Origin of the sequence: Aliiroseovarius crassostreae, assembly GCF_001307765.1 — a bacterium.
GTDB classification, from domain to species: domain Bacteria; phylum Pseudomonadota; class Alphaproteobacteria; order Rhodobacterales; family Rhodobacteraceae; genus Aliiroseovarius; species Aliiroseovarius crassostreae.
On record NZ_LKBA01000024.1, the window covers coordinates 57,071 to 113,495 of the forward strand.

Annotated in this window: 55 protein-coding genes, 1 tRNA gene, 1 pseudogene and 1 riboswitch (2 of these 58 cut by a window edge); of the genes and pseudogenes, 29 read left to right on the forward strand and 28 right to left on the reverse strand. The window is 60.4% G+C overall.

Translation table 11 applies throughout. From position 1 onward, the window contains the following. Positions 1-489 carry the 3' portion of an aquaporin gene (locus tag AKJ29_RS17115; protein WP_055192874.1) on the forward strand. It extends 195 nt beyond the left edge of the window, so 489 of the gene's 684 nt are visible here — the last part of the coding sequence; its start codon lies off the left edge, out of view; its stop codon occupies positions 487-489. 52 nt (positions 490-541) lie between these two features. On the opposite strand, the gene serA is transcribed toward AKJ29_RS17115, so the two are convergent. Next, complete coding sequence (gene serA, locus AKJ29_RS17120) at positions 542-2,134, reverse strand: phosphoglycerate dehydrogenase (protein ID WP_055192755.1); 1,593 nt, start codon at positions 2,132-2,134, stop codon at positions 542-544. A gap of 134 nt (positions 2,135-2,268) precedes the next feature. After that, a complete protein-coding gene (locus AKJ29_RS17125) occupies positions 2,269-3,435 on the reverse strand; it encodes a phosphoserine transaminase (protein WP_055192756.1) in 1,167 nt (388 codons plus the stop codon). A gap of 278 nt (positions 3,436-3,713) precedes the next feature. Between AKJ29_RS17125 and serB the strand changes: the two genes are divergently transcribed. Then, positions 3,714-4,592, forward strand: coding sequence for a phosphoserine phosphatase SerB (gene serB / locus AKJ29_RS17130; protein ID WP_055192757.1), 879 nt, complete (start codon positions 3,714-3,716; stop codon positions 4,590-4,592). Positions 4,593-4,610: 18 nt separating this feature from the next. On the opposite strand, the gene AKJ29_RS17135 is transcribed toward serB, so the two are convergent. Next, positions 4,611-5,042 carry a 6,7-dimethyl-8-ribityllumazine synthase gene (locus AKJ29_RS17135; RefSeq protein ID WP_055192758.1) on the reverse strand — a complete coding sequence of 144 codons (432 nt, stop codon included), beginning with the start codon at positions 5,040-5,042 and terminating at the stop codon, positions 4,611-4,613. A 96-nt stretch (positions 5,043-5,138) separates the two neighbouring features. Further along, positions 5,139-5,266: riboswitch (FMN riboswitch) on the reverse strand. A 47-nt stretch (positions 5,267-5,313) separates the two neighbouring features. Here AKJ29_RS17135 and AKJ29_RS17140 point away from each other — a divergent pair. Next, positions 5,314-6,072: a TSUP family transporter gene (locus AKJ29_RS17140; RefSeq protein ID WP_055192759.1), complete on the forward strand. Its 759-nt coding sequence runs from the start codon at positions 5,314-5,316 to the stop codon at positions 6,070-6,072. 273 nt (positions 6,073-6,345) lie between these two features. Here the strand turns inward: AKJ29_RS17140 and AKJ29_RS17145 are convergent, their stop codons facing one another. Further along, positions 6,346-7,362 (reverse strand): asparaginase, encoded by a 1,017-nt coding sequence (locus tag AKJ29_RS17145; RefSeq protein WP_055192875.1) that lies wholly within the window; start codon positions 7,360-7,362, stop codon positions 6,346-6,348. A 235-nt stretch (positions 7,363-7,597) separates the two neighbouring features. Between AKJ29_RS17145 and AKJ29_RS17150 the strand changes: the two genes are divergently transcribed. The 3 genes from AKJ29_RS17150 (at position 7,598) to AKJ29_RS17160 (ending at position 10,178) form a co-directional block, all read left to right on the forward strand. Continuing rightward, the gene (locus AKJ29_RS17150; RefSeq protein ID WP_055192760.1) at positions 7,598-8,143 is read left to right on the forward strand and encodes an invasion associated locus B family protein; all 546 of its coding nucleotides are present in this window, start codon (positions 7,598-7,600) and stop codon (positions 8,141-8,143) included. A 271-nt stretch (positions 8,144-8,414) separates the two neighbouring features. Further along, positions 8,415-9,656, forward strand: coding sequence for a dual-specificity RNA methyltransferase RlmN (gene rlmN / locus AKJ29_RS17155; protein ID WP_055192761.1), 1,242 nt, complete (start codon positions 8,415-8,417; stop codon positions 9,654-9,656). Positions 9,657-9,968: 312 nt separating this feature from the next. After that, positions 9,969-10,178, forward strand: coding sequence for a hypothetical protein (locus AKJ29_RS17160; RefSeq protein ID WP_055192762.1), 210 nt, complete (start codon positions 9,969-9,971; stop codon positions 10,176-10,178). Positions 10,179-10,352: 174 nt separating this feature from the next. Here the strand turns inward: AKJ29_RS17160 and AKJ29_RS17165 are convergent, their stop codons facing one another. Continuing rightward, entirely contained in the window at positions 10,353-10,697 is a 345-nt protein-coding gene (locus tag AKJ29_RS17165) for a hypothetical protein (RefSeq protein ID WP_055192763.1), read from the reverse strand. Positions 10,698-11,199: 502 nt separating this feature from the next. Then, positions 11,200-12,054 carry an LOG family protein gene (locus tag AKJ29_RS17170; RefSeq protein ID WP_055192764.1) on the reverse strand — a complete coding sequence of 285 codons (855 nt, stop codon included), beginning with the start codon at positions 12,052-12,054 and terminating at the stop codon, positions 11,200-11,202. Positions 12,055-12,239: 185 nt separating this feature from the next. Between AKJ29_RS17170 and AKJ29_RS17175 the strand changes: the two genes are divergently transcribed. From AKJ29_RS17175 to AKJ29_RS17190, 4 genes are all read left to right on the forward strand, one after another. Continuing rightward, a complete protein-coding gene (locus tag AKJ29_RS17175) occupies positions 12,240-12,839 on the forward strand; it encodes a GntR family transcriptional regulator (protein ID WP_055192876.1) in 600 nt (199 codons plus the stop codon). 8 nt (positions 12,840-12,847) lie between these two features. Further along, positions 12,848-13,768: a threonine/serine dehydratase gene (locus AKJ29_RS17180; protein ID WP_055192765.1), complete on the forward strand. Its 921-nt coding sequence runs from the start codon at positions 12,848-12,850 to the stop codon at positions 13,766-13,768. Between the two features lie 141 nt (positions 13,769-13,909). Beyond that, entirely contained in the window at positions 13,910-14,737 is an 828-nt protein-coding gene (dapD, locus tag AKJ29_RS17185) for a 2,3,4,5-tetrahydropyridine-2,6-dicarboxylate N-succinyltransferase (RefSeq protein WP_055192766.1), read from the forward strand. 17 nt (positions 14,738-14,754) lie between these two features. Beyond that, a complete protein-coding gene (locus AKJ29_RS17190) occupies positions 14,755-15,006 on the forward strand; it encodes a hypothetical protein (protein ID WP_055192767.1) in 252 nt (83 codons plus the stop codon). Positions 15,007-15,209: 203 nt separating this feature from the next. Here the strand turns inward: AKJ29_RS17190 and AKJ29_RS17195 are convergent, their stop codons facing one another. Further along, a complete protein-coding gene (locus AKJ29_RS17195) occupies positions 15,210-16,292 on the reverse strand; it encodes a transporter substrate-binding domain-containing protein (RefSeq protein WP_235477706.1) in 1,083 nt (360 codons plus the stop codon). A gap of 187 nt (positions 16,293-16,479) precedes the next feature. On the opposite strand from AKJ29_RS17195, the gene AKJ29_RS17200 reads away from it, so the two are divergent. Next, complete coding sequence (locus tag AKJ29_RS17200; protein ID WP_055192878.1) at positions 16,480-16,857, forward strand: hypothetical protein; 378 nt, start codon at positions 16,480-16,482, stop codon at positions 16,855-16,857. Further along, complete coding sequence (locus AKJ29_RS17205) at positions 16,854-17,498, forward strand: HAD hydrolase-like protein (RefSeq protein ID WP_055192768.1); 645 nt, start codon at positions 16,854-16,856, stop codon at positions 17,496-17,498. The genes AKJ29_RS17200 and AKJ29_RS17205 overlap by 4 nt, the downstream gene beginning before the upstream one ends. A 472-nt stretch (positions 17,499-17,970) precedes the next feature. Here AKJ29_RS17205 and AKJ29_RS17210 read toward each other — a convergent pair whose 3' ends face one another. The 3 genes from AKJ29_RS17210 to AKJ29_RS17220 all read right to left on the reverse strand — a co-directional run bounded on the left by AKJ29_RS17210 (position 17,971) and on the right by AKJ29_RS17220 (position 21,470). After that, on the reverse strand, positions 17,971-18,567 hold the full coding sequence (locus AKJ29_RS17210) for a hypothetical protein (protein WP_055192769.1): 597 nt from the start codon (positions 18,565-18,567) through the stop codon (positions 17,971-17,973). Between the two features lie 78 nt (positions 18,568-18,645). After that, positions 18,646-19,872: a Hint domain-containing protein gene (locus AKJ29_RS17215; RefSeq protein ID WP_082392663.1), complete on the reverse strand. Its 1,227-nt coding sequence runs from the start codon at positions 19,870-19,872 to the stop codon at positions 18,646-18,648. Positions 19,873-19,883: 11 nt separating this feature from the next. Continuing rightward, the gene (locus AKJ29_RS17220) at positions 19,884-21,470 is read right to left on the reverse strand and encodes a choice-of-anchor L domain-containing protein (RefSeq protein ID WP_055192771.1); all 1,587 of its coding nucleotides are present in this window, start codon (positions 21,468-21,470) and stop codon (positions 19,884-19,886) included. 296 nt (positions 21,471-21,766) lie between these two features. Here AKJ29_RS17220 and dapE point away from each other — a divergent pair, with 296 nt between their 5' ends. From dapE to AKJ29_RS17235, 3 genes are all read left to right on the forward strand, one after another. Beyond that, positions 21,767-22,921, forward strand: a complete 1,155-nt coding sequence (gene dapE, locus AKJ29_RS17225) for a succinyl-diaminopimelate desuccinylase (RefSeq protein WP_055192772.1) — start codon at positions 21,767-21,769, stop codon at positions 22,919-22,921. Positions 22,922-23,278: 357 nt separating this feature from the next. Then, a complete protein-coding gene (rnr, locus tag AKJ29_RS17230; RefSeq protein ID WP_055192773.1) occupies positions 23,279-25,528 on the forward strand; it encodes a ribonuclease R in 2,250 nt (749 codons plus the stop codon). Between the two features lie 69 nt (positions 25,529-25,597). Then, positions 25,598-26,740 carry a lytic murein transglycosylase gene (locus AKJ29_RS17235; RefSeq protein ID WP_235477708.1) on the forward strand — a complete coding sequence of 381 codons (1,143 nt, stop codon included), beginning with the start codon at positions 25,598-25,600 and terminating at the stop codon, positions 26,738-26,740. 147 nt (positions 26,741-26,887) lie between these two features. Here AKJ29_RS17235 and AKJ29_RS17240 read toward each other — a convergent pair. From AKJ29_RS17240 to rsfS, 10 genes and pseudogenes are all read right to left on the reverse strand, one after another. Further along, positions 26,888-27,841 (reverse strand): annotated as a pseudogene (locus AKJ29_RS17240) (MBL fold metallo-hydrolase). A 235-nt stretch (positions 27,842-28,076) separates the two neighbouring features. Continuing rightward, entirely contained in the window at positions 28,077-28,769 is a 693-nt protein-coding gene (rpe, locus tag AKJ29_RS17245; protein WP_055192880.1) for a ribulose-phosphate 3-epimerase, read from the reverse strand. Between the two features lie 363 nt (positions 28,770-29,132). After that, positions 29,133-29,627, reverse strand: coding sequence for a hypothetical protein (locus AKJ29_RS17250; protein ID WP_055192774.1), 495 nt, complete (start codon positions 29,625-29,627; stop codon positions 29,133-29,135). Positions 29,628-29,643: 16 nt separating this feature from the next. Next, on the reverse strand, positions 29,644-30,138 hold the full coding sequence (locus tag AKJ29_RS17255; RefSeq protein ID WP_055192775.1) for an RNA pyrophosphohydrolase: 495 nt from the start codon (positions 30,136-30,138) through the stop codon (positions 29,644-29,646). A gap of 121 nt (positions 30,139-30,259) precedes the next feature. Next, positions 30,260-31,615 (reverse strand): S41 family peptidase, encoded by a 1,356-nt coding sequence (locus tag AKJ29_RS17260; protein ID WP_055192776.1) that lies wholly within the window; start codon positions 31,613-31,615, stop codon positions 30,260-30,262. 6 nt (positions 31,616-31,621) lie between these two features. Next, positions 31,622-32,797: a murein hydrolase activator EnvC family protein gene (locus tag AKJ29_RS17265; RefSeq protein WP_055192881.1), complete on the reverse strand. Its 1,176-nt coding sequence runs from the start codon at positions 32,795-32,797 to the stop codon at positions 31,622-31,624. A 13-nt stretch (positions 32,798-32,810) separates the two neighbouring features. Beyond that, on the reverse strand, positions 32,811-34,334 hold the full coding sequence (gene gpmI, locus AKJ29_RS17270) for a 2,3-bisphosphoglycerate-independent phosphoglycerate mutase (RefSeq protein WP_055192777.1): 1,524 nt from the start codon (positions 34,332-34,334) through the stop codon (positions 32,811-32,813). A gap of 77 nt (positions 34,335-34,411) precedes the next feature. Continuing rightward, the gene (locus AKJ29_RS17275) at positions 34,412-35,674 is read right to left on the reverse strand and encodes a HEAT repeat domain-containing protein (RefSeq protein ID WP_055192778.1); all 1,263 of its coding nucleotides are present in this window, start codon (positions 35,672-35,674) and stop codon (positions 34,412-34,414) included. Positions 35,675-35,700: 26 nt separating this feature from the next. Continuing rightward, entirely contained in the window at positions 35,701-36,171 is a 471-nt protein-coding gene (gene rlmH, locus AKJ29_RS17280) for a 23S rRNA (pseudouridine(1915)-N(3))-methyltransferase RlmH (RefSeq protein WP_055192779.1), read from the reverse strand. A 17-nt stretch (positions 36,172-36,188) separates the two neighbouring features. Next, the gene (gene rsfS, locus AKJ29_RS17285; RefSeq protein ID WP_074963626.1) at positions 36,189-36,587 is read right to left on the reverse strand and encodes a ribosome silencing factor; all 399 of its coding nucleotides are present in this window, start codon (positions 36,585-36,587) and stop codon (positions 36,189-36,191) included. 275 nt (positions 36,588-36,862) lie between these two features. Here rsfS and AKJ29_RS17290 point away from each other — a divergent pair, with 275 nt between their 5' ends. Further along, entirely contained in the window at positions 36,863-37,969 is a 1,107-nt protein-coding gene (locus tag AKJ29_RS17290) for a hypothetical protein (RefSeq protein WP_139231336.1), read from the forward strand. Here AKJ29_RS17290 and AKJ29_RS17295 read toward each other — a convergent pair. Next, the gene (locus tag AKJ29_RS17295; RefSeq protein WP_409360046.1) at positions 37,923-39,350 is read right to left on the reverse strand and encodes a mechanosensitive ion channel family protein; all 1,428 of its coding nucleotides are present in this window, start codon (positions 39,348-39,350) and stop codon (positions 37,923-37,925) included. The genes AKJ29_RS17290 and AKJ29_RS17295 overlap by 47 nt on opposite strands. A gap of 386 nt (positions 39,351-39,736) precedes the next feature. Between AKJ29_RS17295 and leuC the strand changes: the two genes are divergently transcribed. From leuC to AKJ29_RS17330, 7 genes are all read left to right on the forward strand, one after another. Next, positions 39,737-41,146 carry a 3-isopropylmalate dehydratase large subunit gene (gene leuC, locus AKJ29_RS17300; protein WP_055192781.1) on the forward strand — a complete coding sequence of 470 codons (1,410 nt, stop codon included), beginning with the start codon at positions 39,737-39,739 and terminating at the stop codon, positions 41,144-41,146. A 10-nt stretch (positions 41,147-41,156) separates the two neighbouring features. Continuing rightward, positions 41,157-41,381 (forward strand): hypothetical protein, encoded by a 225-nt coding sequence (locus AKJ29_RS17305; RefSeq protein WP_055192782.1) that lies wholly within the window; start codon positions 41,157-41,159, stop codon positions 41,379-41,381. A 12-nt stretch (positions 41,382-41,393) separates the two neighbouring features. Continuing rightward, positions 41,394-41,999, forward strand: a complete 606-nt coding sequence (gene leuD, locus AKJ29_RS17310; protein WP_055192783.1) for a 3-isopropylmalate dehydratase small subunit — start codon at positions 41,394-41,396, stop codon at positions 41,997-41,999. A gap of 267 nt (positions 42,000-42,266) precedes the next feature. Continuing rightward, positions 42,267-43,103 carry a hypothetical protein gene (locus tag AKJ29_RS17315; RefSeq protein WP_055192784.1) on the forward strand — a complete coding sequence of 279 codons (837 nt, stop codon included), beginning with the start codon at positions 42,267-42,269 and terminating at the stop codon, positions 43,101-43,103. Beyond that, positions 43,088-44,140, forward strand: a complete 1,053-nt coding sequence (locus tag AKJ29_RS17320; protein WP_235477709.1) for an endonuclease/exonuclease/phosphatase family protein — start codon at positions 43,088-43,090, stop codon at positions 44,138-44,140. The genes AKJ29_RS17315 and AKJ29_RS17320 overlap by 16 nt, the downstream gene beginning before the upstream one ends. A gap of 104 nt (positions 44,141-44,244) precedes the next feature. After that, positions 44,245-45,348, forward strand: a complete 1,104-nt coding sequence (leuB, locus tag AKJ29_RS17325; protein WP_055192785.1) for a 3-isopropylmalate dehydrogenase — start codon at positions 44,245-44,247, stop codon at positions 45,346-45,348. Between the two features lie 166 nt (positions 45,349-45,514). Continuing rightward, positions 45,515-45,591: transfer RNA gene (locus tag AKJ29_RS17330), tRNA-Pro, on the forward strand. Between the two features lie 67 nt (positions 45,592-45,658). On the opposite strand, the gene AKJ29_RS17335 is transcribed toward AKJ29_RS17330, so the two are convergent. Continuing rightward, the gene (locus AKJ29_RS17335; RefSeq protein ID WP_139231337.1) at positions 45,659-46,678 is read right to left on the reverse strand and encodes an AraC family transcriptional regulator; all 1,020 of its coding nucleotides are present in this window, start codon (positions 46,676-46,678) and stop codon (positions 45,659-45,661) included. A 152-nt stretch (positions 46,679-46,830) separates the two neighbouring features. On the opposite strand from AKJ29_RS17335, the gene AKJ29_RS17340 reads away from it, so the two are divergent. From AKJ29_RS17340 to AKJ29_RS17355, 4 genes are all read left to right on the forward strand, one after another. Next, complete coding sequence (locus AKJ29_RS17340) at positions 46,831-47,976, forward strand: acyl-CoA dehydrogenase family protein (RefSeq protein ID WP_055192786.1); 1,146 nt, start codon at positions 46,831-46,833, stop codon at positions 47,974-47,976. Positions 47,977-48,167: 191 nt separating this feature from the next. Then, positions 48,168-48,521: an antibiotic biosynthesis monooxygenase family protein gene (locus tag AKJ29_RS17345; RefSeq protein ID WP_055192787.1), complete on the forward strand. Its 354-nt coding sequence runs from the start codon at positions 48,168-48,170 to the stop codon at positions 48,519-48,521. Positions 48,522-48,564: 43 nt separating this feature from the next. Continuing rightward, positions 48,565-49,050 (forward strand): flavodoxin family protein, encoded by a 486-nt coding sequence (locus AKJ29_RS17350; RefSeq protein WP_055192788.1) that lies wholly within the window; start codon positions 48,565-48,567, stop codon positions 49,048-49,050. 177 nt (positions 49,051-49,227) lie between these two features. Continuing rightward, the gene (locus AKJ29_RS17355; protein ID WP_055192789.1) at positions 49,228-50,514 is read left to right on the forward strand and encodes a uracil-xanthine permease family protein; all 1,287 of its coding nucleotides are present in this window, start codon (positions 49,228-49,230) and stop codon (positions 50,512-50,514) included. Positions 50,515-50,603: 89 nt separating this feature from the next. Here AKJ29_RS17355 and dld read toward each other — a convergent pair whose 3' ends face one another. The 5 genes from dld to AKJ29_RS17370 all read right to left on the reverse strand — a co-directional run bounded on the left by dld (position 50,604) and on the right by AKJ29_RS17370 (position 54,094). Beyond that, positions 50,604-52,286: a D-lactate dehydrogenase gene (dld, locus tag AKJ29_RS17360; protein WP_055192790.1), complete on the reverse strand. Its 1,683-nt coding sequence runs from the start codon at positions 52,284-52,286 to the stop codon at positions 50,604-50,606. A gap of 14 nt (positions 52,287-52,300) precedes the next feature. Next, on the reverse strand, positions 52,301-52,522 hold the full coding sequence (locus AKJ29_RS20455) for a TRAP transporter large permease subunit (protein ID WP_314732216.1): 222 nt from the start codon (positions 52,520-52,522) through the stop codon (positions 52,301-52,303). Continuing rightward, entirely contained in the window at positions 52,510-52,989 is a 480-nt protein-coding gene (locus AKJ29_RS20460; protein WP_314732217.1) for a TRAP transporter large permease subunit, read from the reverse strand. Before AKJ29_RS20460 ends, AKJ29_RS20455 begins: the two co-directional genes overlap by 13 nt. 10 nt (positions 52,990-52,999) lie before the next feature. Next, complete coding sequence (locus AKJ29_RS20465) at positions 53,000-53,428, reverse strand: TRAP transporter large permease subunit (protein WP_314732218.1); 429 nt, start codon at positions 53,426-53,428, stop codon at positions 53,000-53,002. A 222-nt stretch (positions 53,429-53,650) separates the two neighbouring features. Next, the gene (locus AKJ29_RS17370; protein ID WP_235477710.1) at positions 53,651-54,094 is read right to left on the reverse strand and encodes a type 2 periplasmic-binding domain-containing protein; all 444 of its coding nucleotides are present in this window, start codon (positions 54,092-54,094) and stop codon (positions 53,651-53,653) included. Positions 54,095-54,369: 275 nt separating this feature from the next. On the opposite strand from AKJ29_RS17370, the gene AKJ29_RS17375 reads away from it, so the two are divergent. After that, positions 54,370-55,179 carry a FadR/GntR family transcriptional regulator gene (locus tag AKJ29_RS17375; protein WP_235477722.1) on the forward strand — a complete coding sequence of 270 codons (810 nt, stop codon included), beginning with the start codon at positions 54,370-54,372 and terminating at the stop codon, positions 55,177-55,179. A 102-nt stretch (positions 55,180-55,281) separates the two neighbouring features. Continuing rightward, complete coding sequence (locus tag AKJ29_RS17380) at positions 55,282-55,929, forward strand: HAD-IB family phosphatase (RefSeq protein WP_055192791.1); 648 nt, start codon at positions 55,282-55,284, stop codon at positions 55,927-55,929. 43 nt (positions 55,930-55,972) lie between these two features. Here AKJ29_RS17380 and AKJ29_RS17385 read toward each other — a convergent pair whose 3' ends face one another. Further along, on the reverse strand, positions 55,973-56,425 hold the 3' portion of the coding sequence (locus tag AKJ29_RS17385; protein ID WP_055192792.1) for a VOC family protein. It continues 93 nt past the right edge of the window; only the last 453 of its 546 coding nucleotides appear in the window; its start codon lies beyond the right edge, outside the window; the stop codon is at positions 55,973-55,975.

Below are 56,425 nucleotides of genomic sequence, written 5' to 3' on the forward strand. Positions count from 1 at the left end.
GTGATCGCTGGACGTCTTCCCAGCTCCAAGGCGCTGACCTATATCCTTGCGCAGTTGGCCGGGGCCGTGGCGGGGGCTGCGATCCTGTTTGTCATCGCCAGCGGTAAAGGGGGCGGGTTTGACGTGGGCACATCCGGGCTGGGTCAGAACGGTTGGGGTGCCGGTTATCTGGGCGAATATAACATGGTGTCCGCCTTTGTATTCGAACTGGTCGCCACCTTCCTGTTTGTCGTTGTGATCCTTGGCGCCACCGGATCAGGCGCCCCCGGCGCCGTTGCAGGTATCGCCATCGGCCTGACCCTCGTCGTGATCCATCTGGTGGGGATCAACGTGACCGGCGTGTCGGTGAACCCGGCGCGGTCATTTGGTCCGGCATTGTTTGCGGGCGGACATGCCCTCAGCCAGCTGTGGCTGTTCATCCTTGCCCCGGTTTTGGGCGCCGCTGCAGCCGGGGCCCTGTTCAAATCAGGCGTGCTGGATACGCAGTAAGCACCAAAAAAGCCCCGGAGAACATCCGGGGCTTTCTTTCTATTTCAACACCTTACACGTCAAACGATAGCGGCGTGACCGAGTTGAACAAACCGGTGTCTTTCAAGGCCGCCCGCACTTCGGCAGGCACCGGCGCGTCCACATACAAAAGCGCGATCGCATCCCCCCCCGCGTCTTTCCGACCCAGAGTAAAGTTCGCGATATTCACGTCGTTTTCGCCCATGGTTTTCCCGAGCGTCCCGATAATGCCAGGCACATCGTCATTGGTGGTGTAGAGCATGTGGTTGCCGATCTCGGCGTCGATATTGATGCCCTTGATCTGGATGAAGCGCGGCTTGCCATCCGAGAACACGGTGCCCGCAATCGAACGTTCGCGCTTTTCCGTCACCACGGTCACCTTGATGTAGCCGTCAAATGACCCACCCTTGGCCTGGGTGGTGGTCGAGGTTTTGATACCGCGATCCGCCGCCACGACAGGGGCAGAAACCATATTCACATCAGGGGTTTGCGGCTTCATCAGACCTGCGATCACCGCGCAGTCCAGCGCCTTCAGGTTCATCTCGGAGGCGACACCATCATAAAGGATGTTCACCGCCTTGATCGGCTCGTCGGTCATCTGGCCCACAAAAGCACCCAGATGTTCGGCCAGCTTGATCCACGGGCCCATGACCTTGGCTTCTTCAGCCGTCACCGACGGCATGTTCAGCGCGTTCTGCACAGCACCTGTCAGCAGGTAGTCCGACATCTGCTCGGCCACTTGCAGGGCGACGTTTTCCTGTGCTTCGGTGGTGGCCGCGCCAAGGTGCGGGGTGCAGACCACGTTGGGCAGGTTGAAGAGCGGGTTCTCCTTGGCGGGTTCTTCGGCAAACACGTCAAAGGCCGCCCCTGCAACATGACCCGATTTCAAGAGGTCAGCCAGCGCCGCTTCATCCACCAGACCACCGCGGGCACAGTTGATGATCCGCACACCTTTCTTAGTCTTTTCAAGGGCTTCACGCGACAGGATGTTGCGGGTCGCGTCCAGAAGCGGCACGTGCAGAGTGATGAAATCCGCGCGCGGCAGCAGCTCTTCCAGCTCAACTTTTTCAACACCCATCTGCGCGGCTTTCTCTTCCGAAAGGAAGGGATCATAAGCGATGACTTTCATCTTCAGACCCAGCGCGCGGTCGCAAACGATGCCACCGATATTGCCAGCACCGATCACGCCCAGCGTCTTGTTGGTCAGCTCGACCCCCATGAATTTCGACTTTTCCCATTTGCCCGCATGGGTCGAGGCAGAGGCCTCAGGGATCTGGCGCGCAACCGCAAACATCATTGCAATCGCATGTTCAGCGGTGGTGATCATATTGCCGAACGGCGTGTTCATCACGATCACGCCCTTCTTGGAAGCTGCTGTTTTATCAACATTATCCGTACCGATCCCGGCGCGGCCCACCACTTTCAGATTGGTGGCAGCCTCCAGAATGGTCGGGGTCACCTTGGTGGCCGAGCGGATCGCCAGACCATCATATTGACCGATGACTTCAGCCAGCTTTTCCTTGTCCTTGCCAAGCTCGGGCATGAAATCCACATCAATGCCACGGTCGCGGAAAATCTGAACGGCGGTTTCCGACAGCTTGTCGGATACGAGAACTTTGGGGGCCATGTGCTGGGCTCCTATTCTTTAAAGTTTGTAAGGGGCCGGGACCCAGAACTTTAAACTTTTTGCAGCCTCTGAGGCGAAAGTTTAAAGTTTTTCGAGGGTCCTGCGGGTCATCTTTGAGAAGGATCCGTGCCGGATCAGAGGGCTGCGATTTCCGCGTTGAACGCCCAGTCGAGCCACGGCATCAGCGCCGCCACGTCGGAGGTCTCAACCGTGCCACCACACCAGATCCGCAGACCGGCCGGTGCGTCACGATAGGCGCCCACATCCAGCGCCACACCTTCGGCTTCCAGACGTTTGGCAACGGCCTTGGCGAAAGTTGCCCCATCGGTGATGCGCGCGTCATTGAACTTCACGCAGACCGAGGTATTCGACCGGGTCGCCGGATCATCGGCCAGAAACTCGATCCAGTCGGTGGCTTCGACAAATTTCGTCACTTCGGCGGTGTTGGCATCCGCACGGGCGATCAGACCTTTCAGCCCCCCCACAGACCGCGCCCAGTTGAGCGCAAACAGGTAATCTTCCACGGCCAGCATCGACGGCGTGTTGATCGTAGCACCAGTAAAGATACCCTCGATCAGCTTGCCACCTTTGGTCAGGCGGAAGATTTTCGGCAGCGGCCAGGCCGGGGTATAGCTTTCCAGACGCTCAACGGCACGCGGGCTCAGGATCAGAATGCCATGGGCCGCTTCGCCGCCCAGCACTTTCTGCCAGCTAAAGGTGGTCACATCCAGCTTGTCCCAGGGCAGGTCCATCGCAAAGGCCGCCGAAGTGGCATCACAGATGGTCAGCCCTTCGCGGTCCGCCGGGATCCAGTCACCGTTCGGAACCCGCACACCCGAGGTGGTGCCGTTCCAGGTAAAGACAACATCATTGGCAAAATCGACCGAGGCCAGATCCGGCAGTTGGCCATAGTCGGCCACTTTGGTCACAGCATCCAGCTTCAGCTGCTTGGTCACATCGGTGACCCAGCCCGAGCCAAAGCTTTCCCAGGCCAGCATCTCGACCCCACGTGCGCCCAGCAAAGACCACAGAGCCATTTCCACAGCACCAGTGTCCGACGCCGGCACGATGCCGATCTTGTAATCTGCGGGAATGCCCAGCACCTCACGGGTGCCTTCAATCGCGGCTTTCAGCTTGTCCTTGCCGATGGCGGCGCGGTGCGAACGGCCCAGGGCGGCGTCCGACAGAGCATCCAAATTCCATGTGGGGGGTTTGGCGCAGGGGCCAGAGGAAAACCGCGGGTTCGCCGGAACGGCGACAGGTTTGGTGTCCGGGCGGTTTGCCGGTTGCTCAGTAGCCATAGATGCTATCCTTCCAGATAAATGCCCTTCGTTGGGGAAGGGTGTCCCACGACATGAGGTAAGGCGCTTTCCAATGCTGCACAAGCGAAAAAATGTCGGTTTTGAATTTTGATCGGTCGATTTTCAGCGTAAAATGCCACTATCGGAAACTTTCGGAGCAACGCGAAACCGGAGTTTCTGGAAAACCGCAGGCATTTTTGCCGAATTTCCTCTTGTCGTCGGACTAAGATTCGCCGCATGTCTGTGGCCATCCGACACCGCTGATCAAAGGCCGTTCCATGTATATTGCCACGCTCCTTACCGCCCCGACCAACCGCACTCTCGACGCCGCGCTGGTGGATAATCTGCGCAACGCATGGGGCGGCGGCGATGTCCGCTGGCTCGCCCCGGATGAGGCGGCCGAGTTCACGCTGGCCGAGATGCCCGGCAATCGCTGGGACGTCTGGGCGGATTTGCAGAAACTGGGTGTGGACCTGATTGTGCTGCCCGCACAGGGACGGAAAAAGAAGATGCTGCTGGCGGATATGGACAGCACCATGATCCAGCAGGAATGCATCGACGAACTGGCAGATGAGGCAGGGGTTGGTGAGCGGGTCAAGGACATCACCGCGCGGGCGATGAATGGTGAACTTGATTTCGACGGCGCGCTGACCGAACGGGTTGGTCTGCTCAAAGGGCTGCCTGAACGCGTGATCGCCGATGTGATTGAAAAGCGGATCACTTTCATGCCGGGGGGCAAAGCCCTTCTGGCAACCATGAAAGCACAGGGCGCTTATGCAGCGCTGGTGTCCGGCGGGTTCACGGCGTTTACCGGCCATGTGGCTGACGCGCTGGGATTTGACGAAAACCGCGCCAACACGCTGCATGTGGAAAACGGCGCGCTGACCGGCACCGTGGGCCTGCCCATTCTGGGCCGCGAAGCCAAGGTGCAGGCGCTGAAGGAAATCTCCACCCGTCTTGGGCTGGAGCATGCCGATGTGATGGCAGTGGGGGATGGCGCCAATGATCTGGGGATGTTGGGGCTGGCGGGCGCGGGCGTGGCGCTGCACGCGAAACCTTCGGTGGCGGCGGAATGTGACATCCGCATCAACCACGGCGACCTGACCGCGCTGCTCTATATCCAAGGCTATTCGCGGGAGGAGTTTGCGGGGGCATAACCCCCGCCCCCCCTTATTTCACGACAATTCTGCATGAAGCGCGGTGATCTGAAGCGCCGCCTCTGCGGCCTCGCGCCCCTTGGTCACAAAATGCGCCTTGTAGATCTCGATATGATGATCCGTTGGCTGGAAATGATGCGGGGTGAGCGAGACTGACAAGATCGGCACCCCGGTCTCCAACCCCGCCTGCATCAGCCCATCCACCACAGAGGCTGCAACAAAATCATGTCGGTAGATGCCCCCATCCACCACCAGCGCGGCGGCGGCAATCGCGCCATACCGGCCTGAGGCGGCGAGTTTTTTCGCCAGCAAGGGCATCTCGAACGCGCCCGGCACGGTGAAAACATCCACCTGATCCGGACGGATCTTTTCCTGAAATCCCAGCAAGGCCTGATCGACAATATCCGCATGCCATGCGGCCTTGATGAATGCGTAACGGGTGTGTGTCATGGCGTTTCCTTTCTTCATCAGACACGTCACCCAAGGCGCAAACGAAGAAAGGAGGGCACACGAGGCCCCTCTGCACGCCTGATCCGGCGCACCCTTACCCGCTCTCTTCCATCCGGACTATCACCGTCGGCCCCGGAATTTCACCGGATCTGCTGTCACCCGAACCGGGCCGCTCGCGGGCTTTAACCGCCGGTGGGGAATTGCACCCCGCCCTGAGAACGGGCAGAACCTGACATGAGTTCCCCGTTGTGGCAAGAGACAGGACACGAAAATGATCGAGATGCCAGCCGAGCTGTTTGCCCTCCTGCTTGGGGCCGCCTTCGTTGCAGGTTTCGTCGATGCAATTGCAGGGGGCGGGGGGCTGATCACCGTGCCTGCATTGCTTTTGGCGGGGGTGCCACCAGTGACGGCACTGGCGACCAACAAGGTTCAGGGACTGTTCGGGGCCGGAATGGCTGCGGTGACCTATGCGCGCGCAGGCCATGTGACCCTGCGCCGCCAGATCCGCCCGGCCCTGTTATCCTTTGCCGGCGCAGTTCTTGGCGCGCTGATGGCCTCCTCGCTGCCCACCGATGTGATCCGCATGGGGCTGCCGGTCCTGCTGATCGGCGTGGCGCTGTTCTTTGCGCTGAAGCCCGGGCTTGACGATGTGGACAAACACGAACGCCTCTCTCCCCTTCTGTTTTCGATCAGCTTCGTGCCCCTGATCGGTTTCTATGACGGGCTGCTCGGCCCCGGCACCGGGGCGTTTTTCATGCTGGGTTTCGTGGGCCTCGCCGGCTATGGCATCCTGCGCGCCACCGCCCATACGAAATTGCTGAATTTCGCGTCGAATGTCGGCGGGCTGGTTGGGTTCCTGCTGGTGCTGCAGCCGCTCTGGCTGCTCGGACTGGCGATGGGAGCGGCACAAATGGCCGGCGCCTGGCTCGGCTCACAACTGGCCAGCCGGATCGGCGCAAGGCTGATCAAACCGGTGCTGGTGATCGCAGCCTCCGCAATGGCCATCAAACTGATCAGCGAATGGATGTGACAGCGCGCACGCCGAATTTAACGCAAACCTCGCGCCGCTCGGCAGGGGCTTTGCCCCTCTTGGCTGCGCCAATTCACCCCAGGATATTTCCAACAAGAAAAAAGACGATGGGTCCGCCTTTTCCTCTTGCCCAAAATATCCCGGGGTGAGCCCACGCTCAGCGAGCGGGAGCGAGGGGCAGCGCCCCTCATCGCGACGCGAAGCGGCGCAAATCAGACATGTTTCACAAAGTGACCCTCTGAAGCCGCAGCAGCACCCAGGCCGAAGGGGGGCCTACCCCACCCAAAGCTCTGCCGCCGGCCGGATCTCACCTGTGTCCTGCCCGGCAAAGTTCAGCACCCGCGGGTTCAGGCGCTTTTTCACCAGCGGGTCCGCCGGATCAGCCACGCCAAGGCGGGCAAGGATTGCGGCGATGGCACATTCGGAGGCGCGGGTCGCGCCATCATTGATCTTGAGCGCAACCCCAAGCCCCTGCCCCGGCAGGATGGCGATGAAAAAGGCTTCTGCCCCGGTTTTCACGGCAACCTGACCTGGCATGGCGCGCATCAATTCGGTACAGGCCCGCCCTTCTCCGGCAACCAGATCCGGGTGCGCCATCATTGCTTCGCGCAGCCGCACCATGGCCGTGTCCCGCGCGGAACGCCCCTCAACCGCGCCAGCAAACGCGGCCATGGCGCGGGCCATACCGGTCAGCGTGGTCGCATGGTTGGGCGCCGAACAGCCGTCGATGCCAAAGCCGGGGCTGTCCATGCCCGTTAGCTCTTCAAACGCCAGTTTGGCAGCCTGTTGCACCGGGTGATCATGGGCCACGTAATCCTTGAGATCCGCCCCCATGTGGCGGGCAAGCGTCAGGAAGCCCGCATGTTTGCCAGAGCAGTTATTGTGGATTTTACAGGCGGCATCCCCTGAGCAGATCAGGTCCTTCTTCGCAGCCTTGTCGCGGGGGAATTGCGGACCGCAGCAGAGGTCCCCGGCTCCGAGCCCCATTTCAGCCAGCCATTTGGCCACCGGATCGGTATGGATTGCCGCCCCTTCATGACTGGCACAGGCCAGTGCCAGATGGGATGGGTTCAGCCCCGCCGCATCCGCCGCCCCGCTTTCCACCAGAGGCAGGGCCTGAAGCATCTTGGCCGAGGAGCGCGGCAAGATCACCTCATCGGCATTCCCCCAGCTCTCCACCACCTCACCTGCGGTATTGCAGATCACTGCATGTCCCAGATGTTGCGATTCCATGAACGGGCCGCGCCATATCTCGACAAGGCGGGCGGGATCTTGCGTGATTGCGGGCATGTGTCTTTCCTTTTCTGATCCTTTGCCCATCCGGTGATGGCGGGCGCGCGCAATTTTCCGCCGCATATTACCGCTCCGGGGCTTTCACAACAGTCATTTTTCACGTTAGACTGCGCGGCGTAGGGATAGATGCGCCTGAATGTGATGGCATGGAATGGAACGCCGCCAAAGACGGCCGGGACGTTGCAGGGGCGCGAGGCAGAGACAGCTTGGAGGCTGTAAGGATATGAAACGAATGATCGCAGCAGCGCGGAGCGCCTTTGTGGCTGGCGCCGTGCTCACCATTTTCACCGCAACGGGCGCCGTGGCGCAGGAAAGCACCAACCGGGTTGCCGCCAACACCGACTGGAGCGTGTTTGTCGAGGACAATCCCACCGGTTGCTGGAGCGTGTCCGCGCCCACCAAAGTGGTCAACACCCGTGACGGGCGGGCTGTGGCGGCAAAGCGCGGCGATATCCGTCTGTTTGTCAGCTATCACCCCGGCTCTCAGGTGAAGGGGCAGGTTTCCTTTGCTGGCGGTTACCCGTTTGACCGCAACAAGGCGATCACGCTGACCATCGATACGAAAAGCTATCAGCTTTATTCCGAGGGAAGCCCGCAGAACCGCGAGACAGCCTGGGCCAATCCCAGCGAGGAAGCGCAGATCGTCGCCGCGATGAAACGCGGGGCCAAGGCGGTTGTCACGGCCTATTCCAGTCGCGGCACCCGGACCGAAGACACGTTCTCGCTGTTGGGTTTCACGGCGGCGGTGGACGAAGCTGCAAAACGCTGCGGCAACTGATCCCGGTTATCCGCCCCTGTTTTCCAAAGCCCCGCCCGACCGGACGGGGCTTTTCATTTCTCTGACCCTGTGTTGTGCATGGGGTGACAAGCCTTTCATGCTAGGCTATAGACTGCTGCCTTCTAAAGCATTTCAGTTTTGGCCTGACACAGTATTAAGCTGATCGGGACAATGACCGAAACGCGGCAAGAGATATCAATGATGCGGGTGGTTCGGGGCAAACATGTGTCTCAGGATTTTACCGAACCGCCTTGTTACAGGATGACGCGCGATGGATCGCAAAGACCAGACCACGGATACCCAGGCCACGGATACCCAGGCCTCAGCCGGGGCCGCGGCCCCGATTACTCAGGACGTGAAAGTCGCGCCGCGTATTCTGGTTCCCGAGGTCAAGCCAAACCTCGTGGGCATGACCCGCGACGTGATGCGGGCGGCGCTGATCGACATGGGCACGCCGGAAAAGCAGGCCAAGATGCGGGTGAACCAGATCTGGCAATGGATCTATCAATGGGGCAAGCGCGATTTTGCCGAGATGACCAATCTGGCCAAAGCGTTCCGCGCCCAGCTGGCGGAGCATTTCGTGATCGAAATCCCGGAGGTGGTGTCGAAACTCGTCTCAGAGGATGGCACCCGCAAATATCTGGTGCGCATTGCCGGCGGTCATGAGGTCGAGGTGGTTTATATCCCCGAGGAAGGGCGCGGCACGCTGTGCATTTCCAGCCAGGTCGGCTGCACGCTGACCTGTTCCTTCTGCCATACCGGCACCCAGAAACTGGTGCGCAACCTGACCGCGGCTGAGATTATCGGCCAGGTGATGATGGCGCGCGATGATCTGGATGAATGGCCGGTGCCCGGCGCCCCCAAGGACGAAACCCGCCTTCTGTCCAATATCGTGCTGATGGGCATGGGTGAGCCTTTGTATAACTTTGAAAACGTGCGCGACGCGATGAAGATCGCCATGGACCCGGAGGGGATCCAGCTGTCGCGCCGCCGCATCACGCTGTCGACCTCGGGGATCGTGCCGGAAATCGCCCGCACCGCGCAAGAGATCGGCTGTCTTTTGGCGATTTCCTTCCACGCAACCACCGATGAAACCCGCGATGTTCTGGTGCCGATCAACAAGCGCTGGAATATTGAAGAGCTTCTGGGGGCGCTGGCGGCCTATCCCAAGGCCTCGAACTCGGAACGGATCACCTTTGAATATGTGATGCTGGCAGGGGTGAATGACAGTGACGAGGACGCGCATCGCCTGATCGACCATATCAAGCGCCACAATATCCCCGCCAAGATCAACCTGATTCCGTTCAACGAATGGCCGGGCAGCCCCTATAAACGGTCCTCGAACAACCGGATCCGGGCCTTTGCCAACATCATCTATCAGGCTGGCTATGCAAGCCCCATTCGCAAGACACGCGGCGATGATATCATGGCCGCCTGCGGGCAGCTGAAATCAGCCACGGAGCGCGCGCGCAAGTCGCGCAAGCAGATCGAAAAAGAAGCGGGGATATCCTGAAGCATTTCGACCGGTTCTGTGGCGAATGCGGGTCAGATGCGAGGGCGCTGCCCTCGCGCTCCCGAGGTATTTCTGGCAAGAAAAAGAGCGCGCGCCGGGGCAGAGGCCTTGGGCCAGCTATTTGAGAACAGAGCATTTGGGGGCGGGGCGTTTGAGGTCAGGCGTTAGCCACCTGTATCCTGATTGGCGCCAATTACACCATATCACCCCGTTTGGCTCTGAATTCCTAACAATTGCCACAATTGCGAACGAATTGCGCCATCTCCCGCGCGTTACCTGTTGTTAAGGTTAATATGGTCACGGGAGGCGGCTGTGGATCTGACCCATCGACAATTCAAGGACATGCAGACAATGATCCGCTTTCTGAAACAGGAGCGGGCACAGGTGGCAAGCTTTGCCGATTTCCGCGCAAGGCTGCGCAATTACGGCTATTGCATTCGCGGCGACGAAGGCGAGCATTTCGTGCATGCCCTTCCCACCCTTGAGAAAATCTGCCCGGTGCCGATGGAGGTCTTTGGCTGAGGTCAGGCCCTACAGGTGACATTGAAAACCCCCGGCAGCGCTGCACCGGGGCATTTGTTTTTCAACCGGTTGCTTATCCTCAAGCACTCCTGCCTCGACTTCCAAGTTCTCAACATTGCCGGCAGAGATATCATCTGCAGCTTGGGTATATTCCTGCTCAAGCCTTTGTAACATTTATATTATTACGGCTCGTGCCTTTGGGTTTGGCGCCACCTGAATAACTGTCAGGTAATTGCGCCCGGCTCCCAAAGCCCCCTCAACCAGCGGGCCAAAGTGGCGACGCGCAATCGGTGCTTTTTCAGGGGTCACCCGCACCGCCTCGATCAGCTTTTGCACCGCACCTTTATAGGCATTGAAGCTGGAATACAGGTCGCGATCCCCAATATGTGCCACCTCGTGATCCGCATCCTCAAGATGTTGCAGTACAGTATCCAGCCGTTGGTTCAGGATATCCTGCCTGCTGGTCCTATTGCGTTTTGCAAACTGAAAATCCAGCCCGAAAGACAGAAGGCAAAGCACAAGACACCCTAAAGCGTTTCGCCTTATTATTGAGACACAATAATGAGGCGAAACGCTCGAAACCTACTGATGTTGCGGGCGTTGCGATATCAACTTGTGTCTCAAGTCAATCTCGAAACGCTTTAACGCATATTGTGTCACTTCCAGCCCAGGACCGAATTTCATCCAGGCCAGAGTTCCGGTTGCCACGCTGGCAACGACACTGCCCGAAAAGCCAAGAGAAGAATTGGAAAAAGGATTACGGGCAGCATTGGCACAAGGACGACCACGCCCACAGCCGTGGTACCTGCCGCGAGCTTTTGCCGCCCATGCAGCCACGCAACATATGCCGCAATGAGAAAAGGCGCAATAAATACAAACGTCAAAACCATGGCCACAATAGCCCCTATGGCTATGTCAAAAATGAGGCTTCATCCGAGCAAAATACGGGAAAGTGAAAATTACGCATCTGAGTGCGTGACTGCCCGCGGCATTCACACCCGGGCAGTCAAGTGTCATATGCTTACCGACCCGGGATCACATCGCGCGGGGTATCGGCACAATCCCAGCAATCAATTGCGGCAATCGCCTCTTCTGCGCTGTCGACAAAACGGAACAGGTCAAGGTCTTCGGGGCTGATCGTGCCCGCATCGGACAGGGCATCCCAGTTGACGATTTTCTTCCAGAACGCGCTGCCGAACAGAAGGATCGGCACCCGGTTCATCCGGCCGGTCTGCACCAGGGTAAGCGTTTCAAACAGCTCATCCAGCGTGCCGAACCCGCCCGGGAAAACGGCGATCACCTCAGCCCGCATCAGGAAATGCATCTTGCGGATGGCGAAATAGTGAAAGTTGAAGCAGAGGTCAGGGGTCACATATTCATTGGGGGCCTGTTCATGCGGCAGCACGATATTCAGCCCGATCGACACGCCACCTGCATCTTCGGCGCCGCGGTTGCCCGCTTCCATCACGCCGGGACCACCCCCCGTGACCACCACATGTTCGCGCCCACCAGAGGCAATCGAACGCTCGGTCATCAGCCGGGCAAAGCTGCGCGCTTCGTCATAAAAGGCAGACAGATCCGCCAGGGTCTGGGTGCGGGCGCTGTCTTTGCGGGCGGGTTCGGGGATACGCGCGCCACCAAACAGAACCACGGTGCTGTCCACACCATATTCCGTCATCATCATTTCGGGCTTCAGCAGTTCCAGCTGCAACCGCACCGGGCGCAGCTCTTCGCGGCACATGAAATCCTGATCGTCATAGGCCAGGCGATAGGCTGGCGCACGCGTCTGCGGCGTATCCGGTGTATGCTGGGATGCCTCGCGGTCCTGACGCGAACGACGCAACGGGTGCCGGGGGGCAGGGCATTGATCTTCCATGAAATATCCTGTTCGACTGAGGGGACTTGTCTTATGATCTGATTTTAACGCGCACCTTGGCAGGTGACCAGTCACAGCGCGTCACCTTTCGGTGCAAACAGACGCGCATTGGCGGGGAATTTTCCTTGCCGGGCCGCACCGGTGATTTTATCTATTATCTAGTCATTCAAAGGAACGGGCCCGATATGACCGCCACCATTGCCGACACGATTTACCTGGCGCTGAGCCAGCAGATCATCTCGGGCCAGCTTGAGGCCGGAGAGAAGCTGCGTCAGGACCATATCGCCAAGGCGTTTGACACCAGTCATGTGCCCGTGCGTGAGGCCCTTTTGCGGCTGGAGGCGCATGGGCTGGCGATCAGTCAGCCGCGCCGGGGGATGCGGGTGACAGCTCTGGATCCCGGTGAGGTGCGCGAGGTGATCGAGATGCGGGTCGCGCTGGAAACCCTTGCCCTGTCCCACGCCATCCCGCGCCTGCTGGCGGCAGATCTGAAAGCGATTGATGCGGCGCGGATCGCCTGTGATGCGGCAGAAGACATGGCCAGTTGGGAAGAGAAGAACCGCGCCTTTCACCGGGCGATCCTGACCCCCTGCGCCATGCCGCGGCTGTTATCGGCCATCAATGATCTGCACATCGCCAGCGCCCGCCACCTGTTTGCCCATTGGCGTCACCGCTGGTCCCAGCGCGCGGATATGGACCACGCGGCGATCCTGCAAGCGATGAAGAAACGGGATAGCGTGGCGGCCTGCGATATCCTCACCCGCCATCTGCGCCGCGTTAGATAGGATAACCCATGAACTGGAAAGACGAGATCACCGCCGCCCATACGCGGATCGCTCCTTATGTGCGGCGCACCCCGGTGGCAACGCTGACCCTGTCCGGCTGGGATGACCCGATCGAGATGAAGTTCGAACAGATGCAGCATACCGGCACGTTCAAGGCGCGCGGGGCGTTCAATTCTCTTCTGTCCGGCGCAGTGCCAAAAGCCGGGATCGTGGCGGCCTCCGGGGGCAATCACGGGGCGGCGGTGGCCTATGCCGCCAGCCAGCTTGGCCATAAGGCAGCGGTATTTGTGCCCCAGATGGCGGGACCGGCCAAGATCGAGCTGATCCGCCGCGCGGGGGCGGATCTTCGGGTGGTGCAGGGCGCCTATGCGGACGCGCTGGAGGCAGCCCTGGCCTATGAGGCCGAAACCGGCGCGATGCAGATCCACGCCTATGACGGCAACGGCACGGTGACCGGTCAGGGCACGGTGCTTCGGGAATGGGAAGAGCAGGGGCTGGCGGCTGATACTGTGCTGATAGCGGTGGGCGGCGGTGGGCTGATCGGCGGGTCCCTGGCGTGGACACAAGGGGGCCGCAAGATTGTCGCGGTCGAGCCGGAAACATCCTGCGCCCTGAACGCGGCCCTCGTGGCGGGCAAGCCGGTGGATGTGGATGTCTCCGGCATTGCCGCCAATGCGCTTGGGGCCAGGCGGATCGGCAGCCTGTGTTTTGACCTTGCCACCCGCCACCTGCACCAAAGCGTTCTGGTCACGGACAATGCCATTTCCGATGCGCAAAAACTTCTGTGGCAAGGGGTGCGGCAACATGTGGAACCGGCAGGGGCCACAGCGCTTGCCGCGCTTCTGTCCGGCGCCTACACACCCGCCCCGCAAGAGCGCATCGCCGTGTTGATTTGCGGGGCCAACCCGGCACCTGACCCGTTTTCCTGACATTTCCGCTGCAATTCGCCGCAATCCGTAGGCAAAACAGTCGTTTTGGCAATTGAGCGCCCGCACCCACGCCTTTATACGCAAGGGAAACTGGCGGCACCCTGCCCCGGCCAGCCCACAGGAACGTGAACGGAGAGACCCATGTCGAACGCCCAACTGGAACAAGCCATCGAAGCCGCGTGGGACGCCCGCGACACCATCACCTCATCCACCGGCGGTGAAACCCGCGAAGCGATCGAGGCCACGCTGGCCGCGCTGGACAGCGGCACATTGCGCGTGGCTGAACGTCAGGATGATGGCAACTGGCATGTGAACCAATGGGCCAAAAAGGCCGTGCTGCTGGGGTTCCGCATCAAGGACATGGAATTCCAGGATGGCGGCCCGCAGGGCGGCGGCTGGTGGGACAAGGTCGACAGCAAATTCAAGGGCTGGGGCGACCATGAATGGAAAGAAGCAGGCTTCCGCGCCGTGCCGAACTGCGTTGTGCGCAAGTCGGCCTATGTGGCACCGGGCGCGGTGCTGATGCCCAGCTTTGTGAACCTCGGCGCCTATGTGGACGAAGGCACCATGGTTGACACCTGGGTGACCGTTGGCTCCTGCGCCCAGATCGGTAAAAACGTGCACCTCTCGGGGGGCGTGGGCATTGGCGGCGTGCTGGAACCGATGCAGGCAGGCCCGACAATCATCGAAGACAACTGCTTCATCGGCGCGCGCTCCGAAGTGGTCGAAGGCTGCATCGTGCGCGAAGGATCCGTTCTGGGCATGGGCGTGTTCATCGGCCAGTCGACCAAGATCGTCGATCGTGAAACCGGCGAAGTGATGTATGGCGAAGTGCCCGCCGGCTCCGTTGTGGTCGCAGGCTCGATGCCCTCGAAAAACGGTGTGAACCTCTACTGCGCCGTGATCGTGAAACGCGTCGACGCAAAAACCCGTTCGAAAACCTCGATCAACGACCTGTTGCGCGACTAAAGGATCCGGACGGACCGATGATCTTTGCGACCATCGCGGAAAACATAGGGCGTGCCGGGCCACATGCGCGGCGCGCCCTTGCCATTCTGGACCTGGGCTGCGTGGCCGGTTTTGGGCTGATCTGTTTTGAACCGCTTATCTTACTGATTTACCTGTTTGGCCTCAGCACCCCCTGGGCGGCGGCGCTGGTAGGGCTTTTTGTGGCCCTGCTGACCCTTCTGGCCTGGCTCGCCCTCCGAGCCTTTCTCAAACCAGGCAAAGCGCCCTAAAGTGTTTCGGCTTTAACCTGAGGCAGGGAAAAGTCGAAGCGCCGCAAGAGATATCAATGTCATGGGCGTTTCGGAAGAAACATGTGTGTCAGGTTTATCCCGAAACGCTTTAACCCGCCCCCTTTTTCTTGCTTCAAATACCTCGGGGTGAGCCTCGCAGAGGCGAGGGGCAGCGCCCCTCCTGCCCAGCGCCCTCACTCCTGTCAGCTTGACGGACCAAAATATTTGCGCCGGAGCTGATCATATCGCCCACTTTCACGCAAAGACAGCAGCGCCCGATTGATCGGTTCGGTCAGGGCGCTGCCCGATGGCAAGGCGATGCCATAGTTTTCACGTTTGAACACCCGCGGCAGAAGACGACCCGACTGGCTGCCATTTTCAGTAAGATACCACGCCAGAAGCGGCCCATCGAAGACAACCGCGTCAAGTTCCTGCTCTTCAAACGCTTTCAGCAACACGTTCAGGTCATCGAAATCACCATGGGCAATCTCGCGCTGGTCCAGAAACAGCGCAGCCGTTGAGCCTGCCGTGGTGCCAATACGCTTGCCGTCAAGGTCCGCGAGGCTGTCGATATTGCCGGAAATCGCCGCCACGGTCATGGCCGCGGTGATCCGGGCGACAAAAATCGACACGATGAACAGGGATGAAATCACCAGAAGGACACCAAAGACGCGCCCACCGCGCGACTGCGGCACCCGTTCTTCGAACCCCCCATTCACAACAAGGTTCAGGGCCCACCAGAAAGAGGTGAACATTGCATCTTTCAGCGGCCGGTCAAAATAGGGCTGACGGCGGCGTTCGAACAGCCACATCATCATGCCCCCGCCATACAGAAGCGCCGCGGCCCCCAGGATGGCCAATGCAATATCGCGGTTGAACAATGCGGCAAACAAGCTGCCGCTATCGCCATCTTCGGGTGGCAACATGATCTGGAGCCCCGCTTCGAAGGTGGGTTGGGAAAAGTCCATAACTTCCTCACGGGCCGCCGTGATCGAGATATTGGCAACCGCGCCATCCACCTGCCCAAGCTCAACCAACCCAAGCATATCGGCAAAACGCGGGGCCAGTTTGAACTCCACGGGCCGCCCGATCTCTCTTCCGATATCTCGCATCAGCTCAACCGAAAACCCGGCAAACTGATCCCCATCCCGATAGGCAAAAGGCGCGCGTTCCACGGTGGCGAAGATCAGTGCCGATCCAGTATTCGACTGGGCCGCCAGCGCCTGTGGAACAAGCAGCAGCACAAGGCCGATCAACATCGGCAGATTGCGGATATATGGAATCATGACGAAGGTCCCCACCTACAGTGTTGCCCGCTCTATACCCTTTGCAGGCACGGGGCTAGGGCAGGAAAGCGATACCCCCGCGCCTCTTGCCTTCCTGCAACAGCGCAGGCGACATCAGAGGGCTGGACCTTTCGCAGATTTTTCGGCATGTGAAAGACAGATCCCAATCCTGCTGCAGGAGAGCATGATGACCCAGAACCCGAAAGCTGCGGCCAAGCCGAAGAAGAAACAGCAGGTCTATACGCTGCTGGTCGAAGTGGGCCGCAAGGAGGGGGACGGGTTGCCGGATGAGGCCACCGGGGGCGCGCTTGTCTGCTATGCGTCAGGTGTGGACGAAGCGGAAGCGGTGCGCGAAACGGTTGCGATCCTGAAGCAGGCCGATCTGGCCCCGCTGGATGTGTCGGGCTACGGCGCGCTGGATGACCGGCTGGCGGAAGGACACGATATTCCTGCGGAAGAGCGCAAGCTGATGGGGCGTGCCCTGGCTGAAAACTCGGTGGTCATCGCGCAGATGACCCCGTTTTTTGATGGCGAACGTCTGGATGATGCCGCGGGTGAAGCATGACCCGGACCGGGGGCGCGGTTTACTGGGATCTGGACGGCACCCTGACCAACCCCAAGAAGGGCATCACTGAAAGCATCCAATATGCGCTGCGTGAGCTGGGCCTGCCTGTGCCACCTGCCGCTGATCTGACATGGTGCATCGGTCCCGCCCTGTTATGGAGCTTCGAACGGCTGGGAGCACCCGACCCCGAAGCGGCGCTGGCACATTACCGCACGGCCTATACCGGCAAAGGCATGTTCGACTGCACGGTTTACGACGGCATTCTGGAGGCCCTGACCGAAATCGGCGCCCGTCACCAGATGCATCTCGCCACCGCCAAACCCCATGCCTATGCAACGAAAATCACCGCCCATTACGGCATTGCACCGCATATGACGCAGGAGTTTGGCCCGGAACTGGATGGCACCCGCAATGACAAGGGCGCGCTCTTGGCCCATGCGCTGAAGATCACCGGCAACGATCCGGCAAAGTCCGTGATGATCGGGGACAGGCATTACGACCTGAAAGCGGCCCGCGACGTGGGCATGAAATTCATCGCCGTGAGCTGGGGCTATGGCGGCGCGGATGACCTGTCAGCGGCGGATGCGTTTGTGAAGACGCCGGGGGAATTGGCGACGGCGGTGCGGGATCTGATTGGCTAAAACATTTCCCGGTAGTGTTGGCTCACACCAATACCTGAAACCCCTTCAAGAGGAGGGGCGCCCTGGCGCTCCTCATGCTTAAAGCGTTTCGGGATAAACTTGAGACACATGTTTATTCCGAAACGCCCACGACAATGATATCTCTTGCCGCGTTTCGGTTTTGCCCTGTGTCAGGTTAAAACCGAAACGCTTTAGAGCGCCCGACCTTAAGCCTGAGGCACGAATACCCTGCCCTGCTTCGCATTCTCGGGACATTCGCGCCACATGATGGTTCAGGCAATAGGCCGGACGTTTTAACAAAACTAGTTTTCTAGTTTTCTAGTTTTCTAGTTTTCTAGTTTTCTAGTTTTCTAGTTTTCTAGTTTTCTAGTTTTCTAGAGAAAACCTGCTGATCCCCGCCGACAGACAAGCCCGTCTCAAACAAAAAGGGCAGGTCCAAAAACCTGCCCTTCGCAAAACTTTTGACCACAGATCAGTTCGGGTTGATCACCACGTCAAAACTGTCCGGCAGGTCATTCTCCGGCGCAAACAGCTTGGTCAGCGGGATCACCATCGACGCCGATTTCCCGTCTTCAGCCAGCACACCATTGGTTTCAACCACCTCCGGTCCCACCACGGTGATCGAGATCTGACGCCCGGTAAATGCCTGCATCATGCCCTCCATCATCTGCGGATCCATCCCCTGTTCTGCCATGTCATCATTCATGCTGCCCAGATCGAAGGCCACCTTGATATTCCCGTTCTCCAGCCGCTCCAGCGCAAAGCCTTCGCCCATATCCATCGGGTTTTCGCTGTCCTCGGACACCCCTTCATTCAGCTCGGCAATAATATTGTCGATCGTATCGCTTTCTTCGATGGTGCAGGTATAGCCACCATCCGCCAGCACCTCACCCACGCCTTCTTCACAGGGATCTTCCCCCGAAGCGGCAATCATGCCGTAAAGCTCCGGCCCCATGCGCATCACCACATGCATCTTGGCGTTGTCACTGTCTTCAACCGTAAAGGTCATGTCCGCATCAAAACAGGCGGCAAGCGGCATCAGGGCAAGCGCCAGCAGAAGTTTTCTCATCCGTATCTCCTTTCCCCGAACGGGGCATAAATGACTTGACGGGATACTACGCGCGCAACCAGAACGGGTCCAGAGGGATCACGCGTAAATGGCGCTGACCAGATTGCGCGCCTCGAACTGGGACAGGGTGGGCGTGGGCATCAGCCTGTGAATTGGCACGGAGAGGGGTGGCAGCCCGGACAGAACCGTGGTGCGCAGGATATCCGGCACCATCGGCCCCACAAACAGGCTTTCGGCACACAGCCCCTGCACCGACAGGCATTCATGACTGTCCAGCAGGACCGCATGATATCGGATCAGCGGGCCGGTTTCATGCTGGCTTGCAGCGCGGAAATGATGCAGGTGCCGCGCCTGGATCATCACCGAATCCCTGCCATAAAGATATTCCGCGTCACTCCCTGTCAGAACAAGACGTTGATCGGGCAACAGCACCAGATCCCGCGACAGCCCCATGAAAGGCGCACGCAATGTCATTGGGCGCATCAACCCCACTGCCGGAACCTGCCGACTGGCCAGATAACGGACCCGGTGCGCCTCTCCTGAGGTGCTGAGCACAAGATCTCCGGCCGTCAGGGTTTCCACCGCACGTGGCCCCATCGGTGTGTCGATCAGACTGCCACTGGCAAGACCCGGTGCCAGCGCCACGGGCGCGATCCCGCGCGCGATCCCAAGCATCAGGATCTTGCCCCGCTCCCCGGCCACGGCCTGCCCCCGCAGCATCCGCTCCGCGTCAGAATAGGGCAGCGGCAGTGGATCGCGAAAACGGGTCTGGTGCAGGGTCTCGGCTTCAAGATGTTCAACACTCAAAACCCCCGACCGGCACGGGGCATCCCAGCTATAGGTGATGCGCAGGTCACATTCGCCGATGATCGGCGCCACATGAACCGAGGCACGGCGCAGCTCATCCCCCTGCACCATATCCACCACAACCCGGTGGTCATCCGGGTGATAGGTGATCATCATCCCGCGCAGCCATCCCTCGCGCGCGCCATAACGCAGCACCGGGGCGGGCTGGCCGGGCCGGGGCTCCAGCCGGGCTTCGATCACGATGGTTCCGGTGGCAATCAGCCCCTGTGGGCCCGGATCAGATGAGGCCGGACAGGCAGCCGACGGGGCAACATCCCTACTGCCGCCGATGAGGCCACAGCGGTTGAACCACAGCTTTCCCGCCCCCCGGACACCGATCCAGGAGACCGACCCCGCCAGAAGCCTGCGCGATTTGGCAACAAGCCGCGCTGCGGATGGATCAGAGCACAAAGCTGTCTTTGTCCCCCGCCTGTCCTCAGCTTGCCGATGCCCTGTCATTCCATCTTTCCTTACGCCGCGTGGCCCTGCGCCGCCAGAAGCCGCGCCTCAAACGGGCGCAGGGTGCGGCGGGCGGCCGGGGAGTATCCCGCGCCGGTCAGGGGATCAAGCTCAGGGAACAGCGCGCAGATTTCTTCCACCGCGTCATGTTCAAGACTGTTTGTCGCCTGCGGGCCGGGCAGGAAACTCTCGGTGGCAAGCCCCTGTGAATAGACCACCTGATGCTGATCAAACAGGATGTGAACATACACCACCTCCTCCCCTTCGATCCGCCGCACCGTCAGGTCATTGACCAGATCACGCGCCGCAACCAGCACCTCGCGCTCGCCGAACAGAAGCTCGGCCAGGACATCGCGGATCAGGATCCGGTGCAGCGGTGACACAAGCAGGTGGTCGTGATCGCCAAACGTATCTGCCGCAATATGGATCGGGGCAAATTTGCCCTGGGCGGGGACGCGGCGACAGCCGATCCAGCGCAGCGGCTGGGGCCCATTGTCATGGGTCAGCACCATGTCCCCCGGCGTCAGGGTTTCCACCGGCACCGCCCGTCCGTCTGCCAGTTCGATCAATGTGCCTGCCACGAAACAGGGCACAGCATCGACCGTGACCATCCCCACATCGCTGACCCCTGACGGGCCTCCGGTAAGGGTATATGTGAAGGAGAAGCTTTCATCGGTGCCATCGCCCACAAGCGTCAGCGTGCCATCCGCGTTCAGCCCCACGGTCTGCCCGGTGGCCAGGGTCACCGTATCGCCGGGGGACACGGCAATTCCGTTGATATGGGTGATCGTGGCACTCAGCCCGGGCGCCACATCATCATTTGCCATGACGTCGATCACCTTGGTCTGGTCCCCCAGCAGGCTGACCGTATCATCAAAGGCCAGAAGCGCCGACTGTCCGCTTTTGGCGGCAATCAGAAGATTGGAATCATAGCTGCTGTCCGACACATCCGCGATGCCGATCTTCAGCGAGTTCACCTCGCCCGAGGTAACCGGGATCTTGACCGACATGGTAACCGTAAACCCGTCCATCTCGGTATTGAACTGGTCCCCGGTATTGTCGTTATAGAGGTTCTGGTTATCGACCTCGTTCACATTGGTCACGCTTGAGGTGCCAAAAGACAGGTCAACCGGCTGGCCATCTACCCAGACCCCCACCACATCATTGTAGATCGAGTTGATGTATTCCGGGTATTCATCCGATGAGAATACGAACTGCAACGAGATGAAATTCGTCTCCGGGTCGGGGATGAAATCAATCTCGATAAAGGAGGCGTCATAGGTCCGCGCACCCGCCAACGCATCGAAATCAGCGTCCCGGTCAATGCCAAGCCACATATTCGACGATTGGTTGTTATCCTGGTTTGCCTGCCCCGATGAATTGGTGAAATCCGCCACCCGCCCCGTCGAGAGGATGACGCCGCTGTCAGAGGGAGTCACACCGGGCGAGGTCTCATCCCCGCCGGAGAAAACACCCGAGCTGCGATTGTCGCCCGAATAGGACGCGCCGGTCACGGTGACACCATCGCCCATGATGGTTTCCGCCATGGCCAAGGCACTTGCATTTGTGTCGATCGAAAGCTCTGACGCCGCGACCATGATCTGCCTCCTGCCCCTTTCAAGAGGCAAAAGCACAGGAATCACAGGCCTTATCTCGGCCTCTTCATGGATCACTGCATAACGAGCCGCTGCACTTTTGTGCTTGTTTTTCAGCTCCTTACCCTGCCTCGGGTCATATTATTGCCCCAAATATGGCGCAGAATTGACGTTTTGTTAACCCTCACGTTGCGCTTTTCCCAAAGCTTCGCGCCAAGTGACGCATTTTCCCCACAGCGATGATCCCCTGGTTTTCCTTTGCCCCACAACGCGCTAAGGGATGGAGAAAGGAGTTCCCCATGACCGCATCCCCCACCGATCCCGTCCTCTTGACCCAACGCCTGATCCAATGCCCATCGGTCACCCCCGAAGAAGGCGGCGCATTGGCATTGCTCGAAGACATGCTGTCAGCAGCAGGATTTGCCTGCACCCGGGTGGATCGGGCCGGCACACCGAACCTGTTTGCGCGCTGGGGGGCGAAAAACGCTCGCACACTGGGTTTCAACGGACATACGGATGTGGTGCCAGTGGGGGATGAAACCGCCTGGACGGTGGACCCGTTCGGGGGGGAAATCCGCGATGGCCTGCTATGGGGGCGCGGGGCGACCGATATGAAATCCGGCGTCGCCGCCTGGGTTGCCGCCGCCATCGACTTTGTCGCAGACGCCCCCGACGATGCTGCGCTGGTGATTACCATCACCGGGGATGAAGAAGGGGATGCCACCGACGGAACCGTCGCTCTGCTGGACTGGATGCAGGCCGAAGGCGAGGTCATGACCGACTGCATCGTCGGCGAACCCACCTGCCCGAATGAAATGGGCGAGATGATGAAGATCGGCCGAAGAGGGTCGATGACCGCGTATTTCACCGCGAAAGGTGTGCAGGGTCACGCCGCCTACCCTCACCGCGCCAAAAATCCGGTGCCTGCTCTGGCCCGGCTGATCGCAGACCTGGACGCCCATGTGCTCGATCACGGCACCGGTCACTTTGATGCCTCCACCCTGGCGGTCACCACCATGGATGTGGGCAACCCGGCCACCAATGTGATCCCGGCCGAGGCCCGCGCCACGGTCAATATCCGGTTCAACGACGCCCACAGCTCTGACATGCTGAGCCAATGGCTGCATCAGGAAGCCAGCCGGATCGCTGCAGATACCGGGATCGAGATCGAACTGCAGATAAAAGTGTCGGGCGAAAGTTTTGTGACACCCCCCGGCGCCCTGTCTGACCTGGTGGCAGATGCCGTCGAAACCGAAACCGGCCGCCGCCCCGAGTTCTCCACCTCGGGCGGCACCTCGGACGCGCGATTTGTCAAAAACCATTGCCCGGTGGTAGAATTCGGCCTCGTCGGCAAAACGATGCACCAGGTGGATGAGCGGGTAGAGGTGGCCCAGATCCAGCAGCTGAAAGCAATCTATAAGACGCTGATGCACAAGTACTTCGCCACGTCATGATCTGATGCTGGCGGGCGTCCTCCGCGTCGCTCCGCCGCGCGACCGGTGGCTCACCTTGTGAGCCTGCCAGGGGCGCTGCCCCTCGCGAGACAAGCTCGCTCACCCCGGGATATTTTCGGCAAGAGGAAAAGAGCAGCTGCCATCTTCCTCTTGCCACAAATATCCTGGGGGAGAGCCGCAGGCTCGGGGGCAAAGCCCCAGCACGGCGCGCAGCGGCGCAGGTGAGAATGAACCGAGCGCAGCGAGGCCACGCCCAAGCCTGTCGCCCGCAAGGGCGTAAGGGCGCGGGAGCAACTCTGCCCTTGTGACGCCACGCGGGCGCTTTCTCATTACAACTCTCTGTGATAGGGGCAGGTCATGAAACAGATGCCAACCAAAGCCGAGATCCTGCAATGGATCACCGACAACCCGACCCTCACCTCGAAGCGCGACATATCCAAAGCTTTCGGGATCAAGGGAGCTGCGCGGATTGACCTCAAGCGGATCCTGAAAGAGCTGGAAGCCGAGGGGCATCTACAGAAGCGAAAGAAAACCTATCGCGAAAAGGACAAGCTGCCGCCGGTTGCCGTTTTGTTGGTGGGAGATGTGGATCGGGATGGCGATCTCTTTGCCACGCCTCTGGAATGGCAGGGTGAAGGGGCCATGCCGCGGGTGCTGATGATCACCAAGACCTCCGAACCCGCACTTGGAAAAGGCGATCGCATTCTGGCGCGCCTGACCGAGATCGACGGAGAAGAGCACGCCTATGAAGGACGGCTTATCCGGAAGATCGGCACCAACCCCCGCACCATTCTGGGTCTTTTCCGCGCAGGTGCCGAGGGCGGGCGGATCGTGCCTGTCGACAAGGGGGCAGACCGGGAATGGATGGTGCCCCTGGGGTCGGACGAAGGGGCGCGCGATGGCGAGCTTGTCGAAGCGCAGCAGGTTGGACCAAAGGCACGGATGGGACTGCCCAAGGCGCGGATTATTGCCCGGCTGGGCGACCCTTCTGCCCCCAAGGCCGTCAGCCTGATTGCCATCCACCAGCACGGCATTCCCGACCGGTTCCCCGATACGGTGATTGAGGATGCGGACCGGCAGAAGCCTGCGGGCCTTTCGGGGCGCGAGGATCTGCGGCACCTGCCCTTGATCACCATCGACCCGCATGATGCACGCGACCATGATGACGCGGTCTATGCCCATGCGGATGACAACCCGAAAAACCCGGGCGGACATGTGGTCTGGGTCGCCATTGCCGATGTGGCGCATTACGTGACGCCGGGATCGGCGCTGGATCACGAGGCCCGCAAGCGCGGCAACTCCACCTATTTCCCGGACCGGGTTGTGCCGATGCTTCCTGACCGTCTGTCGGGGGATCTGTGTTCGCTGCATGAAGGCGTGCCGCGCGCCTGTATTGCCGTGCGCATGGTTCTGGATGCGCAGGGTCACAAGATCCGCCACAGCTTTATCCGCGGTTTGATGAAATCCGCCGCCTCGCTGAACTATGCCGAGGTGCAGGCCGCGCAGGATGGCAATCCGAACGAAAAATGTGCGCCTTTGATGGAGGAGGTGATTGCGCCGCTTTACGCCGCCTATGCCGCGACCAAACTTGCCCGTGCCGACCGCCAGCCGCTGGATCTGGACCTGCCGGAGCGCAAGATCGTCCTGAGCGACGTGGGCAAGGTGGAAAGCATACGCTTTGCCGAACGTTTCGACGCACACCGGCTGATTGAAGAGTTCATGATCCTTGCCAATGTGGCGGCGGCAGAGGAGCTGACCCGGCTCAAACGCCCGCTTCTGTTCCGGGTGCATGAAGAGCCCAGCCCGCAGAAGCTCGACGCCCTGCGTGAGGTGGCACAGGCCTCCGGGTTCACCTTGGCCAAGGGGCAGGTTCTGAAGACGCGTCACCTGAACAACCTGCTGGCGCAGGCCGAAGGCACCGAATTTGACGAGCTGGTGAACATGTCAACCCTGCGGTCGATGACACAAGCCTATTACCACCCTGAAAACTTTGGCCATTTTGGTCTGGCCCTGAGGAGTTACGCCCATTTCACCAGCCCAATCCGGCGCTATTCCGACCTGATTGTGCACCGCGCCCTTGTCACCGGTCATGGCTGGGGCAAAGACGGGCTGTCGCCAGTCGATATTGAACAGCTTGAAGCCACCGCAGAACATATTTCCGAAACCGAACGCCGGTCGATGCTGGCCGAGCGCGACACCAATGACCGCTACCTCGCCGCGTATCTTTCGGAACGGCTGGGCAATGAGTTTACCGGGCGGATCTCGGGTGTGCAGCGGTTTGGCGTTTTTGTGCGACTGGATGATACCGGCGCCGACGGGCTGGTTCCGGTGGCGAGCATTGGAACCGAATATTTCCGCTATGATGGCGAGGAACAGACCCTGACCGGAGAGCATTCCGGTCTCACGCTGGGGGTTGGCGGGCGCGTGACCGTGCGGCTGGCCGAAGCGGTGCCCACCACGGGCGGCGTGATGCTCGATCTCCTGACCCTGAATGGCGCCCCGCTGCCAAAGGGCGGGCGCGGGCGCCGGGGGCGTGTGGTCAAGCGCCAAGCCAATCGCGGCAAGCACAAACAGGCAAAATTAAAGCGGAAACTCACAAGAAAGTGAGGTATCACGTTTTGACAGACAAATGGTGCTGGTCGCATGTTTAGGGGATCGATCTGAGAGGGGTTTGCCGTGATCGACGAAAGGGACAGAAGCTTTACCTCATGGAAAGAGGAGTTCGCCCTGCGTCTGCAGGATGAGCGGCTGCGCGCCCGGACCCGCAACCGATTCCTTGAAATCGCACAATACCTGCCCGAAGTTCTGGACCGCCAGGCCAACCAGAAAGAGCTTCTGCTGTCGGTGCATGACTACCTTGAAATCACTGTTTCCGACGAACGTGTGCGCAAAGGGCGCAAGGCGTTGCGCAAATACCGCCTGCTGATGGGGGAACTTGAAGAAACCTATCGCGTCTCGGCGGATGCGGTTCTGGCGATCTGGGGGCTGGAGACAGGTTTCGGCGCCAATCGCGGGGATTATCCGGTGATCTCGGCGCTGGCCACTCTGGCCTTTGCCGGCGAGCGCAGAGCGTTCTTCGCCGATGAGCTGGTTGCGGCTTTGCACATCATTCAGGCAGGCGACATTGCGCCTGAAAAGATGCTGGGGTCCTGGGCCGGGGCCATGGGGCACGGGCAGTTCATGCCCTCAAGCTATCTGAAATATGCGGTGGATCATGACGGCGATGGGCGGCGTGACATCTGGGCGGAGGATCCGACGGATGCGCTGGCCTCGATCGCCAATTACCTGCGGGAACATGGGTGGCGCAGCGGGCAACCCTGCGGCGAAGAAATGTATCTGCCGGACGGGTTTGACCTGTCTCTGACCGGGCGCGATCAGGTGCGCCCCGTGGCCGAATGGGCAGCGCACGGTGTGCGGTCCCCGCGCGGGCTGCAACCGGTGGATTACGGTGATGCAATGGTGCTGCTGGCGGCGGGGGCACAGGGTCCGGCCTATCTGGCCTATCACAATTTCAACGTGTTTCTGGCCTATAACAACTCGGTTCACTACGCCCTGTCCGTCGGCTGCCTGGCCCATCGGATTGACGGCAACAAGAAATTCACCCGCCCCTGGCCGGCGGGGCAGCGGGTTCTGTCTCGTGCAGATATGCGCGAGTTACAGGAGCGGCTGACCGCGCTTGGGCATGACACCCGGGGGGCCGATGGGTTGGCGGGGCCGAACACGCATCGTGCGCTGCGCAACTGGCAGGTTGCCGCGGGATATCCCGCTGATGGCTTTCCCTGCGGCGAGGTGCTGGATCAGTTGCGCGCACAGCCCTGATACGTTTGGCCTCAGGCTTGGTGCAGGACATGCCGACACCACGTGAGCGGTCAGGCTGGGAGGCCGGACACGCCCGCGCCCAGGGTCTGGCCTTAGCCCACTATGTCCCCTTCAACCCGAAGCGGGCGGACGCTCGGGGCGGGGACCTTACTCAAACTCCATTTCAGAAAAGACCTGGCCCGCATTCTTCGTCGCCAGTTCGCCAAACGTATCGTGATGCGCATAGGCTGACTGATCCACGTAATAGGCATCTTCCAGCGTGCCGCCATTTTCCAGATGCGCGCCGATCCTGCTGCGCAGGTGTTTGAGATACCCGATTGTGTGATCTTCGACCTGCGCCATATTGGTCGGGTAGCCGTGCCCCGGAATGACATAGGTGGCGTTCAGCGGGGCAAAGCTCGTTTCCCAGGTTTCGATCCAGCAGCTTGTGCAGGTGTCTTCAAAGATCGGTGGAATCCGGTTGTGAAACGCCATGTCCCCGGCAATCATCAGCCCTTCGTCCGGGATCCAGACCTGGGTATCTCCGAGGCTGTGGGCGGGGCCAAGATGCAGCACCTCGATGGTGAACCGCCCCATGGTGATCACCTCACGATCATCAAAGGTGCGGGTTGGACCGGTGGGATCGGTGCCTTCCGAGCTTTCCCTTGCGTAGCCCTGCATCTATTGCAGCAACATGCCATTGTCATGTTCGCACACCTCAGCCGCGTCCACATGGGCCAGCACCTCACCCCCCTGCTCGGTCCAGTAATTATTGCCCAGCATGGCGTGGCCCTGCCCATTTTCATTGATCACCAGCTTCACGGGCTGGTCAGTGATTTTCCGGATCTCGTCATGCAGAGCCGCGGCCAGTTTCACATTGGCACCGGCATTGATCACGATCACCCCATCCCCGGTCACGATAAAGCTGAGGTTGTTGTTATGGCCTGCATTTTCGTAAGTCCGCGGCGCCGTGGCGCCGATGGCGGTTCAGACATCCGGGATCACTTCAACCGGTTTTTCATACAACACGGAGCCGGGATATTGGTCCGCAATCTCCTCATCCGCCCATATCGGAGTGGCAAGCAGTGCCAGGGTGATGGCAGCGGGGATCGTTCGGGGCATGCAAGTTATTCCTTCTCCTGTTAAGATTTAACATAGATACATTCGCATGTGTCATTACAGAGAAAGCAACCACCGATCCACGCATATGTTCGGCCGCCGTGGCAGGGAAAAGCCGAGACGCTTTAAGGGGCGCTGCCCCTCGCGGCTTTGCCGCTCACCCCGAGGTATTTTAGGCAAGAAAAAAGAGGGCCTGCTGGAAGCCCTCTTTACGGATAGGAAATTACCGCTGTGGCGCTCAGCCCAGCGCGGCCTCGGCTGCGGCCCGCAGGTCGCGAATATTTTCGCCATAGATCTCGGGTTTTGCGACCGAACCACCTTTGAAGACAGCGGACCCGGCCACCAGCACGTCCGCGCCGGCTTCAGCCACCAACGGCGCAGTTTCCGTGGTCACACCGCCATCAATCTGGATGTGAATGTCACGATCCCCGATCATCTGGCGCAGACGGCGGGTTTTCTCGACCCCGGAATGGATGAATTTCTGCCCGCCAAACCCCGGATTCACGGTCATGATCAGCACCATATCCACGAGGTCGAGCACATGCTCGATACTCTCCAGCGGCGTTCCGGGATTGAGCGAGACCCCCGCCTTCACCCCCTGCGCCTTGATGGCCTGAAGCGTGCGATGGATATGCGGTCCGGCCTCAACATGGGCGGTGATCATGTCCGCACCTGCCTCGGCATAGGCTTCGATGTAAGGATCGACCGGCGCGATCATCAGATGGACATCCATGAAGGTTTTCACATGCGGCCGAAACGCCTTCACAGCGGGCGGTCCGAAAGTCAGGTTCGGCACGAAATGCCCGTCCATCACATCCACATGCACCCAATCGGCGCCCTGCGCTTCAATCGCCTGAATTTCCTGCCCGAAATTGGCAAAATCCGCAGAAAGGATCGATGGGGCAATCTTGATGGAACGATCAAAAGGCATGGTGGACATGGCGGGCAGCTCCTGAATCTCTGTTGCGCGCCTTATAGCCGGTTTCCCGCCGAGCGACAGAAAAAACCACACCTACCGCCACAGTGCCCCCCGCCGGACCTTATTTTCTGGTTAAAAATATCCTAAAGCGTTTCGAGATTAACTTGAGACACAAGTTGATTTCGAAACGCCCGCAACATCAGTAGGTTTCGAGCGTTTCGCCTCATTATTGTATCTCAAAAATAAGGCGAAACACTTTAGGTGAGCCTCGAAGAGGCGAGGGGCAACGCCCCTGACCGAGCATCGCGAGGCCACCGAACGCGCGCCCAGAGTGTCAACGCGGGCGCCCTACCGATCAGCTCAGGTCAGTTAAGGTCAGCGTACAGGCAGTTCCGGATCACATCCCGAACCACGCATGCAGGCCTTGACCCGTGACAGCATATCCGGGTCCGGATCGCCAAAGGCAAACCCACCGCAGGGGTTGGTTTCCAAAAGATACCCCGCATCCGTTCGCTTCAGAAAGGCCAGATAGACCTCTCCATCCGTCAATCCGCCACACCACGGACCGTAGCATTGCACATTGGCGGTGATGTCCTCACGAAACGGGAGCACAAACCCGCGCCGTGCAAGGCTATGCCCTTCCAGCCGGGCTGGAAAAACATTGTCGGGCTGGGTTTCCGTCTGACCTGCCAGCCCCCCCTGCGGCAAATCTGCCTTGTCGAAACGAAGTGTGCCCAGCACCACCAGATAGTCGTCCGGGCTTTCCTGGGCATCCAGAAAGGCCTGCACCGCGTTATAGGGCATACAGGACAATGCCAGCGCGGGGGCAGCGGCAAAGACGGTGAAAACAGCTGCAATCAGAAAGCGCATCAACGTGCTCCGTTGATCAAAGATAGGCCGCGAAACCATCCACCACTTTGGCATAGATCTCGCGTTTGAACGGCACGATATTGTCCACCACCTGATTGGCGGGCATCCATTGCCATTGGGAAAATTCCGGGTGTTCGGTGGCGATGTTCACATCCTTGTCCGAGCCCTTGAAGCGCAGCAGGAACCAGCGCTGTTTCTGGCCGCGATAGCGACCTTTCCAGATCTTCGGCACGATGTCATGCGGCAGGTCATAGGGCAGCCAATCGGGCAGTTCGGCCTCAACCTCAACCAGATCAGCACTCACGCCGGTCTCTTCCCACAGCTCACGCAAGGCGGCATCACGAGGGTCCTCGCCCTCATCCACGCCACCTTGCGGCATCTGCCAGGCCGCCTTGGTGCCCAGTTTCGGCGCATCCAGACGCTGACCCACGAACACGCGGCCATCTGCATGGGCCAGCATGATGCCGACACAGGGGCGATAGGGAAGTTTTGCAATCTCTTCTGGCGTCATTTCCGCTTTTCCTCAAATCTCTTGTTTTCTGTTACACCGTTCTGAATTCAAACGCAAAAAGACCGCCCGGTCGGGGGCGGCCTTTTGCTGGTGTGACAATATCCACCCGTTTTCAGCGCCCTTATTGCGCGCTGGCCTGTTTGGTCAGCCCGGCCTGTTCGATCGTGGCAAGACCACGGATCAGGTCGACCGCGTAGGAGAGTTGGAAATCCTCGGCGCGCAGCTTTGCGGTTTCCTCGGCGATTTCCCGTTCCTCTTCGATCTGGCGACGCTCATCCTCGGTCAGGCTGTCATTGCCCAGGCTGCCGCGCAGATCGGCCTCGGTGCGCGGATTGCGGGTCTCTTCCTCTTCCGTCGCATCGGGTTTGCGGCGCGGCTGTTCCACGACGATATCGGGGCTGACGCCCAGCGCCTGGATCGAGCGTCCCGACGGGGTGTAATACCGTGCGGTGGTCAGGCGCATTGCGCCATTGGACGGCAGCGGCATCACGGTCTGCACCGATCCTTTGCCAAAGCTCTTGGTGCCCACCACAATGCCGCGACGGTGATCTTGCAGCGCACCGGCCACAATCTCAGACGCAGACGCAGATCCGCCATTGATCAGCACCACCAGCGGTTTGCCATTGGTCAGGTCACCCGCCGCTGCATTCCAGCGCTCGCTTTCACCTGCGACACGGCCACGGGTCGAGACAATCTCGCCGCTCTCAAGAAACGCATCAGAGACAGAGATCGCCTCATCGAGCAGGCCGCCGGGGTTGTTGCGCAGATCCAGCACGAAGCCTGACACTTTGTCGATACCACCCAGCGCCTCAACCTCGCGCTTCAGGCCGTCCGTCAGGTTCGGCGTGGTCTGGTCATTAAACGTGGTCACGCGCAGCACCACCGTGTCGCCCACGGTGCGGGCGGTGGCGGCGGTCAGCTTGATCGTGTCACGGATGATCGACACGTCAAACGGCTCTTCCACCCCTTCTCGCACCACGGTCACGATGATCTCGGACCCGATCGGGCCGCGCAGGAGTTCCACCGCATCATCAAGGGTCAGCCCCAACAGGCTCTCCCCATCCACATGGGTGATGAAATCACCGGCTTCCATGCCCGCCTTGTCAGCCGGGGTGCCATCCATTGGCGTGACCACGCGCACAAAGCCTTCTTCCTGGGTCACTTCGATCCCAAGGCCGCCAAAGGACCCGCGGGTCTGCACCCGCATATCCGCCGCATCTTCGGCGGACAGGTAGCTTGAATGGGGATCCAGCGACGACAGCATCCCGTCAATCGCCGCCTCGATCAGCTCTTTCGAATCGACCTCTTCCACGTATTGCGCGCGGATGCGTTCAAACACGTCACCGAACAGGTCGAGCTGTTCGTAAACCGTGTTGCCGCGCCCGCTGTCCTGCGCCAAAAGCGGAGCGGCGACCTGTGTGGTCAGCAGCGCGCCCGCCAATGTGCCGCCCAGCGCGGCCATCACGAATTTCTTCATCTGACTTCAATCCTTACCTGCCGCGAACCACTCTGCCGGGTCCACTGGCCTTTGGTTATCTCTCAACTCTATATAAAGCGTTTCTGACGCTTCTGCGCCAGCACCTTGCGCAACTTCGATCAAAAACGCTTGATCTGTGCCGGTTTCTGCCGATGGATCTGGCGCATTGTCCGGGAAACCCTGCCCCGCCCCGCCCATCAGGCCAACCGGAGCCCCCTGCGCGATCACTTCACCCACCTCGCCATAAAGCTGGCCCAGCCCGGCCAGCACTAGCAGATATCCGTCCCCCGGCTCAAGAATGACCACATTGCCGTAGTCCAGAAGCGGGCCAAGGTAACGGATCGTGGCGGGCCAGGGCGTGGTCACCAGTGCAAGCGGCCGGGTGGCCACAACCCAGCCCGGACGCTCGACCCCGGCGGCGTCCGCCTCGTCAAACTGGCGCAGAACCCGCCCCAGAACCGGCAGTTTCAACCGCCCTTTCGACGAGGCGAAATCCTGCAGGGCGCCGCCGCTTTGATGGCTGGCCGGATCGGACAGGAGGCCGCTGGCGAAACTGGCCAATGTGTCGGAGCTGGCAATCAGGGTGCGCATCGCCTGTTCATCCTGCACGAAACGGCGGGGCAGTTCGGTGCGCGAGGCGATGGCCTGGCTCAGCTCGGCGCGGGCCGTCTGCGCCCCTTTCAACCCGTCCTGCAGGGTCTCAAGCGCCCCTTCCTGCAGCGCGCGGATGGTGGCAAGCTCTTCCAGCCCTTCGCGCAGGGTTTCGGCCTGCTGCTGCAACGCGGGTGCCACATCCGACAGGATCATGCCCGACCGGGCGGTGCCAATCGGCCCGTCAGGATGGATCAGCAGCGACGGTTCCGGTGCCTTTTCGATGGTCTGGAGCACCCCCAGAAGCTGCGCCAGCCGTTCGCTTTCGGCATCAAACGCGCCCTGGATGGTCGCCTCGCGCAGGCGTGCGCGCCGCAGCCCTTCGCGCAGGGCCGCCAGCCCCGCCTCATAGGCTTTCACCGTCTGGGTCAGCGCCGCCACCCGGTCGCGGGCGGATTTTGCCTCTTCCAGCGCAGCTCCTGCCATTTCGAGCGAGATCATGGCCGCGCGCGCATCCGCGGCCGGACCCGCCTGTGCCAGACCCTGTCCGGCAGGCAGGCAGGCAAGGCAGACAGCAAGAAGGCGCGCGATCAGCTTCACGGGGTCATGCGCTCCCCAACAGGCTGGTGCCGGTCATTTCCGCAGGTTGCGGCAAGCCCATCAGCTCCAGCAGCGTCGGGGCAAGATCCGCAAGGCGGCCATGGCCCAGCGTGGCCCCTTGCGGACCGCCGAACAGGATCACCGGCACCGGGTTTGTGGTATGTGCGGTATGCGGCCCGCCCGTGTCCTCATCCCACATGGTTTCGCAATTGCCGTGATCAGCGGTGACAATCATCGCGCCGCCCGTTTTTTCCAGCGCCGCCATGACCCGGCCAAGCCCGTCATCCACGGCCTCACAGGCGGCGATGGCGGCGTTCAGATCCCCGGTATGGCCAACCATGTCGGGGTTGGCGTAGTTGGTGACGATCAGGTCATAGCCCGCTTCGATGGCCTCCACGAAATGTTCGGTCACGTCGGGGGCGGACATTTCCGGTTGCAGATCATAGGTGGCCACTTTGGGGCTGGCGGCCATATAGCGCACCTCGCCCTCTACCGGATCCTCTTTGCCGCCATTCAGGAAGAAGGTGACATGGGGGTATTTTTCGGTCTCAGCCGTGTGGAACTGGGTCTTGCCCTGTTTGGCCACCCATTCGGCCAGCGTGTTCACGATGTCACGTTTCGGGAAGCAGGTGGTCATATAGGCGTTATGGGCGTCGGAATACTCCACCATGCCAAGCAGCGCGGAAAGCTTCGGGCGCGGGCCGGGGTCAAATTCGGCAAAGCCCGGTTCGCCAATGGCGCGCAGGATTTCACGGGCGCGGTCGGCGCGGAAGTTGATGAAGAACAGCCCATCGCCCTCCTTGATCCCGTCAAAATCCTCCAACACAACCGGACGAATGAACTCATCCGTGGTGTCATTGTTATAGGCCGATCCAATGGCGCCATCGGCGCTGCTGAACCGTGTGCCCTGCCCCAGCACCATGGCTTTATAGGCAAGCGAGACCCGTTCCCAGCGATTGTCGCGATCCATGGCAAAGTAACGCCCGGACAGGGTGACGATCTGTGCGCCCTCGGGCAGGGCTGTCTGGAACGCGGCAATCTGCGCACGCGCGCTTTGGGGTGCCACGTCGCGCCCATCGGTGATCGCATGGATTGCCACCGGTAATCCCTGATCGGTCAGCGCCTTTGCGGCGGCAACAAGGTGGTCTTGGTGCGCATGCACCCCTCCGGGGCTGGTCAGCCCGGCGATATGGGCCGTGCCCCCGGCGGCTTTGACCTTGGCGGCAAATTCGGCCAGAGCCTCATTCGCGAAAAAGCTGCCATCCTCGATGGCAAGGTCGATCTGCCCCAGATCCATCGCCACCACGCGGCCTGCGCCAATATTGGTGTGGCCGACTTCGGAATTGCCCATCTGTCCGGTGGGCAGGCCCACATCGGGACCATGGGTGATCAGGGCGTTATGCGGGCAGGTGGCCATCAGCCGGTCGAAGTTTGGCGTGGCTGCCAGCGCGGGCGCATTATGGGCAGTGTCTTCACGCAGCCCCCATCCGTCGAGAATACACAGGACTACGGGTTTCGGGGCGCTCATCGGGATCTTCCTTGTTTAGGGTTGACTGCTCGGGGATGTTCTAGGCCGCATTCTGGCATAAGGCAACGCAGACAAGATCAAACATCGCGCCTGAACAGGCGAACAAGGATCCCGCGCTCGCCCAGCCATTGCCTCCACTTCGCCCGATCATGGGGAACCCCAAACCGCTTGCACACGGCGGCGGCATTCCCATTGGTCCTCGCCCAAAACCAGAAATTTCCGGGGTTGCGGGGTTTTTCCACCAAAGCCAATGCAAGCTGACGACGCCCGGACCCGAGCGTGCAGGGATCCGTTGGGATGTTGGGGCGCCTGTCCCCAAGGATCAGCGACAGGATCAGGTCATACCGAAACATCAGGGTCGGATCCGTTAGCAGGGGGATGCAAAGCGGGGCCATGTCATCAATACAATCATCAGGCAGGCTCAGCACCAGCGACATCAGGGTTTCCGTCGCACCAAGGGGCCAGGGCCAGTCGACCGCCTTCATGTCAGCCTGAAGCGTGTCACGCTCGGCCATCATCTGCTTGGTGAGCGCACCAAATTCCAGTGGAAGTCTGGGCTGTTTGGCAAGCACCTGCTCCGCCTGAAACACGACGATCACGTAACGCTCAAGCGGTGCCGCATCGGCAGCCCGGTCAAGTTGGAGGGCAGGGTGGGATCTGCAGTTGAGACGGGCGAGGATCTGCAACAGGACCGCAGGCGCAATTTCCGATCTGCCCTGATCCAACGCATCCACGACCCAGCCAATCCACCGATCCGCAAAGGCCCCCTGCTCTGTGCCCTCGGGGCGGATACCAAAATAGGCTTCGGGCCGGTCATCCGGCGCTGCGTCGCGTTGATCACAACGGGCAAGGCGGGTCAGCACCTCGGCCGCCGCCATCTGGACCGCAGGGTTGGAGGAGGTCAGCAGGTGATAGGCCTTGTCCGCCACCTCAAAGACAGCAAGAGTTGTCTGGCGGACGACGGCCTTTTCCTCTCGAAGCTGCTGGTCCGGATCCTCGACAAAAGACGCTCTCATCGCCTCATCCGCCCATTTGTAATGGCGGTGCACGTCGTAATATCCGTGTCCCTCTGACATATCGCCAAGCAAATTGAGCAAGGTAGCCTGGACATCGGGGGAAACATGATCGAGCGCCTCGATCAAATAGGGCACGGCAGGGGCGCTGGCAGGATAGACCGTTCCCTGATGCCAGATATTTCCATACAGCGCATCCAGGGCTGCATTTGCGCGATCCGCGTCCTCCGAGACCAGATCCCGGATCAGCCCCGGCACGTCCTCCGCTGATCCATAGGCATGTTCAAAAGTTGCCCATGGAACATCATCCAGACCTGCAAACACCACGCACGCCCCCTTACCTGCACTCCATATTACACCCGATGATACGGGCTGCCTGCCAGAATGGAAGCCGCGCGGTAAAGTTGTTCGGTGAGCATGACGCGGGCAAGCATATGGGGCCAGACCATTTTGCCAAAGGACAGCGAGGCATCGGCCTGCGCCCGCAAGGACGGGTCGATCCCGTCGGCCCCGCCGATCACAAACGCCACGTCCTGCCGCCCGTCATCCCGCCAGCGCGCGATCATCTTGGCGAAATCCGGAGAGGACATCAGCTTGCCGCGCTCATCCAGGGTGCAGATCAGCGCCCCTTTGGGGATGGATTTTTCCAAAAGGGCGGCTTCGGGCTTCATGCCGCCGCCTTTCTTGTCCTCAACCTCAACGATTTTGGCCGGGCCAAGCCCAAGGGGCCGCCCGGTGCGGTCAAACCGTGTGAGGTAGTCGTCGATCAGATCGCGCTCGGGGCCGCCACGCAGCCGCCCCACAGCACAGATTTGCACACGCATCTGGGCCTCGTCCGGGCTCAGCCCTCTTGGTTGGTGACATCCACCGGACCGGGAGGGGTCGGGGCAACACCCGGTTCCATCCACATCTTCTCGACCTGATAGAATTCCCGCACTTCGGGGCGGAACACGTGAACGATCACGTCCCCCGCGTCGATCAGCACCCAATCCCCCTGCGCCTTGCCTTCAACCTTGGAATAGATGCCAAACTCCGACTTGATCTTGTCGGTCAGCTTTTCCGAGATTGCCGCAACCTGACGCGACGAGCGGCCAGAGCAGACGACCATGTGATCGGCCATTTCCGATTTGCCCTGCAAATCGATCACCACCACATCTTCGGCTTTGTCTTCTTCTAGGGATTTGAGGATGTGCGCCAACAGGGCACCGTCCTTGGCGGATTTCAGGACCTGAACCGTCATTTGCGGTCCTCCTGCGGTCGAAACTGCTGCGACCTGATTTTCAAGAGACAGGACATAGTCCTCCGATCAAAGCACACCGATCCGCCCCGGCGCTGGGCATAAACGAATCGTAACACCAGATGGTTACGATCTCAATGACGGGCGGTGATACATCAAAACGGATGGATGCAAAAGGGCCACGTATGCCTTTGCCACATTCCTGCCCAGATTCGCCCCTATCCTAAGGGACCGGCACGTGGGCATGCGCGATACCATCGCGATACGGGGAGGACTGCATGGAGCGACGGACAGCGATGTCGCAATCAGCTGACAACACAGTGGGCATCAACACGGGTGCCGGCACTATGAAGGCGGACAGCAAGGGTGCCGGGCAGGATGCAACTGGCACACCGGAGACCGACACGCGCAGGGCACCCTCCCCCACAGAGACAGCCCCTGCTGAAACATCCCCCCCAGACACTGGACTGCAGACAGGTGAAAAACCGCACAGCCCCGGATCAGAGCTCGACCCGGATCTGGCCGCAATCCGCGCCATGATACGCGAGGCCTCTGCCGATGGTGAAATTGCGACACCGGGGCAGAAGGACAGGGCTCAGCCTGCCACAGCCCCGTCTGCTCCTGCCCCCTCCTCAGCTCTTTCCCCTTCCCCCGCCGCGCACATGGCCAACCGCCGGGAGGACAGCCTCAACACCTCCATCAAAACCATGATCGCAACCGCCGAGGCCGACGCCGACCGCACGCAGTTTGCAGAGCCCGCCCCTGCCCCTCCTGCCCGCAAAAAGGCCCCCAGGACAAAACGCCAAGGGCCGGGCATCGGGCGCAGGATCTTTGCGGAATGCCGTAAAACACTGGTACTGCTGGCGCGTTTCCTCTGGCAGGTGCTGCGCCACCCACGCACGCCACGGGTTCTGGCCATCGCGCTGATCGCCGCGGTGACAGTGGCCCAACCCCTGTTCATCCTGGCGCTGCTGCTGGTGGCGGGCATGGTTGCGGCCATCACCTATTTCTCGGTCGGGCCAGAGGCGGTGGACGCCTTTATCATCCGGCGGTTTCAGCACCTGAAAGCGCGCGACCCGGCAAAGGCCGAGCAGCTATATTCACGCGCCCTGCGGGGGATTGACCTGCTGAACAAAGGGATAGACCGCCTGCCGGAACGGTGGACGCAGGGGCTTTACCTGCCCGATCTGACCCCCGAACAGACCCCGCTGGAAAAGATGCGAGAAGACCCGTTTGCGCGACTGGAAGCCGCGGCAGACGCCGGGCCGAGCCGGGCCGCAGACCTGTTGCCCCCGCTGGAGCCGCCACGCCGGCGTCGCGCGCGCGTCATGGATCCCCTCACCTCTTCCAAGCCCCGTCGCCCACCCCGTCGGCTGCGTCCGTAACCGCGCCACCGGGCGCATCGTCAAGCAGGCGCACCTCGCGTTGCGGGAAGGGGATGTCGATGTCGTTTTCCTGAAACGCATCCCAGAGCGCCAGATAGACATTGCCGCGAATATTGGTCAGCCCGCCGGTCGGGTCATCAATCCAGAAGCGCAGGATGTAATCCACCGAACTGTCACCAAACCCGACGATGTGGCAGACCGGGGGGCGGAAGCTCAGCACCCGGTCGACACCACTGGCCGCCGCAATCGCGATCTTGCGCACCTTGTGCGGGTCATTGGCATAGGCGGTGCCAAAAAAGATATCGAGCCGCACAAAGGCGTTGGTATGCGACCAGTTCACCACCTGCCCGGTGATCAGGTCTTCGTTTGGAATGAGATATTCGCGCCCGTCACGCGTCACCACCGAGACATAGCGCGCGCCCAATTGCTGGATCCAGCCAAAGGTCTCGCCCAGCGAAATCACGTCCCCCGGCTTGATGGATTTGTCCAGAAGGATGATCACCCCGGAGACAAGGTTCGACACCACTTTCTGCAGACCAAAGCCAAGCCCGACACCGATGGCACCGGACAGGACCGCAAGGCCGGTCAGGTCCACCCCCACCGCCTTCAACCCGATGAAGAAAGCCGCGCCGTAAAGCACCATCTGCAGGAACTTCACCATCAGCACCTGCATCGAGGGTGAAATATCCTCGTTCTTCTGGATTTGTTCAGACGAGGTGCGGCTAAACATGCGGGCCACGGCAAACAGCGTCCCGGTGATCACCACCGCCCGGATCACATCCAGAAGGGAAAGGCGCATGTCACCCACCGACAGCGCAAGATTGTTCAGAACCGCGGACACTTCGTCAATTGCGCCGACATAAAACAGCGTGACATAGATCCACAGCCCCCATTTGATCACCCGGCGCAGCGCGCGGTTTCCCACCACGAAAGAGGCAATCCCCACCGCGACCCAGGCCAGTGCAATGGTGCAGACCAGCCCGATCAGATAGGATCGCGACGGCCAGGTCATCTCTCGCATCACCACCACGGTCACCCATGAGAGCAGCACGAATATGATCATCCGCGCCCGTCTGCGCAGTTGCAGGGCAAAGCGCAGGCGCCGCTTGGACCAGCCTTCGCGCTCTCGCAGCCAGTTTTCCAGCTTGGGATCAAGGAAACGCCCCAGCACCCAGGACAGTGCCGCAAGGGCCACGATGATCGCGACCTGATACAGCCGCCATGTCTGGGTGAGGCTGAACAGGAAATCCCCGCCGTCCCGCGCAAGGTCAACCACCTGATCACGCAGGCTTGCCACGGTTTCACTGTCCGTCAGATCAGGTTGCTGGTTTACTGGCCCGTCTGTCGGCCCGTCCGCAGGCCCACCTGCGGGCGCCTCCACGGGGGGCTCGGCAGGCGGTTCTGCGCCAGCCTCGTTTTTTTGGGGGCTTTGAGGGGGTTTAACTTCGTCCTGCTCCATAACCCCACTGTGTCACGGGAGTTTTCTTGCGTCCAGACCGCGTGTTCACGCAATAAATGCCCGGCACACCGGTTTCGCATGTGCACAGGCTTGCTCTGAACGCCACAAAAGAGTATCTGGGCGGCATGACTCGGATTTTTGACATGGATGACCACGCCTTTTTGCCGTGGCGCTTTCACGGCGCCATGAAGGCCGTGCTCGCCCGACTATAAGCGTCCGCCGCCTGCGAAAGGTGGCTCTCATCGCTCGGTATTCGGGCCGATGATCCCTGTCACACATCACATTTTGACCATCCACGGAGAGCGAACATGACCGCCCCGAAGACACTCTATGATAAAATCTGGGATGCCCACGTAGCCCATGAAGCGGACGATGGCACCTGCCTTCTCTATATCGACCGCCATCTGGTGCACGAAGTGACCAGCCCGCAGGCGTTTGAAGGCCTGCGCATGACCGGCCGCAAGGTACACGCGCCGGACAAGACCATTGCCGTGCCGGACCACAACGTGCCGACCACCGCGGGCCGCGAAGACCCGGCGCAGATGACCGAGGAAAGCCGCATTCAGGTGGCCGCCCTTGACACCAACGCCAAGGAATTTGGCGTGCATTACTACCCGGTGACCGACGTGCGCCAGGGCATTGTGCACATCGTTGGCCCGGAACAGGGCTGGACCCTGCCCGGCATGACCGTTGTGTGCGGCGACAGCCACACCGCGACCCATGGCGCGTTTGGTGCGCTGGCCCACGGGATCGGCACCTCGGAAGTCGAGCACGTTCTGGCCACGCAGACGCTGATCCAGAAGAAATCCAAGAACATGAAGGTGGAAATCACCGGCAAGCTGAAGCCGGGCGTGACCGCCAAGGACATCACCCTTGCCGTGATCGGTGAAACCGGCACCGGCGGCGGCACCGGCTATGTCATCGAATATTGCGGTGAAGCGATCCGCGATCTGTCGATGGAAGGCCGCATGACCGTCTGCAACATGGCGATCGAAGGCGGCGCGCGCGCGGGCCTGATTGCCCCGGACGAGACCACCTTTGACTATTGCAAAGGCCGCCCGCACGCCCCGAAAGGTGCGCAGTGGGAAGCCGCAGTCGAGTATTGGAAAACGCTCTTCACCGACGAAGGCGCGCATTTCGACAAGGTTGTCACGCTGAAAGGCGAAGAGATTGAGCCGGTTGTGACCTGGGGCACCTCGCCCGAGGATGTGCTGCCGATTTCCGGCGTTGTTCCGCACCCCGAAGATTTCGAAGGCGGCAAGGTCGAAGCTGCCCGCCGCTCGATCGAATATATGGGCCTGACCCCCGGCCAGAAGCTGACCGATATCGAGATCGACACCGTGTTCATCGGATCCTGCACCAATGGCCGCATCGAAGACATGCGCGCCGTGGCCGAGATCGTGAAAGGCAAGAAGATCAAGGACGGTCTGCGCGCCATGATCGTTCCCGGTTCGGGTCTGGTTCGTGCGCAAGCCGAAGAAGAAGGTCTGGCTGAGATCTTTGAAGAGGCCGGTTTCGAATGGCGTCTGGCAGGCTGCTCGATGTGTCTGGCGATGAACCCCGACCAGCTCAGCGAAAACGAGCGCTGCGCCTCAACCTCGAACCGCAACTTCGAAGGGCGTCAGGGCTATAAAGGCCGCACCCACCTGGTGTCGCCCGCCATGGCCGCCGCTGCCGCGCTGACCGGTCGTCTGACCGACGTTCGTGACCTGATCTAAGGAAGTAACGATGAGCCACAAACCTACTAGAGAGACTAAACCGTCCGACTGGAAAGTTATCGATGCTTTCTTTACGGCAGCGCTTGACGCAAAAGAAAACGGTGAAATGTCCGACGAGCAATACAAGTATTGGGTCACTCATTTCGTTGGTCTCGCAAATAATGAAGGCATTGAGAACGTACTTGATGCAATGAACACTGTTCTCGGTGAAACCCCGATCAAGTGGTCAATGTAAGGAGCTGAGATTATGGAAAAGTTTGAAAAACTCCAAGGTATCGCGGCCCCCATGCCGCTGGTGAACATCGACACGGATATGATCATCCCCAAGGTGTTCCTGAAGTCGATCCAACGCACGGGCTTTGGCAAGAACCTGTTTGACGAGATGCGCTATAACCGCGACGGCACCGAGATTGCAGATTTCGTGCTGAACAAGCCGCAATACCGTGATGCCGAGATCCTGATCGCTGGCGATAATTTCGGCTGTGGTTCCTCGCGCGAGCATGCTCCATGGGCGATTGCAGATTTCGGTATCAAATGCGTCGTGTCGACCTCGTTCGCGGACATCTTCTTCAACAACTGCTTCAAGAACGGCATCCTGCCGATTGTCCTGCCGCAAGAGCAGGTCGACATCCTGATGGCAGATGCAGAGAAGGGCGCAAACGCGCGCATGACCGTGGATCTGGAAGCGCAGGAAATCACCACCTCGGACGGCGAAACCATCGCGTTTGAAGTGGATGCGTTCAAGAAACACTGCCTGCTGGAAGGTCTCGATGACATCGGCCTGACGATGGAGAAGAAAGCCTCGATCGACGCTTTTGAAGCACAGGCTGCCGCGGCCCGTCCCTGGGTGTAACCCCTCGGAAATACCGGCAAATTCGTTAAGAATTGAAGGGCGGCCTGCAACGGGTCGCCCTTTTCTTTTCCCAGCAATGATGCATTGCCGCACCAGTTCCGCCACAAAAACGGCAAAATGGTAAAGCTATATTAACCCATAACTTGCAGATTCCCGCCTGTCGGGGCATCGTGCCCTGAAGAGGCATCCGCCAATAAGGCGGGGATCAACATCGGAACAAGGGATGCGGCATCGTATCGCTCCCGTCCAGAGTTGAGGGTAGAGGCTGTGGTTTCAAAACTGGCTGGCGCATTGCTACGCGCAATACTTATCGTGGTGGTGATAGCACTCCCATCGATCATGGTGCCCGGCACCAATACTGACACGGCGCAGATCGTGGCACTTGTTGCCCTGTGCGCCGGGGCGCTGACCCTGTTTGAATATGCCGCCACCTATCCCGGCCTGGTCGAGTTTCGTGACGCCCCCCCCTTCAACAGAATTCGCTTTTTCAGCCTGTTCGCGATGGTGTTCACCCTGTCCATTGTGGTGCGCGGTAAAACGGATCCGACCATCATGACCGAGTTTGTCACCCAGATTGGCATGCTGATCGGGCGGGCAATTGACTTCCCCTATTCCCCGGTACGCCTTGTGGTGCTGATGCTGCCCGAGGGATCCAGCGCCGCCGACATCTCGGCCATGCGCACGGCAGCCGGCATGACCTACCTGATTTCCCTTCTGTCTTTGGGTGTTTTCGTCATTGCTCTGCGTTCAAGCCGCTGGCCCGCCAACGGGTGTTTCAATGTCTGGGTCAATTTGCCCACATTCGACCCCACCGCAGGCGGGGATGTGGTGAAACGGCTGGAACGCGACGCCCGCTTCAATATTGCGCTGGGATTCTTGCTGCCTTTTGTGACGCCCGCCGTCATTCAGGCCGCATCCGCGCTGTTCGGATCGGTCTCGGTGGCCAATGACCAGACCCTGATCTGGACCCTCACCGCCTGGGCCTTTCTGCCCGCCTCGCTATTCATGCGCGGCATCGCCATGGGGCGTGTGGCCCTGATGATCAGCGATGAGCGCAAGAAAAACGCCAAAGCCGAACAGGAGGAGGCGTGGCAACCCGCCTGATCCCCGTTCTGGCGCTTGCAATCAGCGCCCTTGCCTCCTCAGCCATGGCAGAACGCCTGCGCCTTGCCAGTTACAACACCGAACTGGGTCGGGATGGGCCGGGGCTGCTGCTGCGCGACATCACCCGCGGGAAGGACAAGCAGATCAAGGCCGTGATCGACGTGATCCGCCAAACCGCACCAGATGTGCTGGTGTTGCAGGATTTTGACCACGATCTGCAGGGGCACGCCCTTGCCGCCTTCCAGACCGCCCTCGCGCAGGCCGGCCATCCCATGCCCCATTCATTCGCCATCCGCCCCAATGCAGGCCTGCCCACGGGGCTGGATCTGGATGGGGACGGCCAGCGGGGCACCGCCCGCGACAGCCAGGGCTATGGCAATTTTACCGGGGCGGGGGGAATGGCCGTGCTGTCACGCCTGCCGCTTGGCCCGGCCCGCGATTTTTCGCAGTTTCTCTGGCGCGATCTGCCCGGGGCCAACCTGCCCACCCACCCGGATGGCAGCCCTTTTCCCTCCGCCGAAGCGCAGGCCATTCAGCGCCTGTCCAGCGTGGCCCATTGGCAAGTCCCGGTGATCCTGCCCGACGGCCAGACGCTTGACCTGCTGACCTGGCACGGCTCCACCCCGGCCTTTGACGGCCCCGAAGATCAGAACGGAAAACGCGGCGGCGACGAAACCCGGTTCTGGATCCGGCTCCTTGAGGGCGCCCTGCCCTTTCCCGCCCCCTCGGCACCTTTCGTGGTGATCGGCCAGGCCAATATCGACCCCGAGGATGGCGACGGAGACCATGACGCCATACGTGCCCTGATCAGTCATCCCCGCCTGACCGACCCCGCGCCCACCGGGGCAGAGGGCACGGATAGCGCGGATTGGAGCGGCATCGGCGTCGGGAAACTCCGTGCAAGCTATATTCTGCCCTGGGCCGAAGCGCATGTTCTGGACACAGGCGTGTTCTGGCCCGAACCAGACGATAGGATGGCCGTGACCGCTACCACCGCGTCACGCCACCATCTGATCTGGGTCGACCTCAACTTTTAGCGGCTATTTCCGCGCAAATCCCCCTGCATTTCTTGACGCATCCGCCCCAACTCGCTAGGCCGTTCGGGAACAGAATTTCTGCAAGTCTCTCAAGGATACCCGACATGTCGAACCCCTCTCTCCTCATCCTCCCCGGCGATGGCATCGGCCAGGAAGTCATGGCCGAAGTGCGCAAGGTCATCAACTGGATCGGTGACAAGCGCGGCGTGAGCTTCGACGTGTCCGAGGATCTGGTCGGGGGCGCGGCCTATGACAAATATGGCGTGCCGCTGGCCGACGAAACCATGGCAAAAGCGCAAGAGGTGGACGCGGTTCTGCTGGGCGCCGTGGGTGGCCCGAAATATGACGACCTGGATTTCTCGGTCAAACCGGAACGCGGCCTCCTGCGCCTGCGCAAGGAAATGGACCTCTATTCCAACCTGCGCCCGGCGCAGTGCTTTGACGCGCTGGCCGATTTCTCCTCACTGAAAAAAGACATCGTGTCCGGCCTCGACATCATGATCGTGCGCGAACTGACCTCGGGTGTGTATTTCGGTGAACCGCGCGGCATTTTCGAAGAAAACGGCGAGCGTGTGGGCATCAACACCCAGCGTTACACCGAGGCCGAGATCGAACGCGGCGCCCGTTCGGCGTTTGAACTGGCGATGAAACGCGACAAGCGCCTGTGCTCGATGGAAAAAGCCAATGTGATGGAATCGGGCATCCTGTGGCGCGAAGTTGTGACCCGCGTCAGCAAAGAATACCCCGAGGTGGAACTGAGCCACATGTATGCCGACAATGGTGCGATGCAGCTGGTGCGCGCGCCCAAGCAGTTTGACGTGATCTATACCGACAACCTGTTTGGCGACATCCTCTCGGATTGTGCCGCCATGCTGACCGGTTCGCTGGGCATGTTGCCCTCCGCCTCGCTGGGCGCGCCGATGGCCAATGGCCGTCCGAAAGCCCTTTATGAGCCGGTGCACGGCTCGGCCCCGGACATCGCAGGTGAAGGCAAAGCCAACCCCTGCGCCTGTATCCTCAGCTTTGCCATGGCGCTGCGCTACAGCTTTGACATGGGCGAAGAGGCGGATCGTCTGGAAGCAGCGGTCGAGAAGGTGCTCGCCGATGGGGTGCGCACCGGGGACCTTCTGAACGAACAGGGCGTGAAGCCGGTTTCGACCTCGGAGATGGGCGACGCGGTAATCGCGGCCCTGAACGCCAGCCTTTGATCTGAAGCGTTTCGCTTTGGTCCTGAAAAGTGATGAAACGGCCCGCCTTCCCGCGGGTCGTTTTCATTTTGCGATCGGGACAGGGGGTTTCTGCCCCTTCCCACGGCCCCCATGCATTTTGGGGCTTGCAGCGCCCGCGTATTGAGGCTATTTCGCACGCCACGGTCGGGCTGTAGCGCAGCCTGGTAGCGCACCTGCTTCGGGAGCAGGGGGTCGGAGGTTCGAATCCTCTCAGCCCGACCAATTCAGCAAAGGCCCCGCTTCGGGGCCTTTTGTTTTTTCCCAACATCCTGGCTAAAACGTTTCGATTTCAACCCCGATTTCGGATCGCCCCCGGCGTGGTGCCAAACCAACGCTGAAAGGCGCGGAAAAACGCGCTGGGTTCCGCATAGCCCACCCGTCCGGCAATCTCTGCCACCGGCAGATCGGTCTTTTTCAAAAGCGACAGGGCCAGGTTGCGGCGACGCTCCTCCTTGATTTCACCAAAGCTCTGCCCCGCGTCTTTCAGGCGCCGATGCAGGGTCGAGGTGGACAGACCCAGCCGCTGCGCGATCTCATCCACACCGGGCCAGCCCCCGACCTCTCCCAGTGACAGCTCTGCCACCACCCGCGCCTTGATCCCGTCCCCATGGCGATAGCCGGACAGGAACGCGGTGGGGGCGGATTTCAAAAACACCTTCAGCGCCCGGTCCGAGCGGTTGATCGGTTTGCGCAGATATTTGCGCTCAAATTCCAGGCGGGCCACGGGGGCGGAAAACGCCACCGGCACGCCAAAGAAATCCCCGTAATCATTGGTGCCTTCCGGGGCTGCACAGGGGAACTGGATGCGTTGGATCGGGATCCGCTCTCCGATCAGCCAGCAGTTCAGCGCATGCAGGATGGTAAAATAAAGCCGGTAGGCAAAGGCCGATTTCGGCGCGCCTTCTTCGCGCAGTGTCACCTCGGCATGTCGCCCCTCAACAGAAAGTGTCCCGGCCGGGTCCTCCAGCACCACCGTCAGAAAACGCAACGCACGGGCCACCGCCACCTCAAGGGTCGGCGCGTGGCGGGTTGCGTGGCCAAGCAGGGTAAAACTGCCCGGCCGCATCGGGCGGGCGGCAAGGCCAAAGAACTCATCGCGCATGCGAAAGGACAGCTCCAGCCAGATCTGACCGAACTGGTCCGGGGTCAGGTGGTGCAGGTCCTGTTCGGGGATACCCAGATCCTGGATCAGCGCACCCATATCCACCCCCGCCAGACGGCCACATTCAATTGCTTCCGCTGCAAATGCTGCGGGGATCGGGGCGCTGGACATCTGCGCAGGCGGTGGTGACAGCATGGGGGTGGGCATCACAAACCTTATGGCATTTCAGGTCAAATTTCTGAAACATGGTGGCATCGTGTGCGAGTGATTTCAACTTTAGGATCGCCGCAGAGAATCACTTTGATCGGGACCGCAACACGCCCGGACAGATCAGGCCGGACAGATCAGGAGAGACAAACATGCTTGACGAAACCCAATCCGCCATCCGCGACATGGCCGCGCAATTCGCCCGCGAACGCCTGTGGCCCGGCGCCGAGGAACGCGACCGCACCAAGGCCTTTCCCCGCACGGAACTGGACGAAATGGGTGAGCTGGGCTTTCTCGGGATGCTGGTGCCGGAAGAATATGGCGGGATTGAACTGGACGCGGTGACCTATGCCAGCGTGGTCGAGGAAGTGGCCGCCGGTGACGGCGCCTGTTCGACCATCCTGTCGGTGCACAGCTCGGTCGGCTGCGGCCCGATCGTGAAATACGGCACCGAGGCCCAGAAACAGAAATACCTGCCGAAGCTGGCCTCGGGCGAATGGATCGGCGGCTTTGCCCTGACCGAACCGCAAGCAGGCTCGGACGCCTCGAAACTGCGCACCACGGCGGTGCGGGACGGGGATCATTACGTGCTGAACGGCGCCAAGCAATTCATCACCTCGGGCAAGAACGGCAAGGTGATCATCGTCTTCGCCGTGACCGACAAAGACGCCGGATCGAAAGGCATCAGCGCCTTTATCGTGGAAACCGACATGCCGGGGTATGAGGTCGTCCGGGTCGAGGAAAAGCTGGGGCTGCATTCCTCGGACACCTGCCAGTTGTCGTTTGAAAACATGCGGGTGCCGGCCGAAAACCTGTTGGGTCAGGAAGGCGAAGGCTACAAGATCGCCCTGGCCAATCTGGAAGGTGGACGCATCGGCATCGCCTCACAGGCGGTGGGCATGGCCCGCAAGGCGCTGGAATGCGCCTTGGAATATGCGCAGGAACGCAAGGCGTTCGGCAAGGAGATCGCCCAGCATCAGGCCGTTGGGTTCCGGTTGGCTGACATGGCCACCAAGGTCGAAGCGGCCCGCCAGTTGGTGCATCTGGCCGCAGCCCGCCGCGATGCGGGCCTGCCCGCTCTGCGCGAAGCCTCGATGGCGAAACTCTTTGCCACCGAAATGGCCGAGGAAGTGTGCTCAGCCGCGATTCAGACCTTCGGCGGCTATGGCTATCTGCGCGATTATCCGGTCGAGCGCATCTATCGCGACGTGCGCGTATCGCAGATCTATGAAGGCACCAGCGACATTCAGCGCCTTGTGATTTCCCGCGACCTGATCGCCAATCCCGGCCCACGCTGAAGCATTTTTTCAGGAGGGGGCGGCCCGTCTGCCCTCTTTTTTCCCTGTGTTCCTCTGCCCCGCGTTCCGAACTGTCCCGGCCCAGGATCGGCCCAAGATCGTCTGCGCAGTATGCGTTGCGGAACAAACATGTGTTTCAGGTTTTTCCCGAAACGCTGTAGGCATAACGCATCCCAGCAAGGAGCCCCCGGATGACCGAGCGTTTTGCCCGCACCCCCGAACCGCCCTACTACGCGGTGATTTTCACAAATCAGCTCAGCAAAGATGATGCGGGCTATGCCGAAATGGGCGATCGCATGTATGCGCTGGCGCTGGAAGAACCCGGTTGCCTGGGCGCGGAAAGCACCCGCGACACAGCCAGTTTCGGCATCACCGTCTCCTATTGGGACAGCGAAGACAGCATCCGCGCCTGGAAAGCCAATGCCAAACACCTCGTGGCCCAGACATTGGGGCTGGAGCGGTGGTACAGCCATTTCGAACTGCGCGTGGCAAAGGTTGAACGGGCCTATGCAGGACCGGAGGGGCGCAGCCTGCCCCAAAGCTGAAACCGCGCTTCAAAGCTGGTGAAATTGGCTGTAGCATCGCCGCATGACCCGGCTTTTGATTGTCTATCATTCCCGCACCGGCGGCAGTCAGCAGATGGCACAGGCCGCCTGTCAGGCCGCCCGTGACGAGGTGGAGGTGGTGCTGAAACCAGCCCATGAGGCCGGCCCGGACGACCTCATGGCGGCTGATGGCTATCTCTTCTGCGCGCCCGAAAACCTCGCCGCCATTTCCGGCGAGATGAAAGAGTTTTTTGACCGCTGCTATTACCCGGTGCTGGGCCGGATCGAAGGGCGGCCATATGCGCTGATGGTCTGTGCCGGATCAGATGGCGAAAACGCGTTGCGGCAAATGGCGCGCATTGCAACCGGGTGGCGGCTCAAAGAGGTTCAGCCGGGGCTGATCATCGGCACCCACGCCCAGACGCCTGAGAAAATCCTTGCGCAAAAAACCATTTCCGACACAGATCTGGAACAATGTCGTGCATTGGGTCTAGGGCTGGGCGCGGGGCTGGCCATGGGAATATTCTGACCTTTTTTCGGCGTTGGAAGCAGCCCAACCGCCCCCGTCAGGAAAATGCCATTTCCCCTCAACAAAGGCTGGATTTAGCGCCAACAATGCTTCAGAAGGGGGCAGTTTGTCGCGGCTCCAAGCGGGGCACAGACCCTGTATCGCGCACATATCACCCATTGAAGAAGTGAGGGGAAGATGACTGATACAACCGACGTTCGCGGGGCAAACGACCTGTCGAACACTGAATATTCCTTTGGCGCAAAACAGGCGCTGATCGGCGCGCAAATGCTGTTCGTGGCCTTTGGGGCCCTTGTGCTGGTGCCGCTTCTGACCGGGCTGGACCCGAGCGTGGCGCTGTTCACGGCGGGGCTTGGTACGCTGATTTTCCAGATCACCACCCGTGGCAAGGTGCCGGTCTTCCTGGCCTCATCCTTCGCCTTTATCGCACCGATCATTTATGGGGTGCAGACCTGGGGCATGGCTGCCACCACCGGGGGGCTAGCGGCCGCCGGTCTGCTTTATGTCGCACTCAGCTTTGCGATCCGCATTTTTGGCAGTGATTTCCTGCACAAGCTGCTGCCGCCGGTTGTGGTTGGTCCGGTGATCATGGTGATCGGCCTGTCGCTGGCGCCGGTTGCGGTCAACATGTCCACCGGTGTGGCCGGGGATGCGCAGATCGTGCCCAAGGGCATTGCCCTGATCCTTGCCGCGGTCTCGCTTGGGGCGACCATGATCACCGCCATTCTCGGCCGTGGCATCATGCGTGTGGTGCCGATCATTGTCGGTGTGATTGCGGGTTACGTCACCGCGCTCATCATCGGGGCGATCACCGGGGAAAGCCTGATCAACACCGCGCCCCTGGCAGGTGCCGCCTGGTTTGCGGTGCCGGGTTTCGTCGCGCCCGAGTTCAACCTTGCGGCCATCCTGTTCATCCTGCCCGTGGCCATCGCCCCTGCGATTGAGCATTTCGGCGATATCCTCGCAATCGGATCGGTCACCAAAAAGGATTACATTGAGAACCCCGGCATCCAGAACACCATGCTGGGCGATGGCCTTGCCACCACAGCGGCGGGCCTGCTGGGCGGTCCCCCCAACACCACCTATTCCGAAGTGACCGGCGCCGTGACCCTGACCCGCGCCTTCAACCCGGCGATCATGACCTGGGCCGCCATCTTTGCCATCGCACTGTCATTTGTGGGCAAGCTGGGCGGCGCACTTGGCACCATCCCGATGCCCGTCATGGGCGGCATCATGATCCTGCTCTTTGGGATGGTCACCGTCGTGGGCCTGACGGTTCTGATCCGCCTGGGCGATCATCTGCAGGACGCGCGCAACATGGTGATTGTCTCGACCGTGCTGATCATCGGCATCGGTGGGCTGACGCTGGAATTCGGAGATGGCTTCACCCTGGCCGGCATTGGCCTGTCCGGTGTGGCCGGGCTGGTCCTGAACCTGTTCCTGCCCCGTCAGAAACCCGAATAATCACAGCAATATCCAAAACCAGAACGCGCGCCCAACCGGCGCGCGTTTTCTTTTGTCTTCTTTTGTCCGAAACAGGAAACCCCCGGCACTTACCCGTAATTCTTCCGGCGCGACATCTTCCCGATCCCCGGATTCATTGAATTGGTGGGGTCGACGGATTTGTAAAACGCCGCAAGATCGGGTTTGGCCGGGTAAAGATGCCCCACGTTATGCTCCGCCGGGTATTCCGCCCCGCGCGCATCCAGGATCTTCAGCATCGCCGCTTTCAGCGCCTTGGGATCAGCCCCCTTTTTCACGATGTAATCCTGATGCAGCACATGACACATGAAATGGCCGTAATAGAGCTTGCTCACAAGCTGGTCGGAAATCTCGGCGGGCAGTTCTTCAAACCAGTCCCGGTCATTGCGGCGCAGAGCGATATCAAGCGCAAGGATGTCTTCGACCTCATCGCGATGCACATTCATATATCGCACCGCAGCCCCGGCAGCGGCAAAGCGGTGCAACCCGGCCATCTTGGCCTCACGCGGGTCACATTCGAAATAGTCCAGCCGCCCTTGCCCGGACATCTCCGCCAGCAGCGCCTGCGCCTCTTCAATGCCGCCATCGCGCATTTTCAGGATCAGGTGGTGGGGATACTGACCACGAAAATCACGCATCCGCGCAGGCAGGATATCCGGCCAGATCCGGGCAAGCATCTGCATGACCTTATCGGTGAAGTTTGCCATCCCCGGCACATTCGCCAGCCGCGCATCCACCGCGCCCTTCATGGCAAAGAACATCGGCAAGCGATCGGTGCCCAGCTTGTCGATCATCACCATCGTGTCCTTGCCGTAACGATCCGAGAGGTCAAACACCTCTTCATGCATGTATTCAGCCGACACCGGCAGCGTGTCGAAATCGGCCAGGATCCGGCGGCGCAGCTCTGTCAGGGCGGCGGTGTCCTTGGTGCCGACATAGAAGGTCCGCTCATCCGCATTCATCGGATAGGTATCGAGCCGCACGGCAAACACGGCAAGTTTCCCGGCACAGCCCGCGGCCTCGTAAAGGCGGGACTTGTCGGCGTTGAACCGCGCCGGTGTGTCCGCCTCCACATTCCGCACCCGGCGGGCATAATCCGTGTCCGACGCTTTGCGGTTGGAGCTTTCCAGATCCGCGGCAGAATAATCCCCCTGTTCCAACCGGGTCAGGATCTCTTCCGGGGTTTTGCCTAGGTTGATGCCCAGATGGTTGACCAGCTCCAGCCGCCCCTCTTCGGTAATGCGGGCAAAAAGGGAGAGCTCAGTATAGGACGGGCCGCGCTCAACCAGCGAGCCACCGGAATTGTTGCACACACCCCCCACCACGGACGCCCCGATGCAGGAGGAGCCTATCACCGAATGGGGCTGGCGGTTGAGCGGGGCGAGCAGTTTTTCCAGCGCAAACAAGGTGGAGCCCGGAAAGGAAATCACCTGCGTGCCATCCTTGATCAGCTGCAACCGATCCATGCGGCGCGTGTTGATCAAGACCACCTCGCGGTCATAGCGGCCCTTTGGAGTCGACCCTTCGGTCAGGCCCGTATTGGCCGCCTGCATGATCACGATCTTGTCTTCCGCCACGCAGGCCTCTAGCACGTTCCACTGTTCAAGCAGCGTGCCCGGCTGCACCACTGCCAGCGCCTCGCCCTCTCCTGAGCGAAACCCCTTGCGAAAACGTGCGGTGCGGCGCGCACCTGTGAGCACATGCCGGCGCCCACAGATTTTTTGCAATTGCGCGATGAGGTCCTGATCGGTCATGGTTCCACCTTTTCTTAATAGGCGACCGATGGCAACCAGGTTGCAAGCGCGGGCCAGAGGAAGACCAGCATCAGGCCCAAGAGCTGCAAGAGCACGAAGGGAATGATGCCCTTATAGATATCGGTCAGCTTGATTTTTGGCGGGCAGACCCCCTTGAGGTAAAAGAGCGCAAACCCAACCGGCGGCGTGAGGAACGAGGTCTGAAGCGTCACGGCCACAAGTATCACGAACCACACGAGGGCCGGTTCATCAATCGCCCAAATCCGGGGATATCCAGACCCAGCGCATTCACGATCGGGCGCATCAAAGGCAGCACAATCAGGGTGATCTCGATCCAGTCCAGGACAAACCTCAAAAGGAAGACGATGAAGAGGATCAGGAAGACCGTGCCATTGGCACCCAGCCCCGCGCCGTGGATCATATCTTCGATCAGCGCGTCGCCCCCCGGTTCGCGCAGCACATAGCTGAACACGGTTGCGCCAAGGAAAATCGCGAAGATATAGGCGGTGGTGTTGACGGTGGCCTTCAGCACATTCACCAGTTTGCGCAGCGTAAGCTTGCGATAACCAAGCGCCAGAAGGGTCGCGCCCAAGGCCCCCACGCCAGAAGCTTCGGTCGGCATGGTCAGGCCCGCAAAGATCGAGCCCAGCACGACGAGGATCAGGCCCAGCGTTGGCAGGACCGCAATCAACACATCTTTCACAGCGGCCCAGTCAGGGCGGGTTGCCCCCCTCGGGCACCGGGGCCACGTCGCGTTTGATCAGGGCGATCACGAAAATATAGGTCAGGTACAGCCCGCCGATGATCACACCGGGGAAGACGGCTGCCATGAACAGATCCCCCACCGACAGCGCCATCTGATCCGCCATGATCACCAGCATGATCGAGGGCGGGATGAGGATGCCCAGCGTGCCCGAGGCAGACACCACACCGGCCGCAAGGCTGGGCGAATATTTCTGCTCCATCATCGACGGCAGCGACAGAACACCCAGCAGCACAACGGAGGCGCCGATAATGCCGGTCGAGGCTGCAAGGATGATGTCGATCACCACATTGCCGATCCCTTTGACCGTCTTGTCGATGGCAACGGCAGCAACCTGCGTGTCACGATCCTCATCGTTCCAGGATGTGCTCATACACATCAATCAGATCCAGATCGGGATCATTCGGGGCGGGAATATTCTGGGTCACGTTCTGGGCCATGGGGCGTCCTCCTCAGAAACTTGCGCGCAAATGGCACGGCTCACAGGATGGAAAGGTCACAAACAAATGCGGAAAAAGGGGCGCGGCCTGAACGTGCCGCGCTAAGGTGTGGGGGCAGGTAGGCCACCGCCCCCCATTTGCCTTATTGGCGCAAGAATGGGTTACTTGCGCGGGAGGAAGGCATCTTCAACCCGGGCCTGGTCATACATTTCCTGATACAGGGTCATGCCGTTGCCATAGTAAAGCCACGCCATATATTCACCCGCTTCGGGGCCGAAGGGAACGGCCGAAAACAGCGGTGCGGCCGGGATCTTGCCGGCCCAGTGACCTGCGGTGGTGTAACCCGAATTGATCTTGCCCAAGCTGACCGCATCAAGGATTTCAAACGGCGGCACCAGCTTGCCCGGCTCATACACTTTCATCTTGAGCGAACCGCCCGACATGAGCTGCAGCTGTTCGGCCACACGCGGAATGGGCGATCCCAGGCCGGGCAGAGCGGTCGAGAACGCGATCGGGGTTTTCAACAGAAGTTTGTCAGCGGCTTCCGCAATCGGTGCGGTCAGCATGGTGGCGGCAATTGCCACCGATGTCAGGGTCTTTTTCATGTGTATCTCCTCCAAGATGCAAGCAGACCGCCTCCACGGCTGCCCTGTGCCATCGGGCACCCCTAAATTGGTTAATATTATTTACCATTAATTTATGTCAGCAAATTAATTTGCCAGCAAACCTTTTGACCCTATCCACGGCTCATGCCGGCCGGGTGGAAGACGAACCGGGAAATCCCCAAAAACCGATCCGCATCAGCGCATTGAAGCAAGAATTGCCGCAGGAATTTCCCCCAACTTTCCTTTGAGATCCGAGGCAAAAGCGGTAAAGATAAATGACAACCGGCACAGTTCAGGGGATGCAGGACATGGGGGATACAAGCCCGTTTGAGCAGGTGGGGCACGAATCGATTGCCGAAGCCGTGATGCACCAGATCGAGCAGATGATCGTCGACGGCATCCTGAAAGAAGGGCGCAAACTGCCCTCGGAACGTGAACTGGCCGAGGCGATGGGCGTCTCTCGTCCGAAGCTGCGCGAGGCATTGCAGACGCTGGAAAATCGCGGACTGGTCCATGTGCGCCATGGCGAAGGCACCTTCATCGCCACCCTTTCAGGCCGCGCCATGTCCCCTGCCATGCTGGCCCTTTATGCCCGCCATGGCAGCGCCTTTTACGACTATCTGGAATATCGCTCGGAACAGGAGGCGTTTGCCAGCCGCCTTGCCGCTGAACGCGCCACCTCCTCTGACAAGGAACGTCTGAAGGATATCATGAACGATCTTCAGGCCGCGTGGGAAACCGGCGATGCCGAGGCCTCAAGCGAGGCCGATCTCGCGCTGCATGTGGCGGTGGTGGATGCCAGCCAGAACACCACGCTGATCCACATGATGGGCTCAATCTACGACCTCACCCGACAGGGGATTTTCTACAATCGCAAATTCCTGCGCACGACGGACGGGAGCGGACGGATGCTTCTGGATCAGCACCGCGAGATTGTGCATTCCATTCTGGACGGCGACCCGGACCGCGCGGAAAAGGCAGCGCGCGACCATCTGAAATTCGTGGAAACCAGCTTTCGCCTCGGTCAGGAGCAAAAGCTGCGCGAAGAGCGTGCCGCCAAGAGACGGCAACTGTCGCGGGACTGACGTTTGGAAACGGGAACATGCCGCTGCTGGCGGTGACAAAGCTGTCTTTGGGTGCTAATTCAGCGGCGCCTCAGACCCAACCGGGCCTGTTGGCACGACGGAATGAACCTGAACAAAGGGGCGGGGCGCACATTGGCACAGGATGTCAAATATGTCTTTGATCTGGACGGCACCCTGACACGGGTGGAAACCCTGCCGTTGATCGCGCGCCATTTCCATATTGAGGAAGAGATTGCCGAGCTGACCGAACGCACCATTCGCGGCCACATTCCGTTTGAAGACAGCTTTCTGAAACGGGTTGGGATCCTCGGGCTGTTTCCCGTGAATGAGGTGGATCAGCTGCTGGCGGATATCCCTTTGTTCGAGGGGCTGCTTGAGTTCATTCAGCGCCGGCAAAGTGACTGCATCGTCGCCACGGGCAATCTGGATGTCTGGATTTCCACCCTGCTCATGCGCTTTGGCTGCCAGGTCCACAGCTCGTGCGGGCAGGTTGTTGATGGCAAGGTGTCGGGCGTCACACATATCCTGCGCAAGGCCGATGTCGTGGCGGATTTGCAGGCCCGCGGCAATTATGTGGTTTTTGTGGGCGACGGGGACAATGATGCCGGGGCAATGCGCCTGGCAGACCTGTCAATTGCCTGTGGGCTCGTGCATGAACCAGCCGAAGCGGTGATTGCCGCCGCTGATCACATCGCATATCGCGAGACACGGCTGCTTGACCTGCTGGCAGACATTACCACCCCGGCCTGACCCTAAAGAAAAAGAGGGCCGCAGCCCCCTTTTCCCATCCGGATCAGCCGTCTTTGTTCAGCTCTTTCGCGTGCAGCCAATCGGCGTGTTTGGGCGCCTTTTTGGTCACGGACCATTCGTTCAGCATGTCCCATTTCACCTCATCCATGCGCTTCAGCATGGCTTCTTCTTCCGGGTCCGGACAGGCCAGTTCGACACGATGCCCGTTCGGGTCGAAGAAATAGATCGAGTGGAAGATCGAATGATCAGTCACGCCGAGCACTTCAACACCATTTGCTTCCAGATGCTCTTTGAACTCGATCAGCGTGGCGCGATCTTTCACCTTGAAGGCGATATGCTGCACCCAGATCGGCGTATTCAGATCCCGGCCCATCTCCGCTTTTGTCGGCAGCTCAAAAAAGGCAAGCACATTGCCCATCCCCGCATCCAGGAAGATGTGCATATAGGGGTCGGGTTCATGGGTCGAGGGCACATGGTCTTCGGCAATCGCCAGAAT

What these genes read in the sequence shown, in the direction of transcription:
- serA (WP_055192755.1), bottom strand. Translation starts at nt 2,134, where the DNA reads ATGGCCCCCAAAGTTCTCGTATCCGACAAGCTGTCGGAAACCGCCGTT.
- AKJ29_RS17125 (WP_055192756.1), bottom strand. Translation starts at nt 3,435, where the DNA reads ATGGCTACTGAGCAACCGGCAAACCGCCCGGACACCAAACCTGTCGCC.
- serB (WP_055192757.1), top strand. Translation starts at nt 3,714, where the DNA reads ATGTATATTGCCACGCTCCTTACCGCCCCGACCAACCGCACTCTCGAC.
- AKJ29_RS17135 (WP_055192758.1), bottom strand. Translation starts at nt 5,042, where the DNA reads ATGACACACACCCGTTACGCATTCATCAAGGCCGCATGGCATGCGGAT.
- AKJ29_RS17140 (WP_055192759.1), top strand. Translation starts at nt 5,314, where the DNA reads ATGATCGAGATGCCAGCCGAGCTGTTTGCCCTCCTGCTTGGGGCCGCC.
- AKJ29_RS17145 (WP_055192875.1), bottom strand. Translation starts at nt 7,362, where the DNA reads ATGCCCGCAATCACGCAAGATCCCGCCCGCCTTGTCGAGATATGGCGC.
- AKJ29_RS17150 (WP_055192760.1), top strand. Translation starts at nt 7,598, where the DNA reads ATGATCGCAGCAGCGCGGAGCGCCTTTGTGGCTGGCGCCGTGCTCACC.
- rlmN (WP_055192761.1), top strand. Translation starts at nt 8,415, where the DNA reads ATGGATCGCAAAGACCAGACCACGGATACCCAGGCCACGGATACCCAG.
- AKJ29_RS17170 (WP_055192764.1), bottom strand. Translation starts at nt 12,054, where the DNA reads ATGGAAGATCAATGCCCTGCCCCCCGGCACCCGTTGCGTCGTTCGCGT.
- AKJ29_RS17175 (WP_055192876.1), top strand. Translation starts at nt 12,240, where the DNA reads ATGACCGCCACCATTGCCGACACGATTTACCTGGCGCTGAGCCAGCAG.
- AKJ29_RS17180 (WP_055192765.1), top strand. Translation starts at nt 12,848, where the DNA reads ATGAACTGGAAAGACGAGATCACCGCCGCCCATACGCGGATCGCTCCT.
- dapD (WP_055192766.1), top strand. Translation starts at nt 13,910, where the DNA reads ATGTCGAACGCCCAACTGGAACAAGCCATCGAAGCCGCGTGGGACGCC.
- AKJ29_RS17190 (WP_055192767.1), top strand. Translation starts at nt 14,755, where the DNA reads ATGATCTTTGCGACCATCGCGGAAAACATAGGGCGTGCCGGGCCACAT.
- AKJ29_RS17195 (WP_235477706.1), bottom strand. Translation starts at nt 16,292, where the DNA reads ATGATTCCATATATCCGCAATCTGCCGATGTTGATCGGCCTTGTGCTG.
- AKJ29_RS17200 (WP_055192878.1), top strand. Translation starts at nt 16,480, where the DNA reads ATGACCCAGAACCCGAAAGCTGCGGCCAAGCCGAAGAAGAAACAGCAG.
- AKJ29_RS17205 (WP_055192768.1), top strand. Translation starts at nt 16,854, where the DNA reads ATGACCCGGACCGGGGGCGCGGTTTACTGGGATCTGGACGGCACCCTG.
- AKJ29_RS17210 (WP_055192769.1), bottom strand. Translation starts at nt 18,567, where the DNA reads ATGAGAAAACTTCTGCTGGCGCTTGCCCTGATGCCGCTTGCCGCCTGT.
- AKJ29_RS17215 (WP_082392663.1), bottom strand. Translation starts at nt 19,872, where the DNA reads ATGACAGGGCATCGGCAAGCTGAGGACAGGCGGGGGACAAAGACAGCT.
- AKJ29_RS17220 (WP_055192771.1), bottom strand. Translation starts at nt 21,470, where the DNA reads ATGGTCGCGGCGTCAGAGCTTTCGATCGACACAAATGCAAGTGCCTTG.
- dapE (WP_055192772.1), top strand. Translation starts at nt 21,767, where the DNA reads ATGACCGCATCCCCCACCGATCCCGTCCTCTTGACCCAACGCCTGATC.
- rnr (WP_055192773.1), top strand. Translation starts at nt 23,279, where the DNA reads ATGAAACAGATGCCAACCAAAGCCGAGATCCTGCAATGGATCACCGAC.
- rpe (WP_055192880.1), bottom strand. Translation starts at nt 28,769, where the DNA reads ATGCCTTTTGATCGTTCCATCAAGATTGCCCCATCGATCCTTTCTGCG.
- AKJ29_RS17250 (WP_055192774.1), bottom strand. Translation starts at nt 29,627, where the DNA reads ATGCGCTTTCTGATTGCAGCTGTTTTCACCGTCTTTGCCGCTGCCCCC.
- AKJ29_RS17255 (WP_055192775.1), bottom strand. Translation starts at nt 30,138, where the DNA reads ATGACGCCAGAAGAGATTGCAAAACTTCCCTATCGCCCCTGTGTCGGC.
- AKJ29_RS17260 (WP_055192776.1), bottom strand. Translation starts at nt 31,615, where the DNA reads ATGAAGAAATTCGTGATGGCCGCGCTGGGCGGCACATTGGCGGGCGCG.
- gpmI (WP_055192777.1), bottom strand. Translation starts at nt 34,334, where the DNA reads ATGAGCGCCCCGAAACCCGTAGTCCTGTGTATTCTCGACGGATGGGGG.
- rlmH (WP_055192779.1), bottom strand. Translation starts at nt 36,171, where the DNA reads ATGCGTGTGCAAATCTGTGCTGTGGGGCGGCTGCGTGGCGGCCCCGAG.
- rsfS (WP_074963626.1), bottom strand. Translation starts at nt 36,587, where the DNA reads ATGACGGTTCAGGTCCTGAAATCCGCCAAGGACGGTGCCCTGTTGGCG.
- AKJ29_RS17290 (WP_139231336.1), top strand. Translation starts at nt 36,863, where the DNA reads ATGGAGCGACGGACAGCGATGTCGCAATCAGCTGACAACACAGTGGGC.
- leuC (WP_055192781.1), top strand. Translation starts at nt 39,737, where the DNA reads ATGACCGCCCCGAAGACACTCTATGATAAAATCTGGGATGCCCACGTA.
- AKJ29_RS17305 (WP_055192782.1), top strand. Translation starts at nt 41,157, where the DNA reads ATGAGCCACAAACCTACTAGAGAGACTAAACCGTCCGACTGGAAAGTT.
- leuD (WP_055192783.1), top strand. Translation starts at nt 41,394, where the DNA reads ATGGAAAAGTTTGAAAAACTCCAAGGTATCGCGGCCCCCATGCCGCTG.
- leuB (WP_055192785.1), top strand. Translation starts at nt 44,245, where the DNA reads ATGTCGAACCCCTCTCTCCTCATCCTCCCCGGCGATGGCATCGGCCAG.
- AKJ29_RS17335 (WP_139231337.1), bottom strand. Translation starts at nt 46,678, where the DNA reads ATGCCCACCCCCATGCTGTCACCACCGCCTGCGCAGATGTCCAGCGCC.
- AKJ29_RS17340 (WP_055192786.1), top strand. Translation starts at nt 46,831, where the DNA reads ATGCTTGACGAAACCCAATCCGCCATCCGCGACATGGCCGCGCAATTC.
- AKJ29_RS17345 (WP_055192787.1), top strand. Translation starts at nt 48,168, where the DNA reads ATGACCGAGCGTTTTGCCCGCACCCCCGAACCGCCCTACTACGCGGTG.
- AKJ29_RS17350 (WP_055192788.1), top strand. Translation starts at nt 48,565, where the DNA reads ATGACCCGGCTTTTGATTGTCTATCATTCCCGCACCGGCGGCAGTCAG.
- AKJ29_RS17355 (WP_055192789.1), top strand. Translation starts at nt 49,228, where the DNA reads ATGACTGATACAACCGACGTTCGCGGGGCAAACGACCTGTCGAACACT.
- dld (WP_055192790.1), bottom strand. Translation starts at nt 52,286, where the DNA reads ATGACCGATCAGGACCTCATCGCGCAATTGCAAAAAATCTGTGGGCGC.
- AKJ29_RS20465 (WP_314732218.1), bottom strand. Translation starts at nt 53,428, where the DNA reads ATGTGTATGAGCACATCCTGGAACGATGAGGATCGTGACACGCAGGTT.
- AKJ29_RS17370 (WP_235477710.1), bottom strand. Translation starts at nt 54,094, where the DNA reads ATGAAAAAGACCCTGACATCGGTGGCAATTGCCGCCACCATGCTGACC.
- AKJ29_RS17375 (WP_235477722.1), top strand. Translation starts at nt 54,370, where the DNA reads ATGACAACCGGCACAGTTCAGGGGATGCAGGACATGGGGGATACAAGC.
- AKJ29_RS17380 (WP_055192791.1), top strand. Translation starts at nt 55,282, where the DNA reads ATGAACCTGAACAAAGGGGCGGGGCGCACATTGGCACAGGATGTCAAA.